This is a genomic window from Hyalangium sp., assembly GCF_045802625.1.
GTDB lineage: Bacteria > Myxococcota > Myxococcia > Myxococcales > Myxococcaceae > Hyalangium.
On sequence record NZ_JBJMQP010000135.1, the window covers coordinates 55,698 to 103,547 of the forward strand.

Sequence of the window (47,850 nt, forward strand, 5' to 3'; positions counted from 1 at the left end):
TGGAGAATGATCTGCTGGCGAACGCCTTCACCCCGGAGCGCTGCAAGATCCTGGAGCTGCTCGCCGCGCAGGCCGCCATCTCGCTCGAGAACGCCAAGCTCTACGACACGCTCGACACGCGCGTGAAGGAGCGAACGCAGGAGCTGACCAACGCGCTCCAGCGCCTGCAAGAGACCCAGAAGCAGCTCATCCTGCAGGAGAAGCTCGCCTCACTGGGCAGCCTGACCTCGGGGATCGCCCACGAGATCAAGAACCCGCTCAACTTCGTGAACAACTTCGCCGAGTCCGCGGTGGAGCTCACCGCCGAGCTCCGTCAGGCCCTCCACCTTCAGCGGCCTCCTCAGGGGGGAGCGGGCGCAGAGACTGTCGACCAGCTGCTCCAACACCTGGAGGTGACCGCGGCGAAGATCTCCGAGCACGGCAAGCGGGTGGATCAGATCGTCCGCGCCATGCTGGAGCACGCACGGAATGGGCCGGGGAGCCCCCAGGTGGTCGACATCAACAAGCTCGTGCACGAGTACGTCAACCTCGCCGTGGTGGGCCATCGGGCCAAGGGGGTGGATGCGGCGCTGGCGGCCACGATCGAACTCCACTGGGATGAGGCGCTCGGGAGCGCGGCCGTCACGCCCGAGGATCTGGGGCGAGTCATCTTGAACCTCGCCAACAACGCGCTCTACGCGCTCGAGCGCAGAAAGCGCGCGCTGGGGAGCGGCTTCCTGCCGGTGCTGGGAGTGAGGACCCGGGATCTGGGCGATCGCTTCGAGATCCTCATCCGGGACAACGGCGGCGGCATCCCCGCGGCGGTGAGGGGCAGCATCTTCAGCCCCTTCTTCACCACCAAGCCCCCCGGAGAAGGAACCGGGCTGGGGCTCTCGATCAGCCGAGACATCATCGTCCAGGGTCACGGCGGGACGATGGAGTTCACCTCCGAAGAGGGCGAGGGCACCGAGTTCAAGCTCACCCTGCCGAAGCGCGACCGCGAGCTCTGACCGCGTGTGGGGACAGGGCCCGTCAAGCCGTGGGCAGGATGACGCTGAACGTCGTGCCTTGCCCGAGCTCGCTGGCCATCTGAAGTCGGCCGCCCAGCGAGAGGATGATGCTGCGGCACACGTTGGCAGGCAGCGGGCTTCGCACCCGCTGCCCTCCCCTCTCCCTACCGGCGCTGCGTCAGACGACTCGCCGGGTGCGTCCAGCCATGCCTACCAACAAGAGCACCAACATCGCGCCGAGCACCGAGAACAGGAGCCCCGTCGGGTGCAGATCCCACATGTGGCCGTTGGTGTAGAAGAGCGAGGCGATGAAGCCGCCCACGAACGAGCCGGCGATGCCCAGCAGGGTGGTGGCGATGAGGCCCATGGACTGATTGCCGGGCATCAGCGCGCGCGCAATCAACCCCGCCAACAGACCAATCACCAGGAACGCGATGATACTCATGACTCCCTCCCTTGAATGGAGAGCACCGCGGTGTGCGGCGCCGTTGGGAAGGAAGGTGGTTCGCCCCCGGCACTGGCACAACTTGACACCCGCCCCTTGCATCGCGAGCGCCCCCCTGCTCGCCCGCCCTCCGGTCGGCTGCCTACCCTCGGGTGGGCGAGGGCCATCAAAAAGAGGGGGAAACGTCAGAGGGAACGGCTAGAGAACCCTACCCATGGCGAAGGCGAAGACGCACTACACCTGCCAGGCGTGCGGGTACCAGTCGGCGAAGTGGCTCGGGAAGTGTCCGGACTGCGGCGCGTGGAGCTCGCTGCTGGAGGAGTCCGCGGCGAAGGTGGATGAGAAGCGCCCGGCCTGGGGGGCCTCGGGCGGGGCCTCCAAGCCGGTGCTCCTCAAGGACGTCAGCGGCGAGGTGGAGGCCCGGCGGCGCACGGGCATCGCCGAGTTCGATCGGGTGCTGGGCGGCGGTGTGGTGGACGGCTCGCTGGTGCTGCTCGGAGGGGATCCGGGCATTGGCAAGTCCACGCTCCTGCTGGCGGCGCTGGATCGGCTGTCTCGCCACGGGCCGGTGCTCTACGTGTCCGGCGAGGAGAGCCTGCGGCAGACGAAGATGCGCGCCGAGCGGCTGCACGTGGAGAGCCAGGCCCTGCACCTCTTCGCGGAGACGGACGCGGAACGGGTGCTCGCGGCGGCCGAGGCGCTCAAGCCCACGGCCCTGGTGGTGGACTCGATCCAGACGATGTACCTGCCGGACCTGGGCAACGCGCCGGGCAGCATTACCCAGGTGCGCGAGGTGGCCGGGCGGCTGATGGCGTTCGCCAAGCGCTCGGGGGTGCCCACCTTCCTCGTGGGCCATGTGACGAAGGAGGGCTCCATCGCCGGCCCGCGCGTGCTGGAGCACATGGTGGACACCGTCCTCTACTTCGAGGGCGAGCGCGGCCACCCGTTCCGGATCCTGCGCGCGCACAAGAACCGGTTCGGCTCCACGAATGAGATTGGCGTCTTCGAGATGAAGGGGCTGGGGCTGGTGGAGGTGCCGGATCCGTCCGCCCTCTTCCTGGCGGAGCGGCCGGTGGGCAAGTCGGGCAGCGTGGTGACGTCCACGCTCAACGGCACGCGGCCGCTGCTGGTGGAGGTGCAGGCGCTGGTGGCGCCCACGGGCTATGGCACCGCGAGGCGCACGGCGATCGGCGTGGACGGCAACCGCGTGGCGCTGCTGGCGGCGGTGCTGGAGAAGAAGGAGGACATCCCGCTGGTGGGGTGCGACTTGTTCGTCAACGTGGCCGGCGGCATGCAGTTGTCGGAGCCCGCGTGCGATCTGGCGGTGTGCGCGGCGCTGGTGTCCAGCCTGCAGAACCGGCCGATGGATCCGCAGACGCTGGTGCTGGGTGAGGTGGGCCTGGCGGGCGAGGTGCGCGCGGTGGGCCAGGTGGAGCCGCGGCTCGCCGAGGCGGCGAAGATGGGGTTCCAGCGCGTGGTGCTCCCCAGCGGCAGCGCCCGGCGCATGGAGGAGACGAAGCTGAAGGTGATCGGCGTGGAGACGCTCAGCGAGGCCTTGAGCGCCATGTTCGACTGAGCGCTCAAGCGGCCATTATTTCAATTCCAGCAATGGTGATGTGCTCTTCATCCCCATTATTGCAGGGAGTGCCCAGCCGTATCTTGCGCTCATGAGGCTCCACTCCATGAACGCCCTGAAGAGGTTCTCCAGCGATGTCGCCTTCACCGAGCAGGTCAAGGCCCTCCAGCATCGCAAGGGCTCGCGGAAGGCCTACGAGCGCATGGAGCAAGGTGGCGGTTGGGCAACTGCCATCTCCGAGGATCTGAGGGAGTTCATTAGCCGGCAGCGGGGCTTCTTCCTCGCGACGTCCAACGCGGAGAACCAGCCCTACATCCAGCATCGCGGCGGGCCGCCGGGCTTCCTGCGCGTGCTCGACGAGCACACGCTGGGCTTCGCCGACTTCAGCGGGAACCGGCAGTACATCAGCCTGGGCAACCTCGCCGAGAATCCCAAGGTGCACCTGTTCCTCATCGACTACGCCCAGAGACAGCGCATCAAGATCTGGGGCGAGGCACGGGTGGTGAGTGACGATGCCGCGCTGCTGCGCTCGCTCACTCCCCCGGACTACCGGGCGCGTCCCGAGCAGGCGATCGTGATCAAGATCGCCGCCTGGGACGCGAACTGTCCACAGCACATTCCGCAGCGCTTCGACGCCGAGGAAGTCCAGGCCGCCTTGCGCGAGCGCGACCAGCGGATCGCGGAGCTCGAGGACGAGCTGCGGCGGCTGAAGAAGCGTTCGGAGGATTGCCCCTGAAGCCGGCGGGCCGCTCGGGAGTATCCGACCCCGGATCCGGTCAGCGGCTGGAAGACCTACGGAGGCGGGCTCGACAGTGTTGTGAATCCGAGCGCTCTCACCAGAGGCCCAGGTGGCGGCTTCGATTCCCGCCGCCTCCATCCCGAGAAGCCCAGCAGTCTTGTGCGCCTACTCGTCCTCGCGCTGGCCGAACATCAGGCGCAGAAAGGGCAGGTCCTCCGAGTGGGAGAACACATAGACGTGATCCCTCGCCTGGAGGACCGTGTCGCCCTTGGGGGCCAGCAGTTCCTGGCCTCGGACGATCAACATCGCGGCGGACTCGGGGGGAAAGGGCAGCTCCGAGATTCGCGCGCCCGCCGCCGCCGAGGCCTCGTCGATGTAGAAGGCGCTCAATTCGCCGTTGAGCAGTTGTGTGGAGGCGATCTCCAACACCGCCGGCGGTGGAGCCGGCACGTTCGCCGCCAGCCCCAGCTTGCGCGTCACCCACGGCACCGTCGCTCCCGGGATGAAGCCGTTCACCACCACGATGAAGAAGACGATGTTGAAGAGCACATGGGCTCCCGGCGCTCGCGCCAGCACCGGGTACGTCGCCAGGATGATGGGCACCGCGCCTCGCAGCCCCACCCAGCCGGTGTAGAGGATCTCCCTCGCCGGGAAGCGGAAGGGCAACAGGCACAGCAGCACCGCCAACGGCCTCGCCACGAAGGCCAGGAAGAGCCCCAGGCCCAGGCCCAACCACGCCACGCCGATCAACTGCCGCGGGAACACCAGCAGCCCCAGCACCAGGAACATGGCCACCTGCGCCAGCCACGCCAGCGCGTCATGGACTCGCAGCAGGCCCGTGCGGTAGCGCAGGGTCTCGTTGCCCATCATCACGCCCACCGCGTACACCGCCAGGAAGCCGCTGCCGTGCAGCAGCGTGGGCACTCCAAAGGCCAGGAAGGCCAGCGCCAGCGTCATCACCGGGTAGAGCCCCGCGGCCTGGAGCGGCAGGCGCTTGAGGAGCTGCCGGCCCATCCAGCCAATCGCCAGGCCCATCCCTCCGCCCACGGCCATCTGAACGACGACCTCCAGCAACACCCCCCAGGACAGCCCCTCTCCGTGCACCAGGTTCTGCGTGAGCGTCACCGTGAGGATGACGGCCATCGGATCGTTGAGGCCGGACTCCAGCTCGAGCGTCGTGCCCACTCGCCGCTTGAGGTGAATGCCGCTGCCGCGCAGCACGGAGAACACGGCCGCCGCGTCCGTGGAGGAGACGATGGCGCCCAGCAGGAGCGCCACGGGCCAGCTGAACTGGAACAGCCAGTGCGCGGCGATCCCCATGAAGGCCGCCGTGGCCACCACTCCCACCGTGGCCAGCAGCGAGGCCGGACGGATGGCGGATTGGATGGCCGCCAGCGGAGTGTTGAGCCCCCCATCGAAGAGGATGAGCACCAGCGCCACCGTGCCCAGGCGAAAGGCGGCGGCGTAGTTGCTGAACTCGATGCCTCCGGGCCCATCCACCCCCGCGGCCATGCCAATGCCCAAAAAGAGCATCGCCACCGGCAGCCCGAAGCGCCCCGAGGCCCGGCTGAGCAGGGCGCTCAGCCCCATCAACACACCCGCGACGACCAGCAGGAAGGCGGTAGGGAGGGGCTCCATCAGGCCTCAGTGGTGAGGGGCCATGAGCATGGCCGCCACGGCGCCTCACTCTACCCGCGGGGCGAGGCGGGATTGTTCCCCCCTCCAGGCATATGCAATGAGGAAGACATGTCCTTTCTCTCACAGGCCCTCGTCTTCCTGGCCGCGACCGTGGTGGCCGTCCCCCTCTTCAAGCGGCTCGGGCTGGGCTCCGTCCTGGGCTACCTGGCCGCGGGCATGGTCATCGGCCCCTGGGGCTTCCGGGCCATCTCGGATGTGGAGAGCATCCTCCACTTCTCCGAGTTCGGCGTGGTGCTCTTTCTGTTCCTCATCGGACTGGAGCTTCAGCCCTCCCGGCTGTGGGAGCTGCGCAAGTCCGTATTCGGGCTCGGCAGCCTCCAGGTGGTGGGGACCGGGGCGCTGCTGGCGGTGGGGGGGATGCTCGCTGGGCTGAGCGCTCCCACGGCCCTCATCGCCGGGCTGGGCCTGTCCCTGTCCTCCACCGCCTTCGCGCTCCAGCTCCTGGCCGAGAAGAACGAGCTCACCACCGACTATGGGCGCGCCTCCTTCAGCATCCTGCTGTTCCAGGATCTGGCCGTCATCCCGCTGCTGGCGCTGCTGCCCCTGCTCGGCACCGCTGGCGCTCCCTCCACCGAGCCCACGTGGCTCTCCGCCCTCAAGGGCGCCGGGGTGCTGATCGCCGTCGTCCTGGCGGGCCGGTACGTGCTGCGCCCCGTGTTCAAGGTGGTGGCCTCGTTCCACAGCCAGGAGCTGTTCACCTCCACCGCGCTGCTGCTCGTCATGGGCACCGCGGCGCTGGTGAGCGCGGTGGGGCTCTCCATGGCGCTGGGCGCGTTCCTGGCCGGCGTGCTCCTGGCGGACTCGGAGTTCCGTCACGAGCTGGAGGCGGACATCGAGCCCTTCAAGGGTCTGCTGCTGGGCCTGTTCTTCGTCGCCGTGGGCATGTCCGTGAACATCGGCCTCGTCACCACGAGCCCCTTGCGCGTGGTGGGGTTGGTGCTGGGGCTGGTGGCGCTCAAGGCCGCGGTGCTCTACGCCATCGGCCGGTGGGCCTTCCGGAGCAACGAGCAGGCCCTGAGCATGGCCATCGTCATCTCCCAGGGGGGCGAGTTCGCCTTCGTGCTGTTCCGGCTCGCGGTGGGCTTCCACGTCATGGAGGGCGGGCTGGAGGACCTGATGGTGGTGGTGGTGAGCCTCTCCATGGTCACCACGCCGCTGCTGTTCGCCGCCTATGCGCGGTGGCTCCGCCCCCGCTTCCAGAAGAAGGCCCACCGCGAGTTCGACGTGGCCCCCGAGGAGGACCATCCCGTCATCATCGCCGGCGTGGGCCGCGTGGGGCAGGTGGTGGCCCGCCTGCTGCGCGCCAAGCGCATCGGCTTCACGGCCCTGGACATCAGCTCCGAGCACATCGACTTCCTCAACCGGATCGGCAGCAAGGTCTATTACGGGGATGCCTCGCGGCTGGACCTGCTGCGGGCCGCGCGCGCGGACAAGGCCAAGGCGTTCGTGCTCGCCATCGATGACGTGGAGGACTCGGTGCGCACGGCCGAGACGGTCATCCAGCACTTCCCCCACCTCACCCTCTTCGCGCGCGCCCGCAACCGCCAGCACGCCTACCGCCTGCTCAACCTGGGCATCAAGCACGTCATGCGCGAGACGTGGGTCTCCAGCTTGGAGATGGCGGAGGAGCTCCTGCAGGAGCTGGGGCTGACCTACTCGGAGAGCCACAAGACGCTGGAGCGGTTCCGCCAGCACGACGAGGCGCTGCTCCAGGCCACCTCCCCGTACCACAAGGATCCGCAGAAGCTCACCGAGATGGCGATCAAGGCGCGCGCCGAGCTGCAGAGCCTCTTCGAACAAGACGCCGCCGAGCAGAACAAGGCCGGCTGAACCCCGCGCCATGAGCGGCTCTCCCCTTCCCTCCTCCGGACTGCGTGGCGCGCTGGGCTCGCTCTCGGCGAGGTTGCTGCTCGCGTTCCTGCTGCCCACGCTCGCGCTCTTCGGGCTGACGGGGGTGGCCAGCTACGTGCTGGCGCGCTCCATCCTCGAGGAGGAGCTGGGCCAGAGCCTGTCCGCCATCGCCGCCGCCGCCGCCAGCCAGGTGAGCGGAGAGCGGATGCTCACAGTGGAGCCCGGGGATGATGTCCAGGGCACGCGCACGTGGCGCAACCTCACTCGGTTGCTGGGAGACGTGCAGAAGGCCAGCGGCGTGCGCCGGGTGTTCGCGGTGGATGCGCAGGGGCGCGTGCGGGTGGACGTGGGCGGCGGGCTGCCCGTGGGCGCCGAGGTGCCGGAGCTCGCCCGGGACAGGCGAGAGCTGACGCGGGTGTTCTCCGGACAGCGCGCGGCCAGCCAGGTGCTCTTCAGGGGCTCGGACGGGCAGCTCTACAAGACGGGCTATGCGCCGGTGCGCCAGGGAGACGAGGTGGTGGGCGCCGTGGCCGTGGAGGGCAGCGCGGCCTTCTTCGGCCCGCTGGCGCAGCTGTCCCATACCTTCACGGTGGCCACCGCCGTGGCCCTGGGGGTGCTGGCGGCGATGGCGGTGCTCACGGCCCGAGGGCTGGCCCGGCCGCTGCGCCGGTTGATGGACTCGGCGCTGCGCATCGGCCGGGGAGACCTGACGACACCCGTGCCGCCCGAGCCGACTCGGGAGATTGGCGTGCTCGCCCGCGAGCTGGAGGAGATGCGCGGGGCGCTGGAGAGCCGGGACCGTCAGCTCAAGCTGATGCTCGCCGGGGTGGCCCACGAGGTGCGCAACCCGCTGGGCGGCATCGAACTCTTCTCGGGCCTGCTCGCCGAGGACCTGAGAGCGGGCAGCTCCGCCGAGGCCACCGAGCACGTGGCGCGCATCCAGCGCGAGGTGGCGTACCTCCAGCGCATCGTCGAGGACTTCCTGGCCTTCGCCCGAGAGCAGCCCCTGGCCCGCGCGCCCATGGAGGCCCCCGCGCTGCTGGCGGGCGCGTGCGAGCTGCTGGCCGCCGAGGCCGAGGCCCGGGGCGTGAAGGTAGAGGTGGACGCGGCCCCTGCCCGATTGGAAGCGGATGGGAGCCTGCTGACGGCCGCGCTGGTGAACCTGGTGAAGAACGCCGTGCAGGCCTCGCCCTCGGGAGCACGCGTCCAGGTGACGGGCCGGGCGGAGTCCCAGCGCTACGCCATCCGGGTCCACGACGCCGGGCCCGGCATCCCCGAGGCCGAGCGCGAGCGCATCTTCGAGCCCTTCTTCACCACGCGGCAGAAGGGCACGGGGCTGGGGCTGCCGCTGGCCAGGAAGATCATCCGGGCGCACGGCGGAGAGCTGGAGTTCACCTCCGCGCCGGGCGCCACCACGTTCACGCTGACACTGCCGCTGGGGTCCACGGGCGCGGACCGATAGCCCCGCCCTATGGACGGGGTGGACTGGTCCAGCATGGCGGCGATCCGCCCGGCGTGCTCCTGTCAGTTCACGGTGAACTGCTGAGCCATCTCGCTGACTTCGGTGGACACCGCCTCCAGCGTGCCGGTGGCCTGCTGCGTGGACTCGAGCCGCTTGAGCGTCGCGTCCATGATCTGCGACAGGTCCGCGATCGCGCTGAAGATCTGCGAGATGCCCGCGTTCTGCTGATTCACCGCCGCGACGATCTGCCGCATCGCCGCCGAGTTCTCCTGCGACAGCTTCGACAGCTCGCGCAGGCTGTTACTCGAGGCCCTCATGCGCTCCAGGCCGCCCTGGATGTCTCGCGAGCCCTGCTCCACCATCGTCGCCGCGGCCCGGATGGCGCCAATCACCTCGCCCAGGATCGCCCGGATGCGCGTGGTGCTCTTCACCGACTGGTCCGCCAGCGCGCGAATCTCCCGCGCCAGCACCGCGAACCCCTTGCCGTTGTCGCCCGCTCGCGCCGCCTCGATGGCGGCGTTCACGGCCAGCAGGTTCGACTGGTCCGCCATGTCCTTCACGGCCTCGGTGATCTCGCCGATCTGCGTGGCGCTCTCCGCCAAGCGGTTCAGCTTCACCTGCATGGCGTCCACGAACTGCTGAATGGTCGCCAGGCCCTGCATGGACTGCTCGATGGCCGCCTCGCCCTCGTGGCCCAGCTCCTCGGCGCGGCGCGCCACCCGGAGCATGGACTCGGCGCGCTCGGACGTCATCTGCGAGGTGTGCTTGATCTCCTGAGAGGTGACTTGCGTCTCCTGGATCGCCGCCGCCTGCTGGTTGAGGCTCTGCTGCTGCTCGTTGTTGGCCTCGCTCAGCTCCTTGCCGGCCGCCACCAGCCGCGAGGCCGACGAGGCCAGCGTCTCGGGGATCTGCCGCAGCTTGGAGAGCACCGAGTTCAGCGCGAACGCCAGGTCGCCCATCTCATCCGTGGACACCCAGTCCGGAGAGGAGATCCGCCCCACCGCCAGGCCCTCGATGGCCTTGCCCACCGCGCTGGCGCCCTGCGCCTGCCGGCGCGCCAGCATCCACGCGGTGATGGTGGGAAGAATCAGCGCCAGCACCGCCACCCACGGCAGCACGTAGGCCAGATCCGAGAACATCGAGCCGCTCAGGTCCTGGATCTTCTGCGCGGACGCGGTGGCGCCCTCGTTCACCAGCTGCGTGTGGAGCGCGTCGCGCAGCCCCACCAGCTTCACCGCCACCACGCAGCTGCACAGCATGAGCGTGGCGATGATGGAGGCGATGAAGGTGAACGGCAGGAACCACGTCTGCCGCGGCCAGAACGGGCCCGTGCCCTGGAGCATCAGCGACGCGTGCGCCTTGCGCTCCTCCATGGCCTGCGCCAGCCCCTGCTTCTCCAGGCTGATGCCGAACGGGAAGGAGACCACCACCCCGAAGCAGAACGCGATCAGCGTGCCCAGCAGCACACGGATGGCCCCCTTCTCGTAGGCGTGGCTGGTGATCAGCGCGAAGCTGAAGCCCCCCAGCGTCCACGCCACGTACGAGGTGACGAGGCTGGCCTGCCACGGCATCTTCAGGATGCGCCGCAGCCGGTCCCCCGGCGCATCCCCGGGCAGGTGCCGCAGGGACCGGGAGGCCAGGTAGGACAGCGCCCCGTACGGGTACGCGAAGCAGAACACCGCCGTGAGGGGCAGCATGTACTTCACGACCGTCGAGAGGGCCTCGTCGCTCGGCACGCCCACCGCCATGGCGATGAGGTACGCGCAGATGAGGATGGGCGCCAGCACCCACATGAGGAACAGCAAGCTCCCGCGCCTGGCGAAGTCGCGGATGAGTTGATCGTCTTTGGAGGGATCCACGGGCGCCATTCAATCCAAGAATCGCGCCGCTGTGAACTGCCCTCTCAAAAGAAAAAGCCGGGAAGAACCTGATTTCAGGAGTACTCCCGGCCCGTTTCACGGGATGTAGCACTTTCTACAGGCGATCGAACCTCCCCGCTCGCCGGCCATCCGAGGGCCTCGCGGGCTTTATTTCCGGCCCGCGGCGGCCCGGGCCTTCTCCAGCAGCCGGCGCAAGGGGGCCTCATCCGCGCGCTGCAGCGCCTCGGCCCACCCCAGCCACTGGGCGCCGAAGGACTCGTTCGGATCATGCACCAGCGCCTCCGGGTCGTCCGCGACGATGAGGTAGCGCACATCCAGGTGGAAGTGCTCGGGCTCGTCCTTGCGCGCGGGGATCCGGTGGATGTCCACGTCCAGCGGCCGAGGCGCGGTGGGGTGCAGCCGCACCTGGCAGCCCGTCTCCTCGCGGGCCTCTCGCAGCGCCGCGGCCTCCATGCTGCCTCCGTCCGACGCCTCCGCGTGTCCCCCGGGCTGCAGCCACCGCTTCAGCTTCGCGTGGTGGAGCAGCACCAGGCGCTCGCCCGGCGGGTCCACCACCACGGCGCTGCCGGTGAAGTGCGCGGTGGGCTGCGAGCGCGAGAATGGGCTCGGCAGCTCCACGGCGAAGGCGCGCATGCGCTCCAGATCCTCACGCTCCTTGGCATCCGTGGGGACATGGCGCGAGAGCAGCTCCAGCAGGTTCGTGTTCGTCAGGGACATGGCGGGGATAAACCGCATGTGGGCGCGCGGTTCCAGCCCCTTCGCGCTAAGAAGACACCCCATGGCTCGCGTCCTCGTCATCGACGACCACGACACCCTCCGCGAGGGGATGACCGTCACCCTCACCCGCTCGGGGCACACCGTCGCCGCGGCGCGCTCGGGCGCGGATGGGCTGGCGGCCTACAAGAAGACACCGTTCGAGCTCGTCGTCACGGACTTGAAGATGGAGGGGATGGACGGGATCGCCGTCACCCGAGCGCTCAAGGCGTTGGATCCGGCCGCGGTGGTGCTGGTGGTGACGGCCTTCGGCACCATCGAGACGGCCGTGCAGGCCATGCAGGAGGGCGCGTACGACTTCATCACCAAGCCCTTCCCGCCGGACGTGCTGCGCGCCAAGGTGGAGAAGGGGCTGGAGCTGGCCTCCACGCGCCGGCAGGTGGAAAAGCTGAGCGCTCGCACCGCCGCGCATGACGCCGACGCCGCGCTCAGCCACGGCAACCTGGTGGGCGACAGCGAGCCCATCCAGAAGCTGCTGGCCCAGGTGCGCAAGGCCGCCGCCAGCGAGGCCACGGTGCTGGTGCGCGGCGAGAGCGGCACCGGCAAGGAGCTGGTGGCCCGGATGCTCCACCAGCAGTCTCCGCGCAAGGACGGCCCCTTCGTCGTCGTGCACTGCGCGGCCCTGGCCGAGTCGCTGCTGGAGAGCGAGCTGTTCGGCCACGAGCGCGGCGCCTTCACCGGCGCGGTGAAGCGCAAGCTGGGCCGCTTCGAGCTGGCTGACGGCGGCACCCTGTTCCTCGACGAGATTGGGGAGATTCCACCCTCCGTGCAGACGAAGCTGCTGCGGGTGCTCCAGGAGAAGGAGCTCCAGCGCGTGGGCGGCGAGGAGACGCTCAAGGTGGACGTGCGCGTGGTGAGCGCCACCCACCGGGACTTGCAGGCCGAGGTGAAGGCCGGCCGCTTCCGCGAGGATCTCTACTACCGGCTGCACATCGTCCCGCTGATGCTGCCCCCGCTGCGCGAGCGCCCCGAGGACATCTCCACCCTGGCCCGCCACTTCGTCGCCAAGCACGCCCCGCGGGTGAACCGGCGCGTGAAGGGCCTGGACGACAGCGTCCTGAAGGCGCTCGCCCGCCACGCGTGGCCCGGCAACGTGCGCGAGCTGGAGAACGTCATCGAGCAGTCGCTCGTCTTCGCCGAGGGCGAGGTGCTCACCGAGGCGGATCTGCCCGCGCACCTGAACCCGAGCGCGCCTCGCACGGACGCCAGCGGCCTGCCCATCCCCCACGGGGACCGGCCCCTGCCCGACATCCTCGAGGATATTGAACGCCAGCTCATCGCCCGCGCCTATGAGAAGGCGGGCCGGGTGAAGACCGAGACGGCTCGCCTGCTGGGCATCAAGACGTCCGCCCTGTACTACAAGCTGGAGAAGTACGGTTTCATCTCCAAGGGAGAGGCTCCCGAGGAGGGTTGAGCCCTCAAAAATCCATGGTTACGAGGGTCCACCGTGACTTTCCACCGTCCCACCCGCGCGAGGGCGCCCTCCCCCGGCTCCGAAGCCCTTGGAAACGCTGGCGTTTCGTGGCCAGCAAAAACGGGCCGGGGACTTGCGAGCTGGCACCGGCTTTGCTGAAGAGGGGTGGTGATGAAGCGCCCCCTGTCCCTGCTGCTGCTGTGCCTGCTCCTGGGAGCGCCCGCGTGGGCGGCCTCCGGGCTGGAGGCAGTGCGCACCCAGGCCCAGGCGGCGCGCACCCAGGTTCGCACCCTGCGCGAGCGCCAGCAGGCCCTGCGCGGCGAGCTGAACGGGGTGGCCTCGCGGATTGAAACGCTCAAGGCCGAGCAGCAGGGCAAGCTCACCCCGAGCGCGGAGCTGAATCAGGCGCTGAGGCGCTCGCAGGAGCTGAGCGGCGAGCTCACCGGGCTGGCGCAGTCGGTGGCCAACGCGGAGGGCGAGTCCGAGCGCGCCCACGTGGCGCTGCACACGGCGCTCTCGGAGGAGTTGGCGCGGGTGAAGGCGGCGTGGGACTCCACGCAGGATCGCCAGGAGCGCGCCCGGCTCGTCTCCCAGATGCGCGAGCTGCGCACCGAGCGGGATGCGGTGCGCGCCGCGCTGCCTGCCTCGCAGGTGCCCGCGCTGGGCCGCTCGGACGCGAGCGATGATCCCGAGGACCTGCTGGAGCAGGCGGACGTGCTGCGCGACTCCGAGGACAAGGTGAAGCAGCGGCTGGGCGCTCTGAAGACGCGCATCGCCGAGCTGCGCGAGGAGCACGACCTGGAGCGCCGGATGAGCGACTTCCTCGGCGAGGAGGCCATGTTCGACGAGCAGGATCGGCGCCTGCGCCTGCGGCTGAACTCCAATCAGGCCGTCGAGGTGGACTCGACTCCCGCTCGCCGCGGCCCCCCGGCCTTCTCGGCGGAAGACTCGTCGTCGCCGCCGGTCGCGCCGGATCCGAACCCTTCCCCGGGCAACCCCGTTCCCCCGACCACGCTCGCCCCGGGCCCGATCCGTGCCAGCGATCACCGGCCCGAGGTGAACCCGGTGCGGGCGCAGCAGCTGGCAGCCGGAGACTTCAACGATCTGGCCACCCTGGAGGCCGAGGCGAAGCAGCTGGAGTCCATGGCCCACGAGCTGGACTCCCGCGCCACGGCCCTCGAGAAGCGGGGGCGCGAGCTGAAGTAGCCCGCGCCGCCGGGGTTCAGAACAGCGACACCTTCACGTCCAGCGCGAGCACGGCCTGCAGGCGCACCTCCTGATCCGGCATGCGGCCCCTGCCGCGCACGATGATGCTCATGGAGGGCGCGGCGACGAAGGGCTGCAGCTCCGCATCCTCCATGTCCATCTTCAGCACGGGGTTGGGCGCGCCCAGGGGCAGCCGGGAGATGTCCTGCTTCCGGGCGATGCGCTCCTCCTGGTCTCCAGCCTTCGCGTAGAACTCGAGGGTGTCCAGGAAGGTGAAGTCCGCGTCGCTGGGGCTCACCAGCCGCAGCTCCAGGGACTTGGGGTGCACGGACTTCACGTCCGCCTTCGAGACGCCCTGGTTCTTGAAGTCCTGGTTCTGGTTGAAGTCCAGCCCCGCGAAGCTGGCGATGGGCGGGAAGGCGTTGAGCACCGCCGTGGTGCCGGGCGGGCCCGCGGGGACGGTGGTCTCCCCCTTGAGCTCGGTCGTGAAGGAGGCAGGGGCGCAGGCAACCAGCGCGAGGCAAGCCCAGGGGGGGATGAGCGATGCGGGACGCATGGGCGGGACTGTAACGGGGGTCCGTCGCCTCGTCACCGGCGAGGCGGGCGGGCCGGCATCTCGTGAACAAGGCGTGCAGGCAAAGCCCACGGTATGGTGGGCGCGCGTGTCCCGGTTCCTCTCCACGCTCCTGCTGGCCGGCCTGGTGCTCCCTGGTGGAGCCCGCGCGGCCGACATGGAGGGCTCCCTGCGCCTCACCGGCCGGGCGCTGATGGACTCGAACGCCCCGCGCGACTTCCACGCCCCCCAGGCTCCCACCCCCCAGCCGGACCTGGGCCTGAGCTTGCTCGCCACGGGCGAGGGCCGCCTCACCGGCGAGAGCTTCCAAGGAGTGGGCCGCTACGAGCTGGGAGGCCGCAAGTACGTGCGCTACCCCTCCGAGGACGTGGTGATCCAGGCCGCCGCGGTGGAGGGCTCCATGGCGCTGGGCACCCAGCTGGGGCTGGGCGTGGAGGGCCACGGCAAGGACAGGCGAGGGGGCAGCCGGGACTACTCGGACCTGGGCGCGGAGGCCTTCCTCGAGTACGTGCCGGACGTGCGGCTGGCGCTGCGGATCCGTGCCGGGGCCCACCGCTTCGTCTACCGGCCGGACGCGGGAGCGAACTTCGGCGGCTCCGAGGTGGGGTTCCTGGGCCGCTACCGCTTCGATCGCCGCCACTCGCTGAGCGTCTTCGGCGAGTACGGCTCGCGAGGCTACGGCGTGCAGGCGCGGCCTCCACCGGATGAGAATCTGTCGCTTGGCCGACGCCAGGACGGGGCGCTGTCCGCGGGAGCCACCTACACGTACCGGGGGCCGGTGGCGCTGGGGCTCACCTATACCTTCCAGGAGATCAGCTCCAACAGCTTCGGCGAGACGGTGGACCGGCACCGGCTGAGCGGGAGCGCGGGGCTGAAGCTGGCCTGGAACGTTACGCTGCTGGCGCAGGGCTCGCTGGGGCTGGGCCGCTACCCGGATGGCATCTACCTCTCGCCGGAGATCATCCTCGTGGAGGAGGACGAGGGGCAGAACTCGCTCTCGCTCAAGCTCGCACGCCCGGTGAACGAGCACTTGGACTTGGAGCTGAACTACGGCCTCTACAGCACTCGCCTGCCGCGCAATGAGCTGTCCTATCTCCGGCAGGTTGCGGGGCTGGGGCTGACCTGGCGCCTCTAGGCCCAGGGTAGGCCGGGGGCCCCTCGCTGCTTACATTCAAAGGAGGGGAATCTTCGGACGCGGGGATGTGAGAGCATGCGCGTCGCAGGCAGAGCACCGGTGTTGATCCAGGAAGGAGACAACGTTGGATTGGTCCGCCTATGCCCACGAACAGGGACTCGGCCGTGAGGTGGGAGAGAACCTCGTCCGCGCCAGGCAGCTCTCGCGCAGTCCGCACCTGACGACGGGAGATCTCCTGCGCGCGCTGGTGCGAGACACCCGCCATGCAGGGGCCGCCTGCGCCACGCTGGGGCTCACGCCCGAGCGGGTGGAGCCTCCACTGGAGGAGTTGGCGGTGACGCCCGAGCCGCTCGTGCTCCAAGGCCCCACGGAGCTATCGGGGCCGCTGGCCGCGGTGATCCTCCACGTGCAGGACGAGGGGAACCTGCTGGGCGTGCAGAGCTCGGGCTCGCTGCTGCTCGCGCTGCTGCCGGACCGGCAGGATGCGGTGGCTGGGTCCACGGATCCACTGGACTCGCCGGGACACGGCGAGCTGGCGCTGGAGATGCTGGGCATCCATCGGCTGCGCCTGCGCGCGGCGGTGCTGGAGGCGATTGCCAAGAGCCACCCAGACACGCGGGACTGGGACACTCGGGCCGAGAACTTCCTGCGCTTGAGCCGCTTCCACATGGCCTACCCGTACCCGGGAGAGACGGAGCCCCCCTCCGCGCTCTCCGAGGCGGACGAGGAGGCCGCGCGCCTGCCGGCCATCGCGGCGCACTACCTGCACGCCTCGCCCGAGGATCTGAAGTGGCTGGACAATGCGCTCTATGACGAGCGGAAGAAGTGGTTCGTGGTCCGGCTCGTGCGGCTGACGGAGAGCGTGCCGCCCGCGCTGCTCGAGCCGCTGATCTGCGCCGCCATCAACGAGCAGGACCCGAGCCGCAACCGGCACTTCGTGGACGCGGCGGTGCGAGGCGTAGGTCTGGCGCCCGTGCACGAGAGGCTGCTCTGGTACATGCGCAACGGGGTGGACGCCGAGAAGTCCGGCGCGATGCGGGCGCTCTACTGGTGTCCTCCGCCGGATGTGGACTCGGTGAAGGAGACGGCGCGAGGGATGCTGGATGCGTTCCAGCGGGAGACGGACCTGGACGTGCGGCGCACGGCGCTCTCGAGGCTGGCGCTGATCGACTGGAGGGCCATGGATCAGGGGCTGCGCACCCGGCTGGCCGAGGTGCTCCACGTCGCGGCGAGCCACCCGGACGTCTACATCCGCCACCGGGCGGACGCGATCCGGGTCGAGCTGCGCGGCGTCCTCTCGTAGCGCGGGCTCCAGGGAACGCGCGGCGCGAACTTCAGCGGATGAGCTCCGGAGCCAGCACCCCTTCGAACTCCAGGAGCCACTGCTTGGTGGGGAGCCCTCCGCCGAACCCCGTAAGGCTCCCGTTGGTGCCGATGACACGGTGGCACGGCACGATGAGCGGAATGGGATTGCGCCCATTGGCCAGCCCCACCGCGCGCACCGCCTTCGGCCGGCCGATTTCGCTCGCGACGCGCGCATAGCTGACCGTCTGGCCGAACGGGATGCGGCTCACGCTACCCCACACCTGCCGTTGGAACTCGGTTCCGCTCGCCGCGAGCGTCAAATCTCCGAACGTCGTCCGCTCGCCCCCGAAGTACTCCTGGAGCGCCGTGCAGGCCTGCTCCAGGTGGGCCCGAGCGGGCGCGGTTCCCCGGGCCTTCGGCAGCTCCATCTCGTCGCAGGAGAAGAGCACGGCGACGAGCCCTTCCCCACTCGCCGCGAGCCTCAGCTCTCCAATCGGAGTCTTGAGGTGCGTCGTGGCGAGATCCTCCGTCATGTGAATGGCCATGAGTGAATCCTCCAAGTTCAGGCCGCCGCGCTCGAAACGCGGTCGAGCATCGGCTCCGTCCACAGCAACAGCGCTGCGTAGCCCCGCCACGGACGCCACGCCTCCGCCATCCGTTCGAGCGCTCGCGGCTCGATGGGCGCTCCCCCTCCCGCGGCCTTGCGCAGGCCCAGGTCCGCCGCCGGAAACGCATCGGGCTCACCGAGTGCACGCAGCGCCACATAATGCGCCGTCCACTCGCCAATGCCCGGAAGCGTGACGAGCCGCGCCACACTGTCTTCGAGGCTCAAGCCCGGCTTCAAATCGCACGCTCCCGACGCGCAGGCCGCGGCCAGGCTCTTCAGCGCATGGATACGCCCGCCAGTGAGCCCGATCCCCGACAGCTCCGCCCGAGCCAGCTCCTCGGGGGTTGGAAAGAAGTGGGTGAGTCCCTCCCGCCCAGCGGCAACCGGCACTCCGCAGCGCTGCACCAGCCGCTCCGCCAGCGTCGTGGCGCCCTTCACGGAGACCTGCTGCCCCAGCACGGCACGGACCGCCAGCTCGAAGGGCTCGAACGTGCCAGGAATGCGCAGGCCCCGAGCACGCTCAAGGCGAGGCCCGAGCACCGGATCGTCTCCGAGCGCCACGGCAATCGCCGCGGGATCCGCGCTGAGATCAAACAGTCTGCGCAGGCGCGCCACGATCTGCCGCACGGGGGCAGCTCCCGAGCCGTCGATCCGCACCGAGAGCGAGCGCAGCTCTGGCGCGTGCGACACCTCGATGATTCCAGTGCTGCCGCCCAACCGATAGGTGCGGCGGTAGGTCTCGGCCTCGACCTTCTCTACACCGGGAATCGCTCGTCCGCTCAGGTAGGCCAGCACCCGCTCCCAATCGAACGGTGGGCGATACCCGAGCCGCAACGAGATGGCCGCCGACGCCCGCGCGTCCGGGCCCTTCGAGGGGCGGCGCAAGGAACTTGGGCTGCGACCGTAGGCAGTCCGCACGGCGTCGTTGAACCGGCGCAGGCTCTGGAAGCCCGCCGCGCTCGCCACTTCGCTCAGCGGCAGCGACGTCTCCGTGATGAGCTGTTTCGCAGCCAGCAGGCGCCGGCTGCTGGCAACCGCATGCGGACTCGCGCCCAGGTGCCGCACGAACAGGCGGTGGAGCTGCCGCACGCCAATGCCAAGCTGCGCGGCGAGCGACTCGACCGAACCCTCGTCCAGCGCCCCCTCGTCAATCAGCCGCAGCGCCCGCGCGACGCTCGCCTCGGTTCCGGCCCAGGCGGGCGTGTCTGGCGCCGTCTCCGGGCGGCAACGCAGGCAGGAGCGATACCCCAACTCTTGGGCCGCGGCGGCGCTCGGGACGAAGATGCAGTTCTCCTTCTTCGGCGTCCGCGCGGGGCAGATGGGCCGGCAATAGATTCCAGTCGTCTTCACGCAGACGAAGAACCGCCCGTCAAACCGCGCGTCCCGTCCCGAGAGCGCCCGGTAGCAGAGGTCCTGCTCGAGAAGTTCCTCGGTGGCCATGGCGTACAATTAGGGCAGGACTGAGCCGGGCGCTCGCCAGAATCGGACGTGACCGAAAGACTCAGGACAGGTCCGAGAGCCGCTCCTCAATCTCCTCGGCGAGGCTCGGATGCCCCTGGGCCAGCGCCAGCTCCCGCGCCCGGGTGAGCACCTCGCGCGCCTTGTCCACCTGCCCTGCCCCAACATAGGCATCCCCGAGCGACACGATGGCCGCCGCGTAGGTGGGGTCCAACCGGGCAGCCTCCTCCAGGCTCTTGGCGGCCTCCGCATACTGCCGGCGCTCCAGGTACGCCTTGCCGAGCGAGAAGTGGGCCATGGGCGAGTCGGGGAACTCGGCCGCCATCTGCTTGAACTGCTCCAACCGGGCATCGCTCATGCGCCTCTGATAGAGGAGAGTCATGACGGTTGCCAAGGAAGACGTGCGCCCCCTCGCCGAGAACGCCCGGACCGCCTCCCGAGCGCTCGCCATCGCCCCCACGCGCCAGAAGGATGACGCGCTGCGAAGCATGGCCCGCCACCTGCGCGCGGCCGCTCCCGCCATCCTCGCCGCCAACGCCGAGGACGTGTCGGCCGCCCGCTCGGCGGGCAAGAACGCGGCCTTCGTGGACCGGCTCCTGCTGGATGCCCAGCGCCTGGAGTCCATGGCTCGCGCCGTGGAGTCCGTGGCGGACCTGAAGGATCCGGTGGGCGAGGAGACCGAGCACTGGAAGCGCCCCAACGGGCTGCAGGTGCGCAAGGTGCGCCTGCCGCTGGGCGTGGTGCTGATGATCTACGAGTCCCGCCCCAACGTGACGAGCGACGCGGCGGCCCTGTGCCTCAAGAGCGGCAACGCGGTGCTGCTGCGCGGAGGCAGCGAGTCGGCGCGCTCCAACCAGGCCATCGCCCAGGCGCTCCGGGCGGGGCTCGTGGAGGCGGGGCTGCCCGAGCACAGCATCCAGGTGGTGCCCGCCGGCGAGCGGGAGTCCCTGCTGGAGCTGCTGAAGCTGGAGGGGCTCATCGACTTGTGCATCCCCCGAGGCGGCGAGGGGCTCATCCACTTCGTGACGGAGAACGCGCGCATTCCGGTGGTGAAGCACTACAAGGGCGTCTGCCACGTGTACGTGCACGAGGCGGCGGACCTGGACATGGCCGCGCGCATCACCGTGAACGCCAAGGCCAGCCGCCCCGGCGTCTGCAACGCCGCCGAGTGTCTGCTGGTGGACCGCGCCGTGGCCGAGCGCTTCCTGCCCACGGTGGGGCGTGCGCTGGTGGACAAACAGGTGGAGCTGCGCGGCTGTCCCACGACGGTGGCGGTGCTCTCCCGCGCCGGGGTGCCGGTGAAGCCCGCCGCCGAGGACGACTACGGGCGCGAGTACCTGGACCTCATCCTCGCGGTGCGAGTGGTGAAGGACCTGGACGCGGCGCTGGCGCACATCGCCCGTTACGGCAGTGAACACACGGAGGCCATCGTCACCGGGGACGAGGAGGTGGCGGCCCGCTTCACCCGGGAGGTGACGGCCAGCGGGGTGATGTGGAACGCCTCCACGCGCTTCAACGATGGGGGCGAGCTGGGGCTGGGGGCGGAGATTGGAATCTCGACGACCCGGCTGCACGCCTACGGCCCCATGGGTTTACGAGAATTGACGAGTCAAAAGTACGTCGTCCACGGGCGCGGTCAGGTGCGCTAGGGTGGCTCCCCACACATGGCACTGAAGAAGAAGACGAGTTCCTCGAAGGCGAAGAGCAGCGCGAAGAAGGCTCCGGCGGCCCGCGGCAAGAAGACGCCGGCCAAGAAGCTGCCCGCGCGCAAGCGGCTGGCCCCCACGAAGAAGAAGAAGCTGTTGCCCGCGGCGCCGCCCACCCCCGAGGCCCCTCCAGAGAATCCTCGCGCGAAGGCGCTGTCGCACAAGATTGCCCAGGTCCTGCTCGACAAGAAGGCCTCGGACGTGCTCGTGCTGGACGTGCGCGGCATGTCCTCGTACGCGGACTACATCGTCCTGGCCTCGGCCGAGAGCGATCGCCAGGTGAGCGCCCTGGCGGAGAACGTGCACATCAAGGTGAAGTCCGAGGATGGGCTGCACCCCTCGGGCACCGAGGGCACCGAGACGGGCCAGTGGGTGCTGCTGGACTACGGCGAGGTGGTGGCGCACCTGTTCCTGAACGACGTGCGCGCCTTCTATGATCTCGAGGGCCTGTGGGCCGACGCGCCTCGGGAGAAGCTTTCCTGAAGGTCCGCCTCCTCTCGATAGGAAAGGATCGCTCGGGGCTGTTCGAGCCGGGCGTCCAGGAGTACGCCTCGCGGCTGGGGCACTACACGCGCTTCGAGCTGGTGGAGTTGCCCGAGGCGAGCGGCAAGAAGCTCAAGCCCGGAGACGCCAAGGCCGCCGAGGCCGAGGCCATCCTCGGCCGCCTCAAGCCCCAGGACTGGCTGGTGGCGATGGACGAGCGGGGCAAGCAGCTGGACTCGGTGGAGCTCAGCCGCTACCTCGCCAAGGCGCAGACCGGGGCGAAGGACTTGCTCTTCGTCATCGGCGGGGACGAGGGGCTGGACGAGAAGGTCCGCGACGCGGCGCACCTGACGCTCTCGCTCTCACGGATGACGCTGCCGCACCGGCTGGCGAGGCTGGTGCTGATCGAACAGCTCTACCGCGCCTTCACCATCCTCAAGGGTGAGCCGTACCACAAGTGACGCGGGGCGTCGGAGCGTCAGGCGTGCTTTGGGCGGGGCGTCCTGCGCGCCCATGATGATCTCGCCTACCCCGAATGGCCCGAGTGCCCGAGTCCGAATCATCGCCTCCTCGCAGTCCTGGGTCGAAGGCGAGGCCGTCCGCCAGCTTGAAGCAGTGGCTCGATTTCCCGGCATGCGGCTCGCGGTGGGGCTGCCGGATCTCCATCCTGGCAAGGGAGCACCGGTGGGCGCCGCGCTCGCCTCCGAGGGCTTCCTCTATCCCTTCCTGGTCGGCAACGACATCGGCTGTGGCATGGGGCTGTGGGACGTGGACCTGCCAACGCGCAAGGCGAAGCCGGAGCGGTGGGCGGCGAGGCTGGATCTGGACGGACCGTGGGAGGGCGACGCGACGGCCTTCCTCGAGGAGCAAGGCGTCCCCCCTTCGGGCTTCGAGCTGGCGCTGGGCACGGTGGGCGGAGGCAACCACTTCGCGGAGGTGCAGCGGGTGGAGCAGGTGCACGACGCGGAGATCTTCGCGTCACTGAAGCTGAGGGAGGACCGGCTGCTGTTGCTCGTCCACTCCGGCTCCCGCGGGTTGGGCGAGGCGACGCTCCGGGCCCATGTGGATCGACACGGAGCCGATGGGCTGGCGGAGGACTCGAGCGAGGCGAAGGCGTACCTGAGGCGGCACGACCACGCGGTGGCCTGGGGCCGCGCCAACCGAGCCCTCATCGCCCAGAGGATGCTGGACGGCATCGGCGCCAGCGGCCGGCGAGTCCTGGACGTCTGCCACAACAGCGTCACCTCGCGAGACGTGGACGGTTGTACCTGCTGGCTGCATCGCAAGGGCGCGGCGCCCTCGGACCAGGGGCCCGTGGTGATTCCGGGCAGCCGCGGCGCGCTGAGCTATCTGGTCCTTCCGGTGGGAGAGGGCTCCGCGAGCGCGCACAGCCTGGCGCACGGCGCGGGCCGCAAGTGGAACCGCACCGCCGCTCGTGAGCGGATGCGCGAGCGCTTCAGCGCCGAGTCCCTCACCCGTACTTCGTTCAAGAGCCACGTCATCTGCGAGGACCGCGATCTCCTCTTCGAGGAGGCACCGCCCGCGTACAAGGCCATCGACCGCGTGGTGACGGATCTGGTGGAGGCGGGGCTCGTGCGAGTGGTGGCCACGCTGGCCCCGGTGCTCACCTACAAGACGCGCGGAGGCGCGCACCTGAAACCGTCACGCGAGTGAACGCCGCTTCTCCCTGAGTGGAATGTGGCCTGGAGGACATCGCCGGTACCGTCGTTTCCGTACCTGGAAAGGATGTCCTGATGCCCCCGTCACTGGGTGGAACCCCGCCAGCTGCCATGGAGCCCTTCATCGGATGGGCCATGCCTGCGCGGATGCGATTCGCGGCAGCGCTCGGCGGTTTGTTCCTGTGTATGGCCTGCCGTACCGAGCCACCTGATGATGAGGTGCCCGAGACCTCGACGGCTCGCTCGCGCCTGACGCAGCTCTCTGAACGCGCGACGCTGTCCTGGCTCGCGCAACCCGACGTGCGCTTCTCGCGCAGTGGCACTCGCATCCTTGTTGATGCGCCCCACGAGGATGCGCCGCGCGCCAGGCTCGAGCTGCCCGTGAACGCCACCGGCTTCACGAGCCTCACCGAGGAGGCCTCGGGGATGACGATTCGCCAGCGCCTCGAGCACGCTCAGCTGGTCACCGCGGAGTCAGCGAAGGGGCTGCTCTTCTTCCGAGGCGCCCTCCAGGGCTTCGATTTCTTCCAGCGGCCCTCCGCCGATCAAGTCGAGGACTTCATCTCCTTCCCCACACGCCCCGAGCAGCCTCGCGTCTCGTACGAGGTGGAGCTGGCGCAAGGCGTGTCGGGGTTGCGGCTGGTGTCGGGAGTCCTGGAATTCATGGATGCCAGCGGAGCCCCGCGACTGCGAGTCGGCCCCGCGCACCTTCTCGGCGCGGACAGCCAATGGCACGACGTGCGCGTGGAACTTGAGGGGTGCGCCGCCGACCGGAATCCCGCCACGCCATGGGGCCGACCCGTCACTGCGCCGGGGAATTCCCACTGCCGCGTTGTCTTTGACTGGGACGACACTCAAGCGCTCTATCCCGCCGTCTTCGATCCGACTTGGACTATCACCGTGGGAAACATGGTGTCGCCCCGCGCGATGGCTCAGGCAGTGCTCCTTAATAACGGGCGCATCCTGATGGCCGGCGGCATCTCCACCTACAGCCCACTTACCGTTCTCAACAGTGCCGAACTCTATGATGAGATGACGGGCACTTGGTCTCCCACTGGCTCAATGACATGGCCGCGTGCCGACTTTGGCATGATCTTCACCACCAGAAGCTCCCCGCGGGCGGTAGCTGTGGGAGGGTACGGTTCAGCGGCCGGGCTGACACTGGAGTGGTACGACCCCACCACCGGGGCCTGGAGTCCGACAAAACAACTGCCGTTGGCCATAGAATTTCCAGGCGTCGTCACGCTTCCCGACGGCAACGTCGCCATCATCGGGGGGCAGTACAATAACGGTACCTGCATCGACCGCCTCACGGCCGCCGAACTCTACGACCCGCAGGCAAACACCGTCCGACTGATGCCTACGGCCATGTCCACAGGCCGCGTGCAGCATGCTACCACCCTGTTGCCCGATGGCCGTGTGTTGGTCACTGGAGGTCTTGGAACGTGCTGCAATGGCCCCTGCGTGGGCGAATTGAGCAGCACTGAGATCCTCAACACTGATCTCACCTGGAGCCGGGGCCCCGACATGCAGAGAACTCGCTCGTCCCACTCGAGCATCTTACTTGCAGGGGGCACCCGCGTACTCGTCGCTGGGAGCACTTCAACGACCCAGAGCGAGGTGTATGACATCCCCTCCAACTCCTGGTCAGCCTTCCGCGAGATGGGTGCCCCAAGAACTCTTTGGGATACCCACATGACTCTCATCAGCAATAGCCGCGTCATGCTCGCTGGCGGTGCGTTCACTACCGCTAGCGGTGATGTGTCCACCAACCTCACGCTCATCTATGATCCGGTGACAAATATTTGGTCAACCGACAATCCGCTCAACGTGGCTCGGCGAGGCCATGTCCAGGTGAGGACAGCGCTCGGCCGCACGTTGGTGGCAGGGGGCGGCGACTCGTCGGTCACCGTGCTCAACACCTCTGAAATCCACGACGCGCTCCCCAATGGGGCTGCTTGCACGGGCAATGGGCTGTGCGCCTCGAAGCTCTGCGTCGATGGCGTCTGCTGCAATACCGCCTGCGACAAAGCCTGCGATGCCTGCAATCTGCCGTCCGCTCCTGGCACGTGTACCACCGTGCCCGTCAGCACTCCGGGCAATCCCGCGTGCCAGAACCACCTGGTGTGCAGTGGCACGTCCGCGGACTGTCCTACAGTCTGTGCCAGCGATGCCTGGTGCGAGAGTGGCTACTACTGCCTCAGCGGAACCTGCCAACTGAAGAAGCCCAATGGGCAGACCTGCGGCGGCGCCAACCAGTGCCAATCCGCCTTCTGCGTGGATGGCGTCTGCTGCAATTCCGCCTGCTCCGGTGCCTGTGATGCCTGCAACCTGACCACCCCTGGCACCTGCACCAACATGTCCCTTGGCTCGCCAGGCAATCCCGTGTGCCCCAATCACTTCGTGTGCAGTGGCACATCCGCGGACTGTCCCACGCTCTGTGCCAACGACACCACCTGCGAGAGCGGCTACTACTGCCTCAGCGGCGCCTGTCTGCTCAAGAACCCCAATGGGCACTCCTGCGACGGAGCCAACCAGTGCCAGTCCAACTTCTGCGTCGATGGCGTGTGCTGCAACAGCGCCTGCGCTGGCGCGTGCGACGCCTGCAACCTCTCGAACTCCTCGGGCACGTGTACCCCGCTGCCCCTAGGCACTCCTGGGATGCCTACGTGCCCCAATCACTTCGTATGCAACGGCACTGGCACCAGCTGCCCACCCGTCTGCACCAGTGACTTGATGTGTGAGAGCGGCTACTACTGCCTCAACGGCGCCTGTCGGACCAAGAACCCCAATGGGCAGCCGTGCGACGCGACCAATCAGTGCCAGTCGGGCTTCTGCGTCGATGGCGTGTGCTGCAACAGCGCGTGCGGTAATGCATGCGACGCCTGCAACCTCGGCGTCAGTGTCGGCACTTGCAGCAATGTGCCAGCCGGTACCCCGGAGGAGGTCTGCGGTGCGTACCTCTGCAGCGGACTCAGCCCGAGCTGCCCGCCAGCGTGCACCACCAACCAGCAGTGCCGGGCGCCCGCATTGTGTATCAACGACAAGTGCCAGGAGCCGCAGCCCCCAGGTCAACCCTGCACTGAGGCCAGTCAGTGCCAGTCGGGCTTCTGCGCCGACGGCGTGTGCTGCAACACCCGGTGCGACGGCAGTTGCGAGTCGTGCGGCGTGTCGGGCTCGCTCGGCACCTGCAAGGCGCTGGCACAAGGGACGCCGGGCGAGCCCGTCTGCGCGCCCTACGTCTGCGACGGCTCAGGAGGCGCCTGTCCCACGCATTGCACGGCGGACAATCAATGCGCGGCCGGAGCTTTCTGTGAGCATGGCACGTGCAGCACGGACGCCCGCGGGCATATCGGCTGGGCCTGCGGCTGTGGCTCGGCCCCCGAGGGCTCCGCCTTCTTCGCCCTGATCCTGCTGGGGCTGCTCGCCCTGCGCCGCTCGGAGGTGCGCCCGTGAAGAACCTCTCTCCAAGCGGAGTCCTCGCGCTCACGCTGGGCCTCACATCCCCCGCCTTCGCGCAAGACCCAGCGGCCGAGCCAATAGCCCCAGCCTCACGGCTCGAGCCAGAAGTCTCGGTCTCGAAGCCCAAGCCGCCCCCCAGCGCGGAGCTGCCGAACTTCCACCTGGGAGTCGCCGGCGTGCTGGATGGGGTGGCGCGGCGCGCGGGAGCGGAGCTGAGCGCGACGTACGACGTCTCCCGGAACGTGGACCTGGGCCTGGGCGTGTCGTTGGGCGAGTCCATGGGCCTGCTGACGCTGGCGCAGTTCCACCTCCTATCGCCCCACGAGGCGCTCTTCCGGCCCTTCGTGCAACTGCGCGGCGAGTTCCACCCGTCCTCGGGCGGCTATGGAGGAGGCGCGTGGGCCGGCGCGGAGCTGGAGCTCGGCATGGGCCGGCTCAAGGCAGGCCCGGCGGTGGTCGTCTTCGCTCCGCGGGCCGGCTATCACTCGTATGCCGTGTTGGGCATCGCGGGGTTCGAGTTCGATCTGCCAAGTCCCTGGAAGCCCCACCCCTGAGGAGACTCAGCGCCGTGTCAGTGGCCCGCGGGCGTGAAGGTCTCGACCCGCTCGCTTTGGATGTCGAAGTTCTTCGGGTCTGCGTCGGGCTCCTGCAACTCCACCTGGGAGCTCGTCACGGTGCGCTGGCGGTGGGGCACGAGCGTCTCCGGCTCGGCGATGAACTCCAGCGTGCTGTCGAGCCGTAGCTTCGTCACCTTCAGCTCAGGAAGCGCCTGATCCTCGAGGCCCATGTTCGCCTTCATGACGGCCTTCACCTTACCCAGCAGCTGGTCCGTCGCCTGCGCCAGCCCCGCCTGATCGATCGAGGACTCCAGCACCAGCCGCACGCAGCGCTTCTCCTTCGCGCCCTCGGTGCAGGGTACGTGCTCCTTCAGGGACACGTGCTCCACGGTGGCCACGTTGCTCCCAAAGAGCGGCACCGTCGTCTGGCCCTTCCGCTCGACGGCCTCTCCCGGCTTCAAGACGAGCCCGTTCCACTTCCCCACCAGCACCTCCCACCGCAACCGCGTCGCCTGCTCCAGCGCGTCACGCACCAGCTTGGTGATCTGCGCCTGCTGCTCCTGGGGGAGGCCCTGGCTCTCGGCCTCCTGGGCCATCTGCTGGACGACCTGATCGATGCCCTCGATGCGACGCAGCTCTCCCTGGGGCCCCAGCACCATCGCGGGCGTCGGCGGTGGCGGTCCCTCCTCGGGAGTGGCCGCGGGAGCCGTCGGCTTCATCTCCTCGGTGATCAGCTTCCGCTCCTCGCCCTTCCCTTCCAGCCGAAGCTGGTAGCTCAGCTCCGAGTGCTCCGGAGCCTGCTCGCTCTGGGTCGTCGTGTCGGTGGAGGACACCTGCACCGTGAGCCCCTCCGGCCACGCGAAGCGCAGCGGCACGGCATCACCGGCAGCGGCCGTCCCGCCCGCGCCTGAAGAGGTCGCGCAGCGGGTGAGGAGCCCGGCGAGCGCCAAGGTAGAGACGGCACGGAAGAAGCGAGACATGGAGGCTCCAGCCAGCGGAGAGAGCACAGCGGTGGGAATTCGCTCGAGACAGGCGGGCTCTTATCACCGAGCCCCAGGCTCCGCCCGGGATCGCTGCATCAGGCTTCGTCTCCTCTTCCCAATGAGGGGGAAGCCTCGCCGTCCACCGGACGACCACGCGGCCGAGGCCCCGCACTTTTCCCTCCTCCTCGGCGTCTAACTGGTTAGCTTTCTGCCCATGAAACCAGCGCACAAGGTCCTGCTCTGCATCCTGGATGGTTGGGGCATCCGCAAGGAGCGCGAGGACAACGCGATCCTCATCGCCGGCACCCCCAACCTCGACAAGATCTCCAACGGCTACCCCTTCACCGAGCTACAGACCTCCGGCCTGGCCGTGGGCCTGCCGGAGGGGCAGATGGGCAACTCCGAGGTCGGCCACACCAACATCGGCGCCGGCCGGATCGTCTACCAGGATCTGGTGCGCATCAACCGGGCCTGCGAGTCCGGAGAGCTGGGCAACAACCCCGTCATCCGCGCGGCCATGGACAAGGCCAAGGCGGACGGCAAGGCGTTCCACCTGCTGGGGCTGGTGTCTCCGGGCGGCGTGCACTCGTCCATGGAGCACCTCTACTGCCTGCTGAGAGCGGCGAGAGATCGCGGCCTGCCCCAGGTCTACATCCACGCCTTCCTCGACGGGCGAGACACTCCGCCCCAGAGCGGCCTGGGCTACGTGGAGGAGCTGGAGCGCTTCCTCCAGGAGACCCGCGCCGCGCGCATCGCCACCGTGGGCGGGCGCTACTACGGCATGGACCGGGACAAGCGGTGGGATCGCGTCAAGCTCGCCTATGACTGCCTGGTGTTGGGCCAGGGCCCCAAGGCCCCCGACGCGCTGTCCGCCATCCGCGCCTCGTACGCGGAGAAGGTGACCGACGAGTTCGTCCACCCCACCGTCATCACCCACGGCGATGGGACTCCCGTGGGCCGCATCCGCGACGGGGACGTGGTGATGTTCTTCAACTTCCGCGCGGACCGGGCCCGCGAGATGACGCGTGCGCTGGCCTACCCGGACTTCAAGGAGTTCGATCGGGGCGGGCTCGTGCTCGGGCGCTACCTGTGCATGACCCAGTACGACGAGACGTTTGATCTGCCGGTGGCCTACGGGCCGGAGCAGCCGCAGGAGATCTTCCCGCAGCTGCTGGCCGAGCAGGGCCTCAAGCAGTTCCGCACCGCGGAGACCGAGAAGTACGCGCACGTGACGTTCTTCTTCAACGGCGGCCGCGAGGTGGTGTTCCCCGGCGAGGAGCGGTACATGGTGCCCTCGCCGCGCGACGTGAAGACGTACGACTTGAAGCCGGAGATGGCAGCGCGCGAGGTGACGGCCGAGCTGGTCAAGCGCATCGACTCGGGCAAGTACGACTTCGCGCTGGTGAACCTCGCCAACCCGGACATGGTGGGCCACAGCGGCAAGCTGGACGCGGCCATCCAGGCGGTAAAGGCGGTGGACGAGTGCCTGGGGCATCTGGGCGCCGCGTGCCAGCGCAACGGCTGGGTGCTGGCCATCTCCGCCGACCACGGCAACTGCGAGCTGATGAAGGACCCCATCACCGGCGAGCCGCATACCGCGCACACGCTCAACCCGGTGCCCTTCTATTTGATCCACCCGGACTTCCGAGGCCAGAAGCTGCGCCCCGGAGTGCTGGCGGACATCGCCCCCACGCTCTGCAAGGTGATGGGGCTGGCGCAGCCCAAGGAGATGAACCGCCAGGGCCTGCTCTGAGTCCGGACCGAGGCGGCGAGGCCTACTGCAGCAGCCCGGAGCCTTGATCCACCTGGAGCACCTGCCGCCACACGTCGAGCTTCTCCGGGGAGGACAGCGGGAGCTGCTCTCCGGAGAACTCCACCCGGTAGCCCGCGTTGATGCCGGTGAGCTTGTCCTGCACGCCATCGGCCTTCAGGACGCCGCCGTGGAGGTAGTGGTTCTCCTGAAGGATGATGCCCGGGTGGAAGGAGTCTCGCCCCAACCGGAGCAAGAGCGGCTGCGAGCCCCCCTGCAGGGCGTTGTTCCTCACCGTGAGCCCGGTGACGAGCTGGCCATCCGCGGCCAGCATCAGCCCGTAGCTGGCGGTGCCGACGATGCGGTTGTCCGCCACCACCACGTTCTTGGCGCTGGCGATGCGGATGCCCTGGCCGTTGCCCTCGGGGAAGTTGCGGATGTCCTCGATGACGTTGGCCTCCACCCACAGGTTCTCGGCGGGCGTGTCCACCACGGAGACGCCTCGGCCCGCGCGCAGGATGGTGTTGCCCTGGATGGCGACGCCCTGCGCGGCATCGTGGATGACCACCGCCTCGCCCGCCGAAGAGCCCGGCGCGCGCACAGAGGTGTTGGGGAAGTCGGAGAGGACGTTGTAGCGCACGGTGATGTTGCGGCACCGCTTGATGTCCACGCCGTTCTCTCCCTCCTCGTGGAGCTTGTTGTCCTCGATGAGCACGGTGTCCGCGGGAGCAGAACCCTCCTGGCACTGAATCGAGTCGCCCGAGTTGTGATGGATGTCGTTGTCCCGGAGGATGATGTTCCGCGACGGGCCCACCACCGCCACGCCGTGCGAGTCCTCTCCGGAGCGGATGAAGTGGTGGATGGTGTTGTTCTGGAGGGTGATGTCCTGGCCACCCTCCACGAGCACTCCCGCGCCGCCTGTTCCGCCGTGCAGCTCGCTGTCGGCCAGGGCGGCGTGGCTGGAGCCGGTCTCGAAGGCGATGGCGATCATCGGAGCGCCGTCGACGTCGAGCTCCAGGTTCTCCACGCGCCAGCGCCCTTGCACGTGGACGAGCGTGCTCCGGGTCCTGTCACCTGGGACGAGCCTGGGGCGCGGAGAGCCCTCGCCGCGCAGGAGGATGGCATCGGCGCTGGTGCCTCGGGAGCTCAGCAGGAGTTGCTCGGCGTACACCCCGGGCAGCACCCGGATGGCATCCCCGGGGCTGGCGAGCGCCACGGCTCGGCTGATGGTGCGCAGCGGTGAATCGAGTGTGCCCTTCCCACCATCCGAACCCTTCGGACTCACGTACCAGCTCTTGCCGGTGGGCTCCGGAGGCGCGGGCGCCTCTTGAGGGCTCTGCGCCTCGGGTGGGAGCTCCACTCGTGGAGGGAGCTGCACGCCGGAGTGCCACACCTCCGTCTGAGTCGCTGGCTCACATGCGTTCAGCAGCAAGCACGTGAGCACTCCGCATGCGCTGCTGAGGCCTGACCGACCACTCGCCCATCGCCTCACCGTGTGCCCCCTTCCCCACCTGCCGTGCCGCGGCGCCCAAGTTCGCCACGAGCCAGGCCGGCATCAAGGTGAACCCCAGGGCCACAGCAAGCTCGCTGCCCATACCCATGGGTACACCCGCCACGGGGCTCCCACCCAGCCAGCAGCGTCCACAAGGCACGAGGGTTCATCCACGAACTGAGACGGTGCGACCGCCAGGCCTCCGTGTCCGGTCCGCTGTCGCAAGCTCGGGATGGACCCGGGAGGGCACTGGCCCGTGAAATGCTTCACCGGCCCGCCATGCCTTCCTCAAGCGCTTCGTTCTTCCGCGGGCTGCTGGAGCTGCTCTACCCGCCCGCGTGCCTCGCCTGCGCGCAGGTGCTGCCCGTGCGCGCCTTCTTCTGTGAGACGTGCGACACCGCCGTGGAGCGCGTCCCTCCCGCCTGCTGCCGCACCTGCGCCGAGCCCGGACGTTTTCCCTCCGGCGAGTGCCCCCGGTGCCAGCTCCACCCGCCTCCCTTCGCTCGCGCCTGGGCGCCCTTCGCTCACGAAGGCCCCGTGTCCCGCGCCATCCACCGCTTCAAGTATGAGGATCACCCCGAGCTGGCGGAGCCTCTCGGTGAGCTGCTCGCCCACGAGGCCCGCGCCTTCCTCCGCCATGCCCCCGCGCTGCTCGTCGCGCTCCCGCTGCACTCCCGCCGCTTCCGCGAGCGCCAGTATGATCAGACCCAGTTGCTGGCCGGAGCGCTCGCGAAGACCACCGGCTCCCGGGCCCCCGTGGGCCTGCTCTCCCGGACTCGCGAGACCCAGCGCCAGGTGGGCCTCTCCGAAGCCGAGCGCGCCCGCAACGTCTCCGAGGCCTTCATCGCCTCGCCCTCCGTCGCCGGCCAGTCCCTGCTCCTCATTGATGATGTCTTCACCACCGGCGCCACCACCCGCGCCGCCGCCACCGCCCTGCGCGACGCCGGCGCCGCTCACATCGAGGTGCTCACCATCGCTCGCGCCTACAGCCTCGGCTCCTGAGGCCCGGCCTGTCCCATGGCCTCACCTCCCCACGCCGGCAGCTCACGGGTGAACTACCTCTGCCCACCTCAGAGAGCTGACACCTGACGTGTGGAGTGCACGGGGCGGGTGTGGCCTGTGAGTTTTACTTGTTTCCTGAGATTCCATGGAGTATACATTTTCACAGCCTCACTGTTCTGAGGTCGGTCATCATCCCCCCCACTCCGCAGAGGTGACCTTTATGGCACTGGCGCTGGTTCCGGGACAGGCAGAGCGGTACTCCACCTTCATGCTGGGAGGGGAGCACTACGCCGTTCCCGAGAGTTGTGTCCACGAGGTCCTCCGGGACGTGGCCGTCACCCATGTGGCCGCCGCTCCTCGCTTCATGCGCGGGGCCATTGCCGTGGAGGGCAAGCCCGTACCGGTGGTGGATCTCGGCTCGCGGCTGGGGCAGGCGTTCCGCTCCACCGCCGCGCGCACCGTCATCTTCATCGTGGAAGTCCAGCGCGACGGCCAGCCCATGCTCCTGGGCCTGACGGCTGACGCGGTGGGCCAGCAGGTGCACCTGGGCGCGCGGGATGTGGTAGCGGCGCCCTCCTTCGGCACCACCAGCCCCATGGACTCCTTCATCGCCGGCATGGGCCGCCATGGAGACGGGCTCGTCCTGCTGCTGGACGTGGACCGCCTCCTGTCTTCCTCCGAGCTGCTCGCGGCCGAGGAGTTCGCCGCCATCGCGGATTTGCCGTCCGAGCCCTCCGGCCCCCGGAACCTCCGGTCCGTCTGAGCCCGCTCGCTCCCCCTCCTTAGAGGCAGGCGCGCTGCCTCACCCTCACGCCCCGGCTGACGCGGCTCCCTCTTGGGGGGAGAAGTGTCCCGGGGCGACTTGTTTTTCACGCTCGGTGGCGTTTTCGGTTGCCTGATCGCCGTCCGAGGCCGCATGCAGGGGAAGGCGCTCCGCTTGGCGCCTGTTCATCGGCGTCACCCCCCACCAGGGGGTCTGCATGGCCCACCCTACCGAAGGACGAGGGATACGACGGATGTCGCGTTTCACAAGGCTCGCCGCAGTCTTCGTGCTCACCTGCCCCCTGCTGGTTCTCGCCAAGCCCGCGGGCCCCACCGAGGCAGCGAACCAATATGCCGCGCAGGCCCTCGAGCTGGCCTCGTCGCCTCGGGGCACCGCCTCCCTCATCCGCCTGCATGGGCTGGAGGATGAGCTGGAGGACATCACCCCGCTGGCCTCCACCTACGCGGAGCTCGCCGGCAAGCGCAACGCCGATCCCGGCACGCGCACCACGGCCACCCTGCTGCTGATGGACGTGGAGCGCAGCCGCGGCCGCATGGTGCACTCCACCGAGCTGGCGCACTCGCTGGGCTTCATCAACGACTTCTACGTCGTGGGCGGCTTCGAGAACGAGGGCAAGAGCGGGTGTGACACCGACTTCGGCCCCGAGGCGGCCACGGTGGATCTCTCCGCGAAGTTCGCCGGCGCCAAGGGCCGCGAGGTGAGCTGGCGCAAGCTGGCCGTGGCCCCGACGGACGGGTACGTGGACCTGGCGGCCGCGGTGCGCCCCAACAAGGAGGCGGTGGCGTACGCGCTGACGTGGCTGGAGGCGCCCGCGGAGACGCAGGTGGCGCTGGGCGTGGGCACCTCGGGCGGCTTCCGGCTGTGGGTGAACGGGCAGCCGGCGGCGAAGGAGGACCACTACAACCTGCCCCGGCCGGACCAGACGCGCGTGGCGGTGAAGCTGCGCAAGGGGCTCAACCGCGTGCTCCTCAAGGTGTGCCAGGAGTCCGGTCCGCTGGGCTTCTACCTGCGCCAGGAGGCCATGGGCCGAGGCACGGCGCGAGTCACCCTGCCGGCCACGCCGCCCGCCCTGGAGAAGGGCCCGGCCCCCTCGCCGCAGCCGCTGCCCACCGTCACCTCGGCGCTGAAGGCGCTGGTGGAGAAGAAGCCGGACGATGCCGCGCTGCGCGGCGACTACGCCCTGGTGCTCTCCTTCTTCCGCGCCTATGACGAGCGCGAGCACACCGCCACGGTGGAGGCCGAGCGCGCGGCCAAGGCGGCTCCGAACGACGCGAGCCTGCAGCTGCTGGCCGCCGCCAACGAGCGCGAGGACCAGAACCTGAAGCACCAGTACCTGGAGGCCGCGCTCAAGGCGGCGCCGGACTCGGCCGAGGCGCGCCTGGAGCTGGCCGAGTACGAGCTGGATCGCAGCCACCCCGACCGGGTGCTCCCGCTGCTGCAGCCCGTGGTGGAGAAGACGCCGGAGCTGGGCTCGGCGTGGGTGACGCTGGCCCGCGCCTACGAGTCGCTGGGGGAGAACGCCCGCGCCCAGGTGATGGTGGAGGACGCGTTCCGCCGCATGCCGCGCATTCCCGGCGTGGTGCGCGCCGCGGCCGCCTCCTCGCGCAAGCTGGAGCGCACCCAGGAGGTGCTGGATCGGCTGCGCGTGGCGCTGGCGCTGCGCTACGACGATGGGCCCAGCCGCCGCGTGCTGGCCTCGCAGCTGGCGGACGTGGGGCAGGTGGAGGCAGCCGCCAAGGAGTACACCGCGCAGCTGGCCCTCAACCCCTTCGACAACGAGTCTCGCGTGCGGCTGGCGGAGCTGCGCGCCTCCAACGGGCAGCTCGACGCGGCGGTGGCCAACTTCGCCGAGGCGCGGGCGCTCTCGCCGGACGAGCCCGAGGTGTACGAGCGCGAGGGCCGGGCGCTGCTGACCGCGGGCCGCAGGGAGCAGGCCATGGCCGCCATGGAGCGCTCGCTGGCGCTGCGGCCGCAGAACCCGTCGCTCAAGGAGGCGGTGCGCACCCTCAAGGGTGAGTCCGGCAACGCCGGCGCGCGCTTCCTGGTGGACGCGGCGCCGTACTTCAAGGAGGCCGACGCCTACCCCAACGAGGACGCCGTCTACCTGGTGGACAGCACCTACGTGCGCGTCCAGAAGAACGGCCTCACCAGCGAGCAGCACCAGCTGGTGGTGAAGGTGCTCAACCAGCGCGGCGTGGAGGACTTCCGGACGCAGCCGGTGGCGTACTCGCCGGATCGCCAGGAGGTGTACATCATGCGCGCCCGCGTCACCAAGCCGGACGGCTCCATCGTGGACAGCTACGGCGACAGCGAGCGCAACATCAACGAGCCGTGGACGGGCATGTACTACGACGCCCGCGCGAAGATGCTGAACTTCCCCGCGCTGGCGCCGGGGGACGTGCTGGAGCTGCAGTACCGGATCGAGGACACCGCGCAGGACAACCTGCTGTCGGACTACTTCGGGCAGGTGGAGAACATCCAGGGCATCTACCCGAAGCTGCTCTTCCAGTTCATGGTGGACATGCCGAAGGAGCGCCCCCTGTACTCCAACTCCGCGAAGCTGGCGGGGGTGAAGGCCACGCAGGAGGAGCTGGACGGCGGGCGCGTCGTCTATCGCTTCGCGGAGAAGAACATCCCCAAGGTGGTGGCCGAGCCGGGCATGCCGGGCTGGGCCGAGGTCGCCGTGCCGCTGCACGTCTCCACGTACAAGACGTGGGAGCAGCTCAGCCACTACTGGTGGGGCCTGGTGAGGGATCAGCTCACGCCCAACGACGAGCTGCGCCGCACCGTGGAGGAGGTGCTGAAGAACGTGGACCGCAAGAATGACAAGGCCGTCATCAGCGCCATCTACAACTTCGTGGTGACGAACACGCGCTACGTGGCGCTGGAGTTCGGCATCCACGGCTACAAGCCCTACCGGGTGGATCAGGTGCTCTCCCGGCGCTTCGGCGACTGCAAGGACAAGGCGAGCCTCATCCACGCCATGCTGAAGCTGGCCGGGGTGGACAGCCGCATGGTGCTCTTGCGCATGCGCAACCTGGGCAACCTCACCGAGGACGTGCCGAGCCTGGCCGCCTTCAACCACGCCATCGTCTACGTGCCCAAGTACCAGCTCTTCCTGGACGGCACGGCCGAGTTCCACAACTCGCACGAGCTGCCCAGCGCGGACCACCGGGCCAACGTCCTCATCGTCGACATGGAGCAGGGCAAGAGCACCTTCATGGTCACCCCCGAGGCCAACGCCGAGGACAACCTCACCAAGCTGAGCATGGACGTGACGCTCAAGCCGGACGGCTCGGCCGAGGTGACGGGGGCCAGCACGGTGACGGGCCAGACGGCGCCCGAGTACCGCCGGGCCTACCGCACCACCGCCACGCGCAAGTCCACCTTCGAGCGCGCCTGGGCGCAGAGCTTCCCGGGCCTCACGGTGAACGAGGTGACGCTCAACGACACCACGCTCCTGGATGATGACGTGCAGGTGGGCTTCAAGATGGCCATCCCCCGCTACTCAGAGGTGCTGCCGGGTGGGGCGCTGCGCTTCCTGCCCTTTGGCACGGGCCGCACCTACCAGCAGGCCTACGCCACGCTGGTGGAGCGCCGGTTTGACTTGGTGCTGCAGGGCCCGTGGATGAACCAGTTCACCCTGCGCTACACGCTGCCCGCCGGCTACACGGTGGCGGAGCTGCCGCCCGTCATGGAGGAGCAGCAGTCCTGGGGCCGGGTGCGGCTCACCTACCGCCAGGAGGGTGACAAGCTCATCGCCGAGGGCGAGGTGGCGATGACCTCGGCCCGCGTCAAGGCGGACGACTACGCGGCGTTCCGGGACTTCCTCGGCCGCGTGGACTCGGCCTTCGGGCGCAAGGTGGTCCTCAAGGGCCCGCCCATGGGGAAGACCGCCGAGCGCTGAGCGCCCCCGCACGCTCCTGTCCCCGGGCAGCAGCGTGCTCATCCCGCACCACCGGGACTGCGGATTCCGCAGCGCGCGCCGGACCCCCCCCCCGCGCGCTGCTGGGAACCCCCGGAAAACACTCGGCTTCATGGCATGAGGGCCCGCTGGAACGCGCATTGCTCTGGGAGAGGGCATCCCGGCCCGGACAGCCGGGCTCCCTCGCTCGGAGCGCCACGCCATGAAGAAGCCTCTCGGCCCCAGTGGCCCCCTGCCCGCCGGGGAAGAAGGCGGAGGGTGGTAGGATGGAGCCCATGCGTCTCGGCGATCCCGTGCGCCTGATGCGGTGGTCACGCTGGGGAATTCTCATCACCGCGCTCCTCATGGGCAGCGGCATGGTGCTCTCCGCGTGGTCGAGCCACTCGCGCGTGCACGAGATCGCCTGGACCCTCATCCGCGGCCAGGGCCAGCTGTTGATCGACGCGATCCGGCAGTCGATCCACGAGACCGACAATCCCCACGCCCGAGACCCGGCGAAGCTGCTCGCCCTGTTCCAGGACCAGGGCCTGCGCTACATCGCCGTGCTGGCGCCCCAGGACTTCGCCGAAGCCGGGACGGCCTTGGGCGGTCCTGCTCGCGCGGAGTTCATCGCCCCGGGTCAGGAGCCGGAGACCCGCCTGACGGAGGTGGGCTCGCGGATTCGGATGGTGGTTCGCGTGCCGCCTCCCCCACCCCACGAGCCGCCCCCGGGTCCGCCCCCGGGCCCGCCTCCGGCCAACGCGTTCCCACCGGGGCCCGGAGCTTTCCCAGGAGGCCCACCGCCCTCCAGGGCGCCCCCGCCTCCCCCTCCGGGCCGGCACCCGAGGGATCTGCCTCCCCTGGTGCTCGAGTTCGAGCCCCTGATGGCGCGGGAGCTCGTGTCCGGCTCCCGCCGCTCGGTGCTCATCAGCGGGGGGGTGGCGTTCGCGCTGCTGCTGGCCGCGGCCGTCGCGTTCCGCTGGCTGAAGCGGCGCGAGGCGCTGGAGCACCACCTGGCCCGCGAGCGGCACCTGGCCACGCTGGGGGAGATGTCCGCGGTGCTCGCGCACGAGCTGCGCAACCCGCTGGCCTCGCTCAAGGGCCACGCGCAGCTGTTGGCGGAGGCGCTGCCCGAGGGCCGCTCCCGCACCAAGGCCGAGCGCGTGGTGAAGGAGGCGCTGCGGCTGGAGGATCTCACCAGCAGCCTGCTCGCCTTCGTGCGCACGGGCTCCATCCACCGGGAGCAGACGGATCCAGTGGCCATCGTCCGCGCCGCGGCCGAGGAGGTGGACCCCCGGCGCATCGAGCTGGACACGCTCGCCGCGCCCACCACCTGGTCGCTGGATGGCGCGCGCATGCAGCAGGTGCTCAGCAACCTGCTGCGCAACGCGGTGCAGGCCTCGCCGGTGGGCGCCCCGGTGTTCGCGCGCATCGCCACCGAGGAGAAGGCGCTGCTCTACGAGGTGAGGGATGTGGGCACGGGCATCCCCGCCGGGCAGGAGGCGGCCATCTTCGAGCCGTTCCATACCAACCGCCCGCTGGGCAACGGGCTGGGGCTGGCGGTGGCCCGGCGCGTGGTGGAGCTCCACGGCGGCAGCATCCAGGCCAGTAACCACCCGCAGGGTGGGGCCTTGTTCCGCGTGCGCATTCCCCTGACGGCCTGAGCGAGCGCCGCCAGGCAGGAGGTTCTTTCCATGGGTCGCATCCTGGTGGTGGACGATGAAGAGGGTGTCCGCAGCTTCCTGGCCGAGAGCCTCGAGCTGGATGGCCATCAGATTGAAGAAGCGCCGGGCGGGGAGGAGGCCCTCCAGCGCCTGCGAGCCAAGAGCTTTGACCTGGTGCTCACGGACCTGCGCATGCCGGGGATGGACGGGATGCAGCTCTTGCAGAAGGTCCAGGCCGAGCAGCCCGAGGTGGAGTTCATCGTCCTGACGGCGCACGGCAACGTGGAGCTGGCGGTGCAGGCGATGAAGCTGGGAGCGTTCGACTTCATCCAGAAGCCGGTGAGCGGCCCGGCCGAGCTGCGGCTGTTGGCGGCGCGGGCGCTGGAGCGGCGCAAGCTGAGGGACCACGCGGAGGTCTCCCGCGCCACCATGGACCAGCCGGTGCTGAGCTACGGGGATCCGGCCATGCAGCCGGTGGTGGAGGCGCTGAAGAAGGTGGCGCGCACCCACGCCACGGTGCTGCTGCTGGGCGAGAGCGGCACGGGCAAGGAGGTGGCGGCGCGCGCCATCCACCGGATGAGCGACCGGGCCAAGGGCCCCTTCGTGGCCATCAACTGCGCCACCCTGTCCGAGAACCTGCTGGAGAGCGAGCTCTTCGGCCACGAGAAGGGGGCCTTCACGGGGGCCACGGAGCGCAAGCGCGGGCGCATCGAGCTGGCCGATGGCGGCACGTTCTTCCTGGACGAGGTGGGCGAGCTCAAGCCGGCGCTGCAAGCCCGGCTGCTGCGCGTGCTGCAGGAGCGCGCCTTCGAGCGCGTGGGGGGCACCCGGACGCTCGAGGTGGATGTGCGGTGGATCGCCGCGACTCACCGCGACTTGCGCGGACAGATCAGCCAGGGCTCGTTCCGCGAGGATCTCTACCACCGCCTGTCGGTGTTCCCGGTGCAGCTGCCCGCGCTGAGAGACCGGCCCGGCGACATCCTCCCGCTGGCGGAGGTGCTGCTGGCGCGCGCCTGCCATGAGCTGAAGCGGCCGGTGCTGAAGCTGTCGGAGGCGGCTCGGCGGGCGCTGCTCGGGGGACGGTGGACGGGCAACATCCGAGAGCTCGCCAACGTGCTGGAGCGCGCCGCCATCCTCGCCGACGGCGACACCCTGGAGCCCCGGCACCTGTTGATGGAGCCGGGCCGGGCCACCGCTCCCGCCGCCGAGCCCGCTCCCGCGGCGGTCGATGGAGTGACGCTCGACGAGCTGGAGCGGCGCGCCATCGTCCAGGCCCTGGACAGCGTTGGAGGCAACCGCCGCGAGGCCGCCGAGAAGCTGGGCATCGGCCTGCGGACCCTCTACGAGAAGCTCAAGCGCTACAAGCTCGGCTGATGACGCCTCAGGCCCCCCAGACCATCCCCACGCCGGTGATGTGCACCGGAGCCGAGAGGGTGAGGTGCCCCGCCGCGTCGTACGCCCGCGCGGTGAAGGTATGGGGGCCGTTGGGCTGCAGCCAGCTGTCCCAGAGCGCGTAGCAGGGCGCGTGGGAGCTGGTCGAGATCAGCGTGTCGCCGTCGTACAGCTCCACGCGCTGCACGCCGAAGTTGTCGCTCGCCGTCATCTGGATGTAGACCCGGCCCCCCACCGTCGCGCCCTCCACGGGGCTGGTGATGCTCACGCTGGGCGGCTCGGCGTCCACCTCCTGCGGCCCCACCGCGATGACCAGATCGTCATGGTCGTTGAGCGCGCCCGGCACGCAGGCGGAGTTGTTCCCCGCTCCCGAGCGGTACACGCCTCGGAGGATGTTCCGCCCGCTCGCCGGCAGCAGGTACGTGGTCGAGAGGACGTGGGAGCCGACATCGCCGGGCGTCTGCGTGCCGATGAGCGTCCACGTGGGGTTGCTCACGTCTGGTGCCACGTAGAGCTCCAGCGCCTCCTGAGCGAAGTTCGTGCTCGCGGAGACGGTGGCCTGGACCGTCACCTCCTTGCCTGGAGAGAACGGCGCGCCATCGCTCCGGGTGACGACGAGCCGCTCCAGCGAGGGGCTGGCGCGATACGTGCCATCCGTCCCATCCGCGCACGAGCCGCCCACCGTGTTGGGCGCGTGCAGCTCGGGGCCCACGCTCCCCCGCCCCGCCAGCAGCCCCACCGAGTCGCACGAGCTGCCCACCTCCGCGCAGGAGGGCGCGCCCAGCGTGGCGTCATACGTCGCGTTCCCCGCGTTCTGGATCGTCACGCTCACCGAGGCGCTCGCCGCCTGGTTGCAGTGGGTGTCGTACGCCCTGGCGCTGAGCACCGCCGGGCCGTTGCTGGCGGTGCTGGTGTCCCAGGCCAGCTGGTAGGGCGGCGCGGAGACCGAGCCGATCATCCGGTCGCCCAGGAAGAACTCCACCGCGGGAGAACCCGAGTCATCCGACGCCGTGGCGCTCAGGGTCACCGTGCCGCTCAGCGTCGCGCCCGCCGAGGGCGCCGTGAGGACGACCTGCGGCACCGTCACATCACTGCCGTTGCAGCTCTGCGTGTACAAGAGCAGGTTCGTCGTGTCGGTGGGGGGATAGGCAATCGCCGGGGTCGCCTGACGGAGGATCTCCGCCTTCACCTGCTCGGGCGTCATCTGCGGGTGGCGCTCCAGGATGAGGGCCGCCGCCCCCGCCACGTGCGCGCTCGCGGCCGAGGTGCCATCGATCGAGCACCACCCGTTGTCGCTGTTCGAATAGTCCGTATAGATGCTCTGGCCCGGCGCGAAGAGGTCCACGCACGGCCCGTAGTTGGAGAAGCTGGCCCGCAGGTCCAAGCCCGTGTTCTGCGTGGACGCCGCGACCACCAGCGGCGACGAAGGCGTCCGGGGAGGAAGCTGGTAGCACGCGTTCGTGTTCCCGTTGCCCGCCGAGAGCACGTAGAAGACCCCGGCGTTGGTGGAGCGGGCGATCGCCTCGTTCAGCGCCTCCCCATAGGCGTAGCTCAGGCTCATGTTGACCACCGCCGGCTTCACGTGATTGGCGGGAAGTCCGAGTGCGTCAGGCGAATGGCCGTGTCGAGCACGTAGACGTGGACCCCTTTGCCGGTGGCGCTGTAGCTGTACGACTGGTTCAGCGCCGTCCCCGGCTGATCAATACGGTCCAGTCCCCAGGACGGCGGGTACTGCTGCACACTCTGGGCGGTGACCTCGCTGTCCTCCTCCACGTAGCGCACGCGCGGATCGTTGCTGAGCTTGAGCGCCGCCGCCTCCGTCATCTTCGCGGAGAAGCCGTGGAGCGCCTGGGAGTAGACGTGCTCCACCGCGGCTCCATGGAGCTCCGAGAGCTGCCGGGCCAGCAGCCCCGCATGCGCTCCGGCCATGGCCTTCTCGTCCAGCACGACGATGTACCGGCCCGGCGACGCCTTCTGGCTCTTCAGGAGCCGGCTCCCCGCGACGAAGGCCTTCGCCGTCTTCATCGAGGCGGGGCTTCCGCCTCACTCGCGCGCTCGAGCGAGGGCTGCTCGCACGAAGCGAGCACCAGCCCTGCCGCGAGCAGTGTCACCAGAATCCGCATGGTCCTCTCCCTTGGGGAGCCAGAGCTGTTTTCCGGTGTATTGAAGGAATTCAGGTTTACTGGATCACGCAGTGTGAAAAAAGTGACCCTTACAGCAGCAAGGCGCACATCGCCTGCAACAGCGTCAGGACCTGTGACTTCTCTCCTCCAAGCTCGACAGCCCCACGCATAGCGGCAGGGCCACCGCGCACACCAGCACAAGCGCGCACCAGGGCCACCAGCCCAGCGGCGGCTGCCACTCGGCGCTCGTGAGGAAGAACCAGGGGCCTCGGATGCCCACCGCTGAGCGGCGAGCGTTGGAGTACCACCCCACCGCCTGAATCACCCCCGCCCCCGCGGCCAGGGCCACATAGAAGCCCTGCGCTCGCGCTGGCTCTTCGCGCTCGGGCTGCGAGGCTCCCACTCCGAAGAGCAGCGGCAGCGCGCACGTGAGCGGCAGCACGTAACGCCCCTGGAGCCAGAACTCGGAGTTGCGCACCAGCATGGCGTACAGCCCCAGCGGCACGGCGAGGATGCCCAGTGCCAGCACGCCCGCACGCCAGCGCCACGCACGCGCGAGCCGAGGCCACCGCCACGCCACCAGCGCGGCCACCAGCACTCCCCAGGCCGGGTAGGCCCACGCCGGCATCTCCGAGTCCAGGTACTGGAAGATGCCCACCTGCTCGCGCAGCCAGTCCGGGTAGTACTTGAAGGCCTCGCGCCAGGCCTTCATCCCCGGCAGCAGCGTCACCGGCACCCTGGCTCCCTGGGACGCCTCCCAGAGACGGCTGAGGATCAGCGCTCCCAGCAACAGCCCTCCCGCCCAGAGCACCCGGCGGCGCTCGCTCCGCGCGAGTTGGAGCAGCCCCACCCTGCCGAGCAGGACGACAAAGCACCCCAGCAGCAACACCACCCAGGCCACTCCCAGGGCGCGCGCCAGCGAGAGCGCCACGCCTCCGGCAATACAGGCGGCCCAGGTCCACGCTCCCCCACCCCGTCGAGCCGCCAGCCGGTAGAGCCCCACGGCGAAGGTGAGCCCGGCGGCGATCTCCGGACCGCTGGGACTGAGCGCGGCCATCGTGGCCAGCCCCATGGGAGTCAGCGCCACGGCGAAGGCTGCCAAGGACGGCGCGGGCCACCGGCTCTCCGCGAGCGCCCGCAGCGCCAGCCCCAGCAGCAGCGCGCACGTGAGCGCGTTGGCCAGCCGCGCGAGCAGGAGCGCCGACGTGGGGCCGTGAGCCGGGAGCATGGCCAGGGCCGGGAGCAGGTAGAAGGCCGGTGGATACGCTCCGGTGACGGTGGCCCCCCGCCGAGGCTCCGGGACAGCGCCGCCCTGGTTGGTACAGCCAGCGGACTGCTCGCTCTGGTACGCGTTGCAGCTGTACCCCTGGGGCAGCATGCCCGCGGGAATGTCGATGAGGCGCGAGGTCTGCCGGAGGAAGGCCTGCTGGACCGGGGTGAAGTCCGGGAAGGCGTAGTCCTCGGGGAGCCGATCTCCCACGAGCCGGCCCTCCCGGATTCCCATGGCGCGCAGGTAGTGAGCCCACTCGTCCGCGCCCGAGAACAGCGGCGTGCCCATCACCCACGCCACGAGCCACAGGCCATAGCTGCCTGCCATCAGCCACGCGGCCCTCGCCCTGCGCCGCGCGGCGGGTGAGCCGAGCCCCTCGGAGGGGAAGAGCGGGGAGTCCGGGAGAGCGCTCAAAGCGGGAGGCGTCGTAGTGGCAAAGCCCTCGCCGGGCAAGGACCGCCGTAGAGCCTCATCCGGATGGCTGCCAGCTCCTCCCCTCGGAGGCGGGCGCCGGAGGGACACCGGCGCCCCCCGTGCCGTCAGGGCGCTACGACTCGCTGCAGCTTGAAGGGCGTCGGGGCCGGGCCGGACGCCGGGTTCAGCAGGTGGCTCAGCTGACCCTCGCTGATCCAATACTGGTTCTTGTACACCGTGACCGACGTCGGCTCATTGAGGCCATCCTTGAGGACGGCGCGAGTCCCGTTCGTCCCCGACACGGTGATCTTGATCAGCTGCCCGCTTCCCTCGACGGTCAGGAGCGTGTTCGCATCGAGCGAGCGCATGCCATCGGGGTTCGCGAGCCCGGGCACGTTGATCTGGGTGACCGTGCCTGCGCTGCCGTTGGCGTTGATCGGGATCCTCACCAGCCGGCTGTCGGTGACCATGCCCACGTAGATGTTGCCCTGGCCATCCCAGGCGATGCCGTCCGCCCCGAAGCCCTGCTGCGAGGACGGAGCGAGCAGCGGATCCTTGGCCCACTGCTGCAGCGCGGTGCCGCCGTTGGCGAGCCGGAACACGGAGCCATACGAGTCGGCGACGTACAGGTTGTGCTGCCCGTCGAACGCGAAGTCATTGCAGAAGGCGGGCGTGGGGAACTCGTAGGTCGCCTTGTGCGCGCCCGTGTCGAGAGCGAACGTCTGCACGGTCGTCGCCGTCTGTCCCGAGACGTCCACGCTGCAGACATACAGCGTCTGGGTGGAGTCATCCGCCAGCACGCCCGCGACGCCCTTCAACGTCCCCGCGGGGATGAAGTCCACCGCGGTGGTGGACTGCGGCGCGAACTTCTCCACGACGCCCGTGCCCAGGCTGCCCACGTACAGGGTGCCATCCGCCGAGTTGGTGAGGCTCTCGGGGTAGTAGTTCGCTCCGGGCAGCTCGAGCGACGCCACGTCCGCGGGCCCGGTGGGGGGCTCGGGGGGCTTGGGGTCATCGCCGCAGCCGGTGCTCGTCAGGAACAGTCCGCACGCGAGCACGGCCAGCCGGGATGCATTCAAAGACAGTCTCATGGGTATTCCCTCGCAGGTGTTGCCGAATGGCGAGAGTCGTTTCTCACCGGGCCTCAGCGCGCGCAAGGCCGTGAGACGAACGGACAAAAGAATGATTCGCCCGGACATGCCGTGCCGCTCGGATCCTCCATGGCGCGGAGAGTCATTGCTTTCCGGCCATGTCCGCGGCGCGCGCGAGCAGCAGCTCTCTCTCTCTCAGGTTGCGCGTGAGGGAGGCCGCGCGCTCGAACTCCGCGCGGGCCTCGTCGAAGCGGCCGAGCTTCGCCAGCAGATCGCCCCGCACGGCCGGCAGGAGGTGGTAGCCCTCCAGCGAGGGCTCCGAGACCAGCTCATCCACCAGCTCGAGGCCCACCGCGGGGCCGAACGCCATGCCGAGCGCCACCGCGCGGTTCAGCTCCACGACGGGAGAGGGCGTTACCTCGGCCAGCTCCGCGTAGAGCCCCGCGATGCGCGCCCAGTCCGTCTCCGCCGCCGTCCTCGCCCGTGCGTGACAGGCGGCGATCGCGGCCTGCAGCGTGTACGGGCCCCGGGCGCCGCCCAGCTTCTCGGCTCGCTCCAGCGCCGCGAGCCCTCGGCGGATGAGGATGTAGTCCCAGAGCGCGCGGCTCTGTTCCAGCAACAGGATGGGCGCTCCCGACGCATCGACTCGCGCCCTCGAGCGCGACGCCTGGATCTCCATCAGCGCCACGAGCCCGTGCACCTCGGGCTCCTTCAGGACGAGCTCGGCGAGGATGCGGCCCAGGCGGAGCGCGTCCTCACACAGCGCCGGCCGCATCCAGTCGTCCCCCGCCGTCGCCGAGTAGCCCTCGTTGAAGATGAGGTAGAGGACCTGGAGCACCGAGGACAGCCGGGCGGTGAGCTCCTCTCCGCGGGGAACCTCGAAGGGGACGTGGGCCTCGGCCAGCGTCCGCTTGGCCCGGACGATTCGCTGAGCCACCGTCGGCTCCGGGACGAGGAACGCTCGGGCGATCTCCCCGGTCGTCAGCCCTCCCAGCAGGCGGAGCGTGAGCGCCACCTGAGCCTCCGTCGAGAGCACCGGGTGACAGGCGATGAACACCAGCCGCAGGAGATCATCCCCCATGTCCTCGTCAATGGCGGCGTCGAGATCCTTGGTGAGCCGCTCCTGCTGGGCCTCGAGCTCGTGACCGAGCTCCTCGTGCTTGCGCTGGAGCAACTGGCCGTGGCGAAGCTCGTCGATCGCCCGGTGCTTGGCGGTGGCCATGAGCCAGGCGCCCGGGTTGTTCGGGATGCCCGACTCCGGCCAGCGCTCCAGCGCGGAGACCAGCGCATCCTGCGCCAGCTCCTCGGCACGGCCCACGTCTCGCACGAGCCGCGTGAGCCCGGCGATCAACCGGGCCGATTCGATCCTCCAGACCGCGTGGATCGCTCCATGCACATCGGTAGCCGTCACGGCCACCGACTAGAGCATCTCCCCTCGCTCGTGCAAGGCACACGAGCGCCAGGGCTCACGAACGCTTTCGCGACTCGACGGTCGCGCGGAGCTCCTCCTCCTTCTTCCGGAGCTCGCCCGTGGGATCGCTCGGAGCGAAGTCCTCCGGCGTGAAGATCTGGCGGATCTCGATCTCGGACTCCCCCACATGGGGGTTGGGGCAGCGCTTGATCCACTCGATGGCCTCTTCCTTCGACTTGACCTGGAAGATCCAAAAGCCAGCGATCAGCTCCTTGGTCTCGGCGAAGGGGCCGTCGATCACCGTGCGCTTGGTGCCCGAGAACCGGACGCGCGCGCCCTTGGAGCTGGGGTGGAGCCCCTCGCCCGCCACCATGACTCCGGCCTTCACCAGCTCCTCGTTGAACTTGCCCATCGCGGCCAGCATCTCCGGGCTCGGGAGAACCCCCGCCTCGCTCTCCTTGTTCGCCTTCACCAGCACCATGAACTTCATTGTCGTCTCCTTCAGGTTGAGGCCCGGGCTTCCGGACGGTCTCCACCCGGGGTGTGAACCCGGGCTCTACTGTGGCGTCGAACGAGGCTCCGCGAGATCGACACGGCGGGCGATCTTTTTTTCGGCACTGCCAAGTACGCGAAACTGCAAGAGCCCAGGCGGAGGAGAGCCGGGGTCCGGTACCGAGGAGCGACGCCGCGCGTTAATCTTGTTTTGCTTGATTGACTGCTTTGTCTTGGGGCACAGTATGCAGTGCTCCCGGCGTCCCGAGGAGCCCACCCTTCCGCTGGAGGCGTTCATGCGTCGCTTCGTCGCTCTTGCTGCCCTGCTGGGCCTGACCGCGTGTGGTGGGGAGATGCTCCCCGAGGAGCGCCAGGATCCCACGTCCACCCAGGAGGCCGCACCGGCGCAGGATGCCATGCCTGCCTCGGTGAGCTCGGATCCGTGCAGTGCGTACAGGTCGGCGGCGACGTGCAACGCCGTTCCTGGGTGTGCCTGGTCCCTCAACCGCTGCCTGCCGACGTTCTAGTAGTCTGCCTCCAGCGCGCCGGAGCGCCGCTGCTCCGGCGCGCCCTTCCTACGGGCGCAGCTTCGCCAGCTTGTCCTCCACCGTGCCGGCGGGGCCCATGGACAGCAGCGCCAGGTAGCGCTCGTAGGCCTGCACCAGCCCTCACCTCAACGGGTCTCCTATCCGCCCTGGGTCCCCGCCTTCGATACGCACCTCCTCGTGCGGCGGGTTGTTTTGCATGGAAGCGGCGGAAATCGAACCCACGCCGGGCGGTGCGAAACCTTTAGCAGAATCGCGCTCTTACCCCGTAACTGCCCGGAATGACTTGGAGTCGTTATCCCGCCGCATCCCGTGTCGTCCCGTCCTGTTCCATCCCGTTCCGCACGCTCCTGCGACATACGTGCAACATGGCGGAGCCCTCCGCCTTGGGGTCATGGTGCTGGTGCGTGCTCATTTCCGGGTGCCCCCTGCTAGCGGACGATGTAACGATCCGGCGTCTGGTCAAAGCAGAGATCACGCGGCCCAACGAACTCGGCGAACGTCCCTCACACGATACGGCCGGCGGTCCCGGC

General features: G+C 69.3%; 39 protein-coding genes (1 of these 39 cut by a window edge). 22 read left to right on the forward strand and 17 right to left on the reverse strand.

Translation table 11 applies throughout. The annotated features are described in order from the left end of the window. A protein-coding gene (locus ACJ8AT_RS25170) for an AAA family ATPase (protein ID WP_407740391.1) crosses the window boundary here: on the forward strand, positions 1-989 show its 3' portion. Its footprint begins 4,408 nt before the window's first position; only the last 989 of its 5,397 coding nucleotides appear in the window; its start codon lies beyond the left edge, outside the window; it ends in the stop codon at positions 987-989. A gap of 22 nt (positions 990-1,011) precedes the next feature. On the opposite strand, the gene ACJ8AT_RS25175 is transcribed toward ACJ8AT_RS25170, so the two are convergent. Both ACJ8AT_RS25175 and ACJ8AT_RS25180 read right to left on the reverse strand, forming a co-directional pair. Continuing rightward, entirely contained in the window at positions 1,012-1,134 is a 123-nt protein-coding gene (locus ACJ8AT_RS25175; RefSeq protein WP_407740392.1) for a hypothetical protein, read from the reverse strand. Between the two features lie 33 nt (positions 1,135-1,167). Then, entirely contained in the window at positions 1,168-1,434 is a 267-nt protein-coding gene (locus ACJ8AT_RS25180) for a GlsB/YeaQ/YmgE family stress response membrane protein (protein ID WP_407740393.1), read from the reverse strand. Positions 1,435-1,648: 214 nt separating this feature from the next. Between ACJ8AT_RS25180 and radA the strand changes: the two genes are divergently transcribed. After that, entirely contained in the window at positions 1,649-3,010 is a 1,362-nt protein-coding gene (gene radA, locus ACJ8AT_RS25185; RefSeq protein WP_407740394.1) for a DNA repair protein RadA, read from the forward strand. A 106-nt stretch (positions 3,011-3,116) separates the two neighbouring features. Further along, positions 3,117-3,746, forward strand: a complete 630-nt coding sequence (locus ACJ8AT_RS25190) for a pyridoxamine 5'-phosphate oxidase family protein (protein ID WP_407740395.1) — start codon at positions 3,117-3,119, stop codon at positions 3,744-3,746. A gap of 168 nt (positions 3,747-3,914) precedes the next feature. Here the strand turns inward: ACJ8AT_RS25190 and ACJ8AT_RS25195 are convergent, their stop codons facing one another. Then, on the reverse strand, positions 3,915-5,387 hold the full coding sequence (locus ACJ8AT_RS25195) for a potassium/proton antiporter (protein WP_407740396.1): 1,473 nt from the start codon (positions 5,385-5,387) through the stop codon (positions 3,915-3,917). Between the two features lie 108 nt (positions 5,388-5,495). Here ACJ8AT_RS25195 and ACJ8AT_RS25200 point away from each other — a divergent pair, with 108 nt between their 5' ends. Together ACJ8AT_RS25200 and ACJ8AT_RS25205 are read left to right on the forward strand one after the other, a co-directional pair. Then, the gene (locus ACJ8AT_RS25200) at positions 5,496-7,277 is read left to right on the forward strand and encodes a monovalent cation:proton antiporter-2 (CPA2) family protein (protein ID WP_407740397.1); all 1,782 of its coding nucleotides are present in this window, start codon (positions 5,496-5,498) and stop codon (positions 7,275-7,277) included. Between the two features lie 10 nt (positions 7,278-7,287). Beyond that, positions 7,288-8,760: a sensor histidine kinase gene (locus ACJ8AT_RS25205; RefSeq protein ID WP_407740398.1), complete on the forward strand. Its 1,473-nt coding sequence runs from the start codon at positions 7,288-7,290 to the stop codon at positions 8,758-8,760. A 62-nt stretch (positions 8,761-8,822) separates the two neighbouring features. Here ACJ8AT_RS25205 and ACJ8AT_RS25210 read toward each other — a convergent pair whose 3' ends face one another. Together ACJ8AT_RS25210 and ACJ8AT_RS25215 are read right to left on the reverse strand one after the other, a co-directional pair. Then, the gene (locus ACJ8AT_RS25210; protein ID WP_407740399.1) at positions 8,823-10,619 is read right to left on the reverse strand and encodes a methyl-accepting chemotaxis protein; all 1,797 of its coding nucleotides are present in this window, start codon (positions 10,617-10,619) and stop codon (positions 8,823-8,825) included. Between the two features lie 168 nt (positions 10,620-10,787). Further along, on the reverse strand, positions 10,788-11,357 hold the full coding sequence (locus ACJ8AT_RS25215; RefSeq protein WP_407740400.1) for an NUDIX hydrolase: 570 nt from the start codon (positions 11,355-11,357) through the stop codon (positions 10,788-10,790). 61 nt (positions 11,358-11,418) lie between these two features. On the opposite strand from ACJ8AT_RS25215, the gene ACJ8AT_RS25220 reads away from it, so the two are divergent. Both ACJ8AT_RS25220 and ACJ8AT_RS25225 read left to right on the forward strand, forming a co-directional pair. Beyond that, a complete protein-coding gene (locus ACJ8AT_RS25220) occupies positions 11,419-12,828 on the forward strand; it encodes a sigma-54-dependent transcriptional regulator (RefSeq protein WP_407740401.1) in 1,410 nt (469 codons plus the stop codon). A gap of 171 nt (positions 12,829-12,999) precedes the next feature. Then, complete coding sequence (locus ACJ8AT_RS25225; protein ID WP_407740402.1) at positions 13,000-14,034, forward strand: TetR family transcriptional regulator; 1,035 nt, start codon at positions 13,000-13,002, stop codon at positions 14,032-14,034. Positions 14,035-14,050: 16 nt separating this feature from the next. Here the strand turns inward: ACJ8AT_RS25225 and ACJ8AT_RS25230 are convergent, their stop codons facing one another. Next, positions 14,051-14,590, reverse strand: a complete 540-nt coding sequence (locus ACJ8AT_RS25230; RefSeq protein WP_407740403.1) for a hypothetical protein — start codon at positions 14,588-14,590, stop codon at positions 14,051-14,053. Positions 14,591-14,696: 106 nt separating this feature from the next. On the opposite strand from ACJ8AT_RS25230, the gene ACJ8AT_RS25235 reads away from it, so the two are divergent. Further along, positions 14,697-15,743 carry a hypothetical protein gene (locus tag ACJ8AT_RS25235; protein ID WP_407740404.1) on the forward strand — a complete coding sequence of 349 codons (1,047 nt, stop codon included), beginning with the start codon at positions 14,697-14,699 and terminating at the stop codon, positions 15,741-15,743. A 124-nt stretch (positions 15,744-15,867) separates the two neighbouring features. Beyond that, positions 15,868-17,046, forward strand: a complete 1,179-nt coding sequence (locus tag ACJ8AT_RS25240) for a hypothetical protein (RefSeq protein ID WP_407740405.1) — start codon at positions 15,868-15,870, stop codon at positions 17,044-17,046. 31 nt (positions 17,047-17,077) lie between these two features. Here the strand turns inward: ACJ8AT_RS25240 and ACJ8AT_RS25245 are convergent, their stop codons facing one another. The 3 genes from ACJ8AT_RS25245 to ACJ8AT_RS25255 form a co-directional block, all read right to left on the reverse strand. Beyond that, a complete protein-coding gene (locus ACJ8AT_RS25245) occupies positions 17,078-17,593 on the reverse strand; it encodes a methylated-DNA--[protein]-cysteine S-methyltransferase (protein ID WP_407740406.1) in 516 nt (171 codons plus the stop codon). Positions 17,594-17,610: 17 nt separating this feature from the next. Next, positions 17,611-19,095 (reverse strand): AlkA N-terminal domain-containing protein, encoded by a 1,485-nt coding sequence (locus ACJ8AT_RS25250; RefSeq protein WP_407740407.1) that lies wholly within the window; start codon positions 19,093-19,095, stop codon positions 17,611-17,613. 61 nt (positions 19,096-19,156) lie between these two features. Continuing rightward, positions 19,157-19,495, reverse strand: a complete 339-nt coding sequence (locus ACJ8AT_RS25255) for a tetratricopeptide repeat protein (RefSeq protein WP_407740408.1) — start codon at positions 19,493-19,495, stop codon at positions 19,157-19,159. On the opposite strand from ACJ8AT_RS25255, the gene ACJ8AT_RS25260 reads away from it, so the two are divergent. The 6 genes from ACJ8AT_RS25260 (at position 19,494) to ACJ8AT_RS25285 (ending at position 26,997) form a co-directional block, all read left to right on the forward strand. Continuing rightward, on the forward strand, positions 19,494-20,762 hold the full coding sequence (locus ACJ8AT_RS25260) for a glutamate-5-semialdehyde dehydrogenase (protein WP_407740409.1): 1,269 nt from the start codon (positions 19,494-19,496) through the stop codon (positions 20,760-20,762). The two genes, ACJ8AT_RS25255 and ACJ8AT_RS25260, sit on opposite strands and share 2 nt — an antisense overlap. A gap of 15 nt (positions 20,763-20,777) precedes the next feature. Further along, positions 20,778-21,302 (forward strand): ribosome silencing factor, encoded by a 525-nt coding sequence (gene rsfS, locus ACJ8AT_RS25265; RefSeq protein ID WP_407740410.1) that lies wholly within the window; start codon positions 20,778-20,780, stop codon positions 21,300-21,302. Further along, a complete protein-coding gene (gene rlmH, locus ACJ8AT_RS25270; protein WP_407740430.1) occupies positions 21,299-21,763 on the forward strand; it encodes a 23S rRNA (pseudouridine(1915)-N(3))-methyltransferase RlmH in 465 nt (154 codons plus the stop codon). Before rsfS ends, rlmH begins: the two co-directional genes overlap by 4 nt. Before the next feature lie 52 nt (positions 21,764-21,815). Further along, on the forward strand, positions 21,816-22,976 hold the full coding sequence (locus tag ACJ8AT_RS25275) for an RNA ligase RtcB family protein (protein ID WP_407740411.1): 1,161 nt from the start codon (positions 21,816-21,818) through the stop codon (positions 22,974-22,976). A gap of 116 nt (positions 22,977-23,092) precedes the next feature. Next, positions 23,093-26,437, forward strand: coding sequence for a hypothetical protein (locus ACJ8AT_RS25280; protein WP_407740412.1), 3,345 nt, complete (start codon positions 23,093-23,095; stop codon positions 26,435-26,437). Further along, positions 26,434-26,997: a hypothetical protein gene (locus ACJ8AT_RS25285; RefSeq protein ID WP_407740413.1), complete on the forward strand. Its 564-nt coding sequence runs from the start codon at positions 26,434-26,436 to the stop codon at positions 26,995-26,997. The genes ACJ8AT_RS25280 and ACJ8AT_RS25285 overlap by 4 nt, the downstream gene beginning before the upstream one ends. A gap of 17 nt (positions 26,998-27,014) precedes the next feature. On the opposite strand, the gene ACJ8AT_RS25290 is transcribed toward ACJ8AT_RS25285, so the two are convergent. Further along, positions 27,015-27,980 (reverse strand): hypothetical protein, encoded by a 966-nt coding sequence (locus ACJ8AT_RS25290; RefSeq protein ID WP_407740414.1) that lies wholly within the window; start codon positions 27,978-27,980, stop codon positions 27,015-27,017. 217 nt (positions 27,981-28,197) lie between these two features. Between ACJ8AT_RS25290 and gpmI the strand changes: the two genes are divergently transcribed. Further along, a complete protein-coding gene (gene gpmI / locus ACJ8AT_RS25295) occupies positions 28,198-29,736 on the forward strand; it encodes a 2,3-bisphosphoglycerate-independent phosphoglycerate mutase (RefSeq protein ID WP_407740415.1) in 1,539 nt (512 codons plus the stop codon). A gap of 22 nt (positions 29,737-29,758) precedes the next feature. On the opposite strand, the gene ACJ8AT_RS25300 is transcribed toward gpmI, so the two are convergent. Next, positions 29,759-31,111: a nitrous oxide reductase family maturation protein NosD gene (locus ACJ8AT_RS25300; protein WP_407740416.1), complete on the reverse strand. Its 1,353-nt coding sequence runs from the start codon at positions 31,109-31,111 to the stop codon at positions 29,759-29,761. 393 nt (positions 31,112-31,504) lie between these two features. Here ACJ8AT_RS25300 and ACJ8AT_RS25305 point away from each other — a divergent pair, with 393 nt between their 5' ends. The 5 genes from ACJ8AT_RS25305 to ACJ8AT_RS25325 all read left to right on the forward strand — a co-directional run bounded on the left by ACJ8AT_RS25305 (position 31,505) and on the right by ACJ8AT_RS25325 (position 39,953). Continuing rightward, complete coding sequence (locus ACJ8AT_RS25305) at positions 31,505-32,227, forward strand: double zinc ribbon domain-containing protein (RefSeq protein WP_407740417.1); 723 nt, start codon at positions 31,505-31,507, stop codon at positions 32,225-32,227. 220 nt (positions 32,228-32,447) lie between these two features. After that, positions 32,448-32,990, forward strand: coding sequence for a chemotaxis protein CheW (locus tag ACJ8AT_RS25310; RefSeq protein ID WP_407740418.1), 543 nt, complete (start codon positions 32,448-32,450; stop codon positions 32,988-32,990). Positions 32,991-33,243: 253 nt separating this feature from the next. Continuing rightward, on the forward strand, positions 33,244-36,918 hold the full coding sequence (locus tag ACJ8AT_RS25315) for a DUF3857 domain-containing protein (RefSeq protein WP_407740419.1): 3,675 nt from the start codon (positions 33,244-33,246) through the stop codon (positions 36,916-36,918). Between the two features lie 293 nt (positions 36,919-37,211). After that, entirely contained in the window at positions 37,212-38,579 is a 1,368-nt protein-coding gene (locus ACJ8AT_RS25320; RefSeq protein WP_407740420.1) for a sensor histidine kinase, read from the forward strand. Between the two features lie 30 nt (positions 38,580-38,609). Next, positions 38,610-39,953, forward strand: coding sequence for a sigma-54-dependent transcriptional regulator (locus ACJ8AT_RS25325; RefSeq protein ID WP_407740421.1), 1,344 nt, complete (start codon positions 38,610-38,612; stop codon positions 39,951-39,953). Positions 39,954-39,960: 7 nt separating this feature from the next. Here the strand turns inward: ACJ8AT_RS25325 and ACJ8AT_RS25330 are convergent, their stop codons facing one another. The 6 genes from ACJ8AT_RS25330 to ACJ8AT_RS25355 all read right to left on the reverse strand — a co-directional run bounded on the left by ACJ8AT_RS25330 (position 39,961) and on the right by ACJ8AT_RS25355 (position 46,770). Next, a complete protein-coding gene (locus tag ACJ8AT_RS25330; protein ID WP_407740422.1) occupies positions 39,961-41,553 on the reverse strand; it encodes an Ig-like domain-containing protein in 1,593 nt (530 codons plus the stop codon). Beyond that, positions 41,550-41,996 carry a S8 family serine peptidase gene (locus tag ACJ8AT_RS25335; RefSeq protein WP_407740423.1) on the reverse strand — a complete coding sequence of 149 codons (447 nt, stop codon included), beginning with the start codon at positions 41,994-41,996 and terminating at the stop codon, positions 41,550-41,552. The genes ACJ8AT_RS25330 and ACJ8AT_RS25335 overlap by 4 nt, the downstream gene beginning before the upstream one ends. Positions 41,997-42,218: 222 nt before the next feature. After that, positions 42,219-43,778, reverse strand: coding sequence for a DUF2142 domain-containing protein (locus tag ACJ8AT_RS25340; RefSeq protein ID WP_407740424.1), 1,560 nt, complete (start codon positions 43,776-43,778; stop codon positions 42,219-42,221). A 125-nt stretch (positions 43,779-43,903) separates the two neighbouring features. Then, the gene (locus ACJ8AT_RS25345; protein ID WP_407740425.1) at positions 43,904-44,869 is read right to left on the reverse strand and encodes a hypothetical protein; all 966 of its coding nucleotides are present in this window, start codon (positions 44,867-44,869) and stop codon (positions 43,904-43,906) included. A gap of 142 nt (positions 44,870-45,011) precedes the next feature. Next, the gene (locus tag ACJ8AT_RS25350; RefSeq protein WP_407740426.1) at positions 45,012-46,280 is read right to left on the reverse strand and encodes an RNA polymerase sigma factor; all 1,269 of its coding nucleotides are present in this window, start codon (positions 46,278-46,280) and stop codon (positions 45,012-45,014) included. Between the two features lie 55 nt (positions 46,281-46,335). Then, entirely contained in the window at positions 46,336-46,770 is a 435-nt protein-coding gene (locus ACJ8AT_RS25355; RefSeq protein ID WP_407740427.1) for a YciI family protein, read from the reverse strand. A 298-nt stretch (positions 46,771-47,068) separates the two neighbouring features. Here ACJ8AT_RS25355 and ACJ8AT_RS25360 point away from each other — a divergent pair, with 298 nt between their 5' ends. Beyond that, positions 47,069-47,299: a hypothetical protein gene (locus ACJ8AT_RS25360; RefSeq protein ID WP_407740428.1), complete on the forward strand. Its 231-nt coding sequence runs from the start codon at positions 47,069-47,071 to the stop codon at positions 47,297-47,299. The last annotated feature ends 551 nt before the right edge of the window (positions 47,300-47,850 follow it).

Excerpts from the sequence above, each read along its gene's own strand:
- ACJ8AT_RS25180 (WP_407740393.1), bottom strand. The coding sequence starts at position 1,434 with ATGAGTATCATCGCGTTCCTGGTGATTGGTCTGTTGGCGGGGTTGATT.
- radA (WP_407740394.1), top strand. The coding sequence starts at position 1,649 with ATGGCGAAGGCGAAGACGCACTACACCTGCCAGGCGTGCGGGTACCAG.
- ACJ8AT_RS25190 (WP_407740395.1), top strand. The coding sequence starts at position 3,117 with ATGAACGCCCTGAAGAGGTTCTCCAGCGATGTCGCCTTCACCGAGCAG.
- ACJ8AT_RS25195 (WP_407740396.1), bottom strand. The coding sequence starts at position 5,387 with ATGGAGCCCCTCCCTACCGCCTTCCTGCTGGTCGTCGCGGGTGTGTTG.
- ACJ8AT_RS25200 (WP_407740397.1), top strand. The coding sequence starts at position 5,496 with ATGTCCTTTCTCTCACAGGCCCTCGTCTTCCTGGCCGCGACCGTGGTG.
- ACJ8AT_RS25205 (WP_407740398.1), top strand. The coding sequence starts at position 7,288 with ATGAGCGGCTCTCCCCTTCCCTCCTCCGGACTGCGTGGCGCGCTGGGC.
- ACJ8AT_RS25215 (WP_407740400.1), bottom strand. The coding sequence starts at position 11,357 with ATGTCCCTGACGAACACGAACCTGCTGGAGCTGCTCTCGCGCCATGTC.
- ACJ8AT_RS25220 (WP_407740401.1), top strand. The coding sequence starts at position 11,419 with ATGGCTCGCGTCCTCGTCATCGACGACCACGACACCCTCCGCGAGGGG.
- ACJ8AT_RS25225 (WP_407740402.1), top strand. The coding sequence starts at position 13,000 with ATGAAGCGCCCCCTGTCCCTGCTGCTGCTGTGCCTGCTCCTGGGAGCG.
- ACJ8AT_RS25230 (WP_407740403.1), bottom strand. The coding sequence starts at position 14,590 with ATGCGTCCCGCATCGCTCATCCCCCCCTGGGCTTGCCTCGCGCTGGTT.
- ACJ8AT_RS25245 (WP_407740406.1), bottom strand. The coding sequence starts at position 17,593 with ATGGCCATTCACATGACGGAGGATCTCGCCACGACGCACCTCAAGACT.
- ACJ8AT_RS25250 (WP_407740407.1), bottom strand. The coding sequence starts at position 19,095 with ATGGCCACCGAGGAACTTCTCGAGCAGGACCTCTGCTACCGGGCGCTC.
- ACJ8AT_RS25260 (WP_407740409.1), top strand. The coding sequence starts at position 19,494 with ATGACGGTTGCCAAGGAAGACGTGCGCCCCCTCGCCGAGAACGCCCGG.
- ACJ8AT_RS25255 (WP_407740408.1), bottom strand. The coding sequence starts at position 19,495 with ATGACTCTCCTCTATCAGAGGCGCATGAGCGATGCCCGGTTGGAGCAG.
- rsfS (WP_407740410.1), top strand. The coding sequence starts at position 20,778 with ATGGCACTGAAGAAGAAGACGAGTTCCTCGAAGGCGAAGAGCAGCGCG.
- ACJ8AT_RS25275 (WP_407740411.1), top strand. The coding sequence starts at position 21,816 with ATGATGATCTCGCCTACCCCGAATGGCCCGAGTGCCCGAGTCCGAATC.
- ACJ8AT_RS25280 (WP_407740412.1), top strand. The coding sequence starts at position 23,093 with ATGGAGCCCTTCATCGGATGGGCCATGCCTGCGCGGATGCGATTCGCG.
- ACJ8AT_RS25290 (WP_407740414.1), bottom strand. The coding sequence starts at position 27,980 with ATGTCTCGCTTCTTCCGTGCCGTCTCTACCTTGGCGCTCGCCGGGCTC.
- gpmI (WP_407740415.1), top strand. The coding sequence starts at position 28,198 with ATGAAACCAGCGCACAAGGTCCTGCTCTGCATCCTGGATGGTTGGGGC.
- ACJ8AT_RS25305 (WP_407740417.1), top strand. The coding sequence starts at position 31,505 with ATGCCTTCCTCAAGCGCTTCGTTCTTCCGCGGGCTGCTGGAGCTGCTC.
- ACJ8AT_RS25310 (WP_407740418.1), top strand. The coding sequence starts at position 32,448 with ATGGCACTGGCGCTGGTTCCGGGACAGGCAGAGCGGTACTCCACCTTC.
- ACJ8AT_RS25315 (WP_407740419.1), top strand. The coding sequence starts at position 33,244 with ATGTCGCGTTTCACAAGGCTCGCCGCAGTCTTCGTGCTCACCTGCCCC.
- ACJ8AT_RS25320 (WP_407740420.1), top strand. The coding sequence starts at position 37,212 with ATGCGTCTCGGCGATCCCGTGCGCCTGATGCGGTGGTCACGCTGGGGA.
- ACJ8AT_RS25325 (WP_407740421.1), top strand. The coding sequence starts at position 38,610 with ATGGGTCGCATCCTGGTGGTGGACGATGAAGAGGGTGTCCGCAGCTTC.
- ACJ8AT_RS25335 (WP_407740423.1), bottom strand. The coding sequence starts at position 41,996 with ATGAAGACGGCGAAGGCCTTCGTCGCGGGGAGCCGGCTCCTGAAGAGC.
- ACJ8AT_RS25345 (WP_407740425.1), bottom strand. The coding sequence starts at position 44,869 with ATGAGACTGTCTTTGAATGCATCCCGGCTGGCCGTGCTCGCGTGCGGA.
- ACJ8AT_RS25355 (WP_407740427.1), bottom strand. The coding sequence starts at position 46,770 with ATGAAGTTCATGGTGCTGGTGAAGGCGAACAAGGAGAGCGAGGCGGGG.
- ACJ8AT_RS25360 (WP_407740428.1), top strand. The coding sequence starts at position 47,069 with ATGCGTCGCTTCGTCGCTCTTGCTGCCCTGCTGGGCCTGACCGCGTGT.